The sequence below is a fragment of the Bacteroides sp. OF03-11BH genome, assembly GCF_003604005.1.
GTDB classification, from domain to species: domain Bacteria; phylum Bacteroidota; class Bacteroidia; order Bacteroidales; family Bacteroidaceae; genus Bacteroides; species Bacteroides ovatus.
Window position 1 is genome coordinate 1 of the sequence record NZ_QTMW01000017.1, and the last position, 57,671, is coordinate 57,671.

45 protein-coding genes (1 of these 45 running past the window's edge) are annotated in these 57,671 nt (G+C 40.2%); 8 read left to right on the forward strand and 37 right to left on the reverse strand.

Annotation, left to right across the window (positions count from 1 at the left end):
* Positions 1–343: 343 nt before the first annotated feature.
* The 5 genes from DXA54_RS13955 to DXA54_RS13975 all read right to left on the reverse strand — a co-directional run bounded on the left by DXA54_RS13955 (position 344) and on the right by DXA54_RS13975 (position 4,443).
* The gene (locus DXA54_RS13955) at positions 344–793 is read right to left on the reverse strand and encodes a WG repeat-containing protein (protein ID WP_008648679.1); all 450 of its coding nucleotides are present in this window, start codon (positions 791–793) and stop codon (positions 344–346) included.
* Entirely contained in the window at positions 793–1,038 is a 246-nt protein-coding gene (locus DXA54_RS13960; RefSeq protein ID WP_004300538.1) for a hypothetical protein, read from the reverse strand. The genes DXA54_RS13955 and DXA54_RS13960 overlap by 1 nt, the downstream gene beginning before the upstream one ends.
* A 145-nt stretch (positions 1,039–1,183) precedes the next feature.
* Positions 1,184–2,293, reverse strand: coding sequence for an AAA family ATPase (locus DXA54_RS13965; RefSeq protein ID WP_004304138.1), 1,110 nt, complete (start codon positions 2,291–2,293; stop codon positions 1,184–1,186).
* A 2-nt stretch (positions 2,294–2,295) separates the two neighbouring features.
* Complete coding sequence (locus tag DXA54_RS13970; protein ID WP_008648680.1) at positions 2,296–3,003, reverse strand: RNA ligase family protein; 708 nt, start codon at positions 3,001–3,003, stop codon at positions 2,296–2,298.
* Between the two features lie 42 nt (positions 3,004–3,045).
* Positions 3,046–4,443, reverse strand: coding sequence for an RtcB family protein (locus DXA54_RS13975; protein WP_008648681.1), 1,398 nt, complete (start codon positions 4,441–4,443; stop codon positions 3,046–3,048).
* Between the two features lie 512 nt (positions 4,444–4,955).
* Between DXA54_RS13975 and trxA the strand changes: the two genes are divergently transcribed.
* The gene (trxA, locus tag DXA54_RS13980) at positions 4,956–5,453 is read left to right on the forward strand and encodes a thioredoxin (protein ID WP_004304142.1); all 498 of its coding nucleotides are present in this window, start codon (positions 4,956–4,958) and stop codon (positions 5,451–5,453) included.
* An 82-nt stretch (positions 5,454–5,535) separates the two neighbouring features.
* Here trxA and DXA54_RS13985 read toward each other — a convergent pair whose 3' ends face one another.
* The 22 genes from DXA54_RS13985 to DXA54_RS14095 form a co-directional block, all read right to left on the reverse strand.
* Complete coding sequence (locus tag DXA54_RS13985; RefSeq protein ID WP_008648684.1) at positions 5,536–6,684, reverse strand: metallophosphoesterase; 1,149 nt, start codon at positions 6,682–6,684, stop codon at positions 5,536–5,538.
* Between the two features lie 20 nt (positions 6,685–6,704).
* The gene (locus tag DXA54_RS13990) at positions 6,705–7,871 is read right to left on the reverse strand and encodes a metallophosphoesterase (RefSeq protein WP_120079775.1); all 1,167 of its coding nucleotides are present in this window, start codon (positions 7,869–7,871) and stop codon (positions 6,705–6,707) included.
* Between the two features lie 24 nt (positions 7,872–7,895).
* The gene (locus DXA54_RS13995) at positions 7,896–9,353 is read right to left on the reverse strand and encodes a RagB/SusD family nutrient uptake outer membrane protein (RefSeq protein WP_008648686.1); all 1,458 of its coding nucleotides are present in this window, start codon (positions 9,351–9,353) and stop codon (positions 7,896–7,898) included.
* Positions 9,354–9,379: 26 nt separating this feature from the next.
* A complete protein-coding gene (locus DXA54_RS14000; RefSeq protein WP_074557989.1) occupies positions 9,380–12,757 on the reverse strand; it encodes a TonB-dependent receptor in 3,378 nt (1,125 codons plus the stop codon).
* Positions 12,758–12,767: 10 nt separating this feature from the next.
* On the reverse strand, positions 12,768–13,937 hold the full coding sequence (locus DXA54_RS14005; RefSeq protein ID WP_120079777.1) for a FecR family protein: 1,170 nt from the start codon (positions 13,935–13,937) through the stop codon (positions 12,768–12,770).
* Positions 13,938–14,021: 84 nt separating this feature from the next.
* On the reverse strand, positions 14,022–14,570 hold the full coding sequence (locus tag DXA54_RS14010) for an RNA polymerase sigma-70 factor (protein WP_004304159.1): 549 nt from the start codon (positions 14,568–14,570) through the stop codon (positions 14,022–14,024).
* A gap of 64 nt (positions 14,571–14,634) precedes the next feature.
* Positions 14,635–15,351 (reverse strand): LytR/AlgR family response regulator transcription factor, encoded by a 717-nt coding sequence (locus DXA54_RS14015; RefSeq protein WP_120079779.1) that lies wholly within the window; start codon positions 15,349–15,351, stop codon positions 14,635–14,637.
* Positions 15,348–16,427 carry a sensor histidine kinase gene (locus DXA54_RS14020; protein WP_032845329.1) on the reverse strand — a complete coding sequence of 360 codons (1,080 nt, stop codon included), beginning with the start codon at positions 16,425–16,427 and terminating at the stop codon, positions 15,348–15,350. The genes DXA54_RS14015 and DXA54_RS14020 overlap by 4 nt, the downstream gene beginning before the upstream one ends.
* Positions 16,424–17,500, reverse strand: a complete 1,077-nt coding sequence (locus tag DXA54_RS14025) for a sensor histidine kinase (RefSeq protein ID WP_004311232.1) — start codon at positions 17,498–17,500, stop codon at positions 16,424–16,426. The genes DXA54_RS14020 and DXA54_RS14025 overlap by 4 nt, the downstream gene beginning before the upstream one ends.
* An 81-nt stretch (positions 17,501–17,581) precedes the next feature.
* Complete coding sequence (locus tag DXA54_RS14030) at positions 17,582–20,059, reverse strand: TonB-dependent receptor (RefSeq protein ID WP_120079781.1); 2,478 nt, start codon at positions 20,057–20,059, stop codon at positions 17,582–17,584.
* Positions 20,060–20,292: 233 nt separating this feature from the next.
* Entirely contained in the window at positions 20,293–20,883 is a 591-nt protein-coding gene (locus tag DXA54_RS14035) for a sugar O-acetyltransferase (protein ID WP_004300595.1), read from the reverse strand.
* Between the two features lie 20 nt (positions 20,884–20,903).
* The gene (locus tag DXA54_RS14040) at positions 20,904–21,449 is read right to left on the reverse strand and encodes a DUF2500 family protein (protein ID WP_004326617.1); all 546 of its coding nucleotides are present in this window, start codon (positions 21,447–21,449) and stop codon (positions 20,904–20,906) included.
* 191 nt (positions 21,450–21,640) lie between these two features.
* Positions 21,641–23,722: a beta-glucosidase gene (locus DXA54_RS14045; RefSeq protein ID WP_004304165.1), complete on the reverse strand. Its 2,082-nt coding sequence runs from the start codon at positions 23,720–23,722 to the stop codon at positions 21,641–21,643.
* 62 nt (positions 23,723–23,784) lie between these two features.
* Positions 23,785–25,356, reverse strand: a complete 1,572-nt coding sequence (locus tag DXA54_RS14050; RefSeq protein ID WP_004326615.1) for a PKD domain-containing protein — start codon at positions 25,354–25,356, stop codon at positions 23,785–23,787.
* Between the two features lie 298 nt (positions 25,357–25,654).
* Positions 25,655–26,815, reverse strand: a complete 1,161-nt coding sequence (locus DXA54_RS14060) for a sialidase family protein (RefSeq protein WP_004300600.1) — start codon at positions 26,813–26,815, stop codon at positions 25,655–25,657.
* Positions 26,802–28,256 carry a RagB/SusD family nutrient uptake outer membrane protein gene (locus tag DXA54_RS14065; protein WP_004300601.1) on the reverse strand — a complete coding sequence of 485 codons (1,455 nt, stop codon included), beginning with the start codon at positions 28,254–28,256 and terminating at the stop codon, positions 26,802–26,804. Before DXA54_RS14065 ends, DXA54_RS14060 begins: the two co-directional genes overlap by 14 nt.
* Positions 28,257–28,275: 19 nt before the next feature.
* Positions 28,276–31,566 carry a SusC/RagA family TonB-linked outer membrane protein gene (locus tag DXA54_RS14070; RefSeq protein ID WP_120079783.1) on the reverse strand — a complete coding sequence of 1,097 codons (3,291 nt, stop codon included), beginning with the start codon at positions 31,564–31,566 and terminating at the stop codon, positions 28,276–28,278.
* A 36-nt stretch (positions 31,567–31,602) separates the two neighbouring features.
* Positions 31,603–32,835 carry an MFS transporter gene (locus DXA54_RS14075; RefSeq protein WP_004304167.1) on the reverse strand — a complete coding sequence of 411 codons (1,233 nt, stop codon included), beginning with the start codon at positions 32,833–32,835 and terminating at the stop codon, positions 31,603–31,605.
* 6 nt (positions 32,836–32,841) lie between these two features.
* Complete coding sequence (locus tag DXA54_RS14080; protein ID WP_120079785.1) at positions 32,842–34,482, reverse strand: sialidase family protein; 1,641 nt, start codon at positions 34,480–34,482, stop codon at positions 32,842–32,844.
* 116 nt (positions 34,483–34,598) lie between these two features.
* Positions 34,599–35,510, reverse strand: a complete 912-nt coding sequence (locus tag DXA54_RS14085; protein ID WP_120079787.1) for a dihydrodipicolinate synthase family protein — start codon at positions 35,508–35,510, stop codon at positions 34,599–34,601.
* A gap of 35 nt (positions 35,511–35,545) precedes the next feature.
* Positions 35,546–36,562 (reverse strand): hypothetical protein, encoded by a 1,017-nt coding sequence (locus tag DXA54_RS14090; protein ID WP_032854270.1) that lies wholly within the window; start codon positions 36,560–36,562, stop codon positions 35,546–35,548.
* 47 nt (positions 36,563–36,609) lie between these two features.
* On the reverse strand, positions 36,610–37,362 hold the full coding sequence (locus DXA54_RS14095) for a FadR/GntR family transcriptional regulator (protein WP_115484034.1): 753 nt from the start codon (positions 37,360–37,362) through the stop codon (positions 36,610–36,612).
* Positions 37,363–37,658: 296 nt separating this feature from the next.
* Between DXA54_RS14095 and DXA54_RS14100 the strand changes: the two genes are divergently transcribed.
* A complete protein-coding gene (locus DXA54_RS14100; protein WP_004300608.1) occupies positions 37,659–38,222 on the forward strand; it encodes a prolyl-tRNA synthetase associated domain-containing protein in 564 nt (187 codons plus the stop codon).
* 626 nt (positions 38,223–38,848) lie between these two features.
* On the opposite strand, the gene DXA54_RS14105 is transcribed toward DXA54_RS14100, so the two are convergent.
* Genes DXA54_RS14105 through DXA54_RS14120 form a run of 4 tightly spaced genes read right to left on the reverse strand, consistent with a single transcriptional unit; the run spans position 38,849 to position 44,550 of the window.
* Complete coding sequence (locus DXA54_RS14105) at positions 38,849–41,269, reverse strand: ABC transporter permease (protein ID WP_120079789.1); 2,421 nt, start codon at positions 41,267–41,269, stop codon at positions 38,849–38,851.
* Positions 41,266–41,982: an ABC transporter ATP-binding protein gene (locus tag DXA54_RS14110; RefSeq protein ID WP_004304173.1), complete on the reverse strand. Its 717-nt coding sequence runs from the start codon at positions 41,980–41,982 to the stop codon at positions 41,266–41,268. Before DXA54_RS14110 ends, DXA54_RS14105 begins: the two co-directional genes overlap by 4 nt.
* 12 nt (positions 41,983–41,994) lie before the next feature.
* The gene (locus tag DXA54_RS14115; protein ID WP_120079791.1) at positions 41,995–43,242 is read right to left on the reverse strand and encodes an efflux RND transporter periplasmic adaptor subunit; all 1,248 of its coding nucleotides are present in this window, start codon (positions 43,240–43,242) and stop codon (positions 41,995–41,997) included.
* Between the two features lie 6 nt (positions 43,243–43,248).
* Positions 43,249–44,550 (reverse strand): TolC family protein, encoded by a 1,302-nt coding sequence (locus DXA54_RS14120; protein ID WP_032843902.1) that lies wholly within the window; start codon positions 44,548–44,550, stop codon positions 43,249–43,251.
* 326 nt (positions 44,551–44,876) lie between these two features.
* On the opposite strand from DXA54_RS14120, the gene DXA54_RS14125 reads away from it, so the two are divergent.
* Genes DXA54_RS14125 through DXA54_RS14140 form a run of 4 tightly spaced genes read left to right on the forward strand, consistent with a single transcriptional unit; the run spans position 44,877 to position 49,812 of the window.
* On the forward strand, positions 44,877–46,241 hold the full coding sequence (locus DXA54_RS14125) for a sigma-54-dependent transcriptional regulator (RefSeq protein ID WP_004300616.1): 1,365 nt from the start codon (positions 44,877–44,879) through the stop codon (positions 46,239–46,241).
* Positions 46,242–46,246: 5 nt separating this feature from the next.
* Positions 46,247–47,500 carry a sensor histidine kinase gene (locus DXA54_RS14130; RefSeq protein ID WP_004300617.1) on the forward strand — a complete coding sequence of 418 codons (1,254 nt, stop codon included), beginning with the start codon at positions 46,247–46,249 and terminating at the stop codon, positions 47,498–47,500.
* A gap of 57 nt (positions 47,501–47,557) precedes the next feature.
* Positions 47,558–48,583: an AI-2E family transporter gene (locus DXA54_RS14135; protein ID WP_004300618.1), complete on the forward strand. Its 1,026-nt coding sequence runs from the start codon at positions 47,558–47,560 to the stop codon at positions 48,581–48,583.
* A 56-nt stretch (positions 48,584–48,639) separates the two neighbouring features.
* Positions 48,640–49,812: a glycosyltransferase gene (locus tag DXA54_RS14140; protein ID WP_004311239.1), complete on the forward strand. Its 1,173-nt coding sequence runs from the start codon at positions 48,640–48,642 to the stop codon at positions 49,810–49,812.
* 30 nt (positions 49,813–49,842) lie between these two features.
* Here the strand turns inward: DXA54_RS14140 and rimI are convergent, their stop codons facing one another.
* The 4 genes from rimI to DXA54_RS14160 all read right to left on the reverse strand — a co-directional run bounded on the left by rimI (position 49,843) and on the right by DXA54_RS14160 (position 54,376).
* A complete protein-coding gene (gene rimI, locus DXA54_RS14145; protein ID WP_004311240.1) occupies positions 49,843–50,292 on the reverse strand; it encodes a ribosomal protein S18-alanine N-acetyltransferase in 450 nt (149 codons plus the stop codon).
* A 2-nt stretch (positions 50,293–50,294) separates the two neighbouring features.
* Positions 50,295–51,761 (reverse strand): RimK family protein, encoded by a 1,467-nt coding sequence (locus DXA54_RS14150; RefSeq protein WP_004311241.1) that lies wholly within the window; start codon positions 51,759–51,761, stop codon positions 50,295–50,297.
* A 130-nt stretch (positions 51,762–51,891) separates the two neighbouring features.
* A complete protein-coding gene (locus DXA54_RS14155; RefSeq protein ID WP_165863246.1) occupies positions 51,892–53,136 on the reverse strand; it encodes an ABC transporter permease in 1,245 nt (414 codons plus the stop codon).
* Between the two features lie 40 nt (positions 53,137–53,176).
* Positions 53,177–54,376, reverse strand: a complete 1,200-nt coding sequence (locus DXA54_RS14160; RefSeq protein WP_004300623.1) for a pyridoxal phosphate-dependent aminotransferase — start codon at positions 54,374–54,376, stop codon at positions 53,177–53,179.
* A 180-nt stretch (positions 54,377–54,556) separates the two neighbouring features.
* Here DXA54_RS14160 and DXA54_RS14165 point away from each other — a divergent pair, with 180 nt between their 5' ends.
* The gene (locus DXA54_RS14165) at positions 54,557–55,792 is read left to right on the forward strand and encodes a hypothetical protein (RefSeq protein WP_004311242.1); all 1,236 of its coding nucleotides are present in this window, start codon (positions 54,557–54,559) and stop codon (positions 55,790–55,792) included.
* Between the two features lie 26 nt (positions 55,793–55,818).
* Positions 55,819–56,034 (forward strand): hypothetical protein, encoded by a 216-nt coding sequence (locus DXA54_RS14170; protein ID WP_004304182.1) that lies wholly within the window; start codon positions 55,819–55,821, stop codon positions 56,032–56,034.
* Position 56,035: 1 nt separating this feature from the next.
* Here the strand turns inward: DXA54_RS14170 and DXA54_RS14175 are convergent, their stop codons facing one another.
* Both DXA54_RS14175 and DXA54_RS14180 read right to left on the reverse strand, forming a co-directional pair.
* Positions 56,036–56,875: a histidinol-phosphatase gene (locus tag DXA54_RS14175; protein WP_004304183.1), complete on the reverse strand. Its 840-nt coding sequence runs from the start codon at positions 56,873–56,875 to the stop codon at positions 56,036–56,038.
* A gap of 111 nt (positions 56,876–56,986) precedes the next feature.
* Positions 56,987–57,671, reverse strand: the final stretch of a protein-coding gene (locus DXA54_RS14180; protein ID WP_004311243.1) for an ABC-F family ATP-binding cassette domain-containing protein. It continues 1,184 nt past the right edge of the window; only the last 685 of its 1,869 coding nucleotides appear in the window; the start codon falls outside the window, past its right edge; the stop codon is at positions 56,987–56,989.

Here is a 57,671-nt window from a genome sequence, read left to right on the forward strand (position 1 = left end):
CACCAAATTTGACGAAGAACCGTTTTTCAACTTTATAGTAGGAAAAACTTTCATTCATTTCCGTACCGTATTGTGAATACTACTAAAAAACACCTAGCAGTTTAAGCAGATGTACTTGGTTAACTATATACATCTTGAGAATGTAAAATATTTGCAGAAACGACTTAATGCAGGATCCGATGAAGAAAATAGCAGTAAAACACTGATATAAACCGGTTCTTCTTGGTAGAAAACGTACGAAAAGTGCCAGAAATAAGCAATCACCTTTACTACAGCATTAGCGTAGTGAGGGTGATTTCAACTTATTCTCTCTCACATCTTTCCTTGAAACTGTTAAATATAACTACAAATAATTTTTAAATATCTTATCTATTATACTTTTCTGAAGCATCACTTCCATAACAGGTGTTTCTCTATCATATTTATAATATCTCTTATCTTTACGCACATAAATATATCTAATATACTCATAACCTGTAGCACACCATTCCTCAATATCAAATCTAATATCATCATATTCGAAAGGAAGCACTAATCTATTATTTATATCAACAGCTCCATATTTACTATCCTTAGTTACTATTACAACATCTTTAGTTACATAATCCAAACTATCATATTCTGTAGGAAGTAATACTTTACCGATATAATCAATAATTCCCACTTTTTTATCTTTCACAACATAATGCGCGGAAGGCCCATATTCCCACCATGAAGAAATCGAATCATACTCGCAGGGAATTAGCTGCTCACCATCCTTCATCACCACTCCCACCTTATCCTGCCTCTTCACTACAAGGCTTTTTCAGCCAAGACCAAATTAAAGTCATCATCAGCTGAAATTTCCTGTAATTTTCCAAAGCCGAAAATAGTATCTCCTTTATTATCCAGCCAAGCATAACCACGTTCACCACACAAAATAACGCCCCATTTCCCTTCCTGAATATATATGATATCGTTCTCTTCTTGTGCATATCCTATAGAAGATACTAATAAAGAGAATAAAAGTAAAATATAAGTTTTAACTATGTGTTCCATGATATCAGAATTACAACCATCATAATATTCTCAAATATAACGGATATAATTCTGATACACAATAATTCTTCTAACAAATAACAATTCTATTTCTCATCATCAAATGAGTGGCTCTAGAATCACCTTTATCAACTTTTCACGTTGCTTATACCACATGATATACGACTTCATGCGCTTCCGCCAGTTGAGGAACCTCCAGTTTATCCAACATTTTATCTAAAACAGATTCAGGAAGTGCATATTCCCTGCTTTTATTTTGTTGACGCCAAATGTGGTATGGTTGTTCCAGATAGACTATCTTTACTTTTGCACCATAATCAACAAACAAATCAATCAATTGAGCACGCATCTGACGAGTTATGTTAGTAGCATTCCAAACAAACTCCTGACCTTTGCGGAGATACGTTCTGGCTTCCTCTTTCGCTGTTTGCACTACCCATCCATTCGCAGACTTATCCGTAGGACTCAATTTGTGTTTTCGACGAATGACGTCCAAACTCACCACAGGAACATCTATGCCAGCAGATTGAATATAATAATCCTTCCCCATTCCCGGAAGTCCTGACAACATCGTCACTTCACATTTAAACTGTTCGTGAGGGACATAATCGATATAACTGTCTTCAGTATGGAAGTAATGAAAACGTGCATAATCAGTGGCAAATTCTCTTGGTTTCTTCCAACAATCCTGTTCACGGCAGAAAATCTCAAACAGTTCCAGTGCTTCCAGCAGTTCATTCTTATCTTCACAAATGCGTCCTCTGATATCAGCATCGGCCAACATCTTTAGCAATGAAGTATCTACCCGTAAAGAAGCTTCACAGAGTTTCTTCACAGAGTCAGGCTTCTCCATCAGCCAAACAGGTAATCCATGGTACCGGACTAAAGATGCAATCTGTTCCCGGATATGGAATGGAGCAGGACAATCCCGGTATAAAATAGTGCGGACAGTGTACTCTCCTTTTCTGGCATGTCCTTTAGCAGATACCCGCCCCTCTCCTTCATCCACGGAAGTTGAACGTTTTTCAACATCATGCAACAAGGCAGATGTCCAAATAAGTTCTTTCTCCAAAGTAGAAAGAGAATGATAAGCGGAAGACTGCTGCAATGCCTCCAACACCATACGGGTATGTTCGGCTACACTGCCCTCGGCATGATAACGAATATCCTGCTGAACAGTATTCATTTCGCGCACCCACTCGAACTGTTGTTCGAGTGAGCACCACGATTTATCTTCTATCAATTTCCAATTCATCTTTATTCCTCCTTTTCATTATTAAATTCCCAAACAAGCGGGGCACGCTTCCAGTTACGTGTCCAATGCTCGTCTGTTTTAACATGTCCTTTCCGCACATACTTAAATACATTATGTGCAAATTCGCTTACCAGATATTCTCCGACATTGCGGCTGACTACTCCCTCACGGGTACAAACCTCTTTCGTCCACGGATCACAAGAGCCGAAGATAGCCGGTTCTTGTGACATACGGATGATTTCCTGTTTTAATAGTTCCGGTGTCAAACCGGAAACAGACTCTATCTTCAACTCCGGAACAGTAGGAAAGTCGAATAAAGCTGCATAAAACTTTACTTCTTCCCACGACAGCCACTGATCCATACAGCGGACTGCAAAAACATAAAAATGCGTTTCTAATCGCTGATATTCTATGGAATGTACGGCATATAGATTCTCTCCAAAGATTTCTATATCACCCAAATCATTCTTTATCAATTCCCAACGCTCACGCAGTTGCCTCGTCCAAGGTGAAGTAGTAGGAGCAGCATGCGAACGGGCAAAAACACCCCACTGACTTAAACAATTATTCTCTCCATCCAGCTTCTCGGTATGCACCAATGTCCGAATCCGTTGGATGTCCTCCCAATACGTATGGTTAATCCGGTCGTCACTAGTCGTTCCGGGAGAGAACGGATAGTGATAAGTGCGACCATATTTCTCTGATATCATTTCTTTCTTTTTTTTAATTAAATACTAATTTCTTTCATCACATCACTCCTTATTCATTCGAACGATGCGAGGCATAAATTTACCCTGCACTTCCACCAGCGTTTCCTGTGTATACATCACTCTGTCAATATCCTTATATGCCAGTGGCATTTCTTCCACGCTCCCACCAATCAAAGTCACTCCCGCCTGCGACAGTAGTTTCTTCAAAGCCGATTGCGTAAAACTATCTTTTGCCTTCTGGCGGGACATCGCCCTGCCGGCTCCATGAGAAGCCGAATTTAAAGCAGCTTCCATCCCTTTGCCACAAACCAGATAACCTGCAGTAGCCATGCTACCGGGAATCAATCCCGCTTGTCCTTTCTGTGCCGGAGTAGCTCCTTTGCGATGCACGATTGCCATACGCCCCGGTGCTATTTCCTCTCTCCAAGCGAAGTTATGATGGTTGTTGACATTAGCGAGCGGCTTCAACCCTAATGCTTTCGCCAAATTCAAATGAATTCGCTCATGACAGGCACGGGCATAATCACCTGCCAGATTCATACTCATCCAATACTCCTGCCCCGCTTCAGTGTTTAAATCCAGCCAGGCAAAATGCTGTGCTTCACGGGGAAGCCTGCACACTTCACGTGCCAACAGGCTGTAATGTTTGGCAATGGCAGCTCCCAATCCTCGTGAACCGGAATGTGACAACAATGCCAGATAATTTCCTTCTGGAAGATTCAACACGTTATTTTCTTGCAGAGCGATCTCGCCGAACTCCACAAAATGATTGCCACCACCGGAACTCCCCAGTTGACGTACTGCCTTTCCATGCAAATCTCTCAACAAAGGCGTCAAACGGAATTCTTCCCTATCCAACACCTCATGTTCTTGCTCAAAACCCAATCCGCCATCCATACCGAAATGAGTGAAATCTTTCAAGGCTTCTTTCATCTGATAGGTATATCGTTTCAGGAAGTCGGCGCTGGCATCAAATACCGTCAGGCTCATCCGACAACCGATATCAACGCCTACGGCATACGGAATCACTACATTATCCGTAGCAAGCACTCCACCGATAGGTAACCCGTATCCGGCATGAGCGTCAGGCATCAATGCTCCGGCCACCGTTACAGGTAAGCGCATAGCCAGGTTCATCTGTTGTTTGGCAAGCGTTTCGATAAATTTACCTCCATAGGTTTTATACATCAACGGCTCATCCAATAAATCATAAGCTATAAACTCTTTCGCTATGATAGTAGGCGAAAGGCGTTCGGCCAGCTTATTCCAAATTTCATTATTTTTGTAAAATTCGGGATGCTCGAGTATATCGCTCAATGTCATTTCAATCTGTTCTTTAGTGTCGTATTTGCAATGTTTGCTCACAATGTCCACTACCAGACTACGGGCAACATTATCCCGGTATCCCAGTTTGCTTAAATCTTTTAATCGTATTCCCATACTCTTTTTTCGTTCGCATACAGCATTCCCTGTCGGCCTCACCGGCAGACAACAATGCAATACACGTGATACCAATGCTTTGGATATGGATATGAAATACCTCACCACCGCATTGAAGTGATTAATTTAAAATATAAAAAGTGATTGCAGGACTAATCAACGATTACCGCTTGTTAGTAGAATTGCGGTCAATATAAGAACCATAGGTTCAGTGTAAAAACAATAAGTTGCAAAGCCTCATCCTCTCGACGAGACAACTTAGTCCTAATTTGAAAATATTATAGCTCCAACATAATTAATACCCTTTCCATCTGTTTTTAAAGGGTGAATACTCATTTTATCGCGGCAAAAGTAGTGCTTATTTTTATTTCCTCCAAAGAATAATAGACAAATTTTAGCGTTCAGTAACTATCCGAGGGAAGTTTTGCCAAGAGTTTCTGTCAAATTGCTATTTTTTACTCCCTTTATATCCCCTATCTTTGCAACAGAGAAAACAAAAAGAAAGATAGTATATGAAACTAATGAAAGGTTTATTGAGTGCTTTTGCCGTTGTATTGGCAACCACAGCTTGTGCAGGCAACAGCGGAGAAAATAAAAAGAGTAATGAATCAACAAAGGAGGACAATAAAATGGAAGTAGTAGCATTAAATAAAGCAGATTTTTTAAAGAAAGTATATAATTATGAAGCCAATCCGAACGATTGGAAATTTGAGGGCAGCCGTCCTGCTATCGTAGATTTCTATGCTACCTGGTGTGGTCCATGTAAGGTGATGCACCCGATTCTGGAAGAACTGAGCAAAGAATATAGCGGTAAAGTAGATATCTATCAGATTGATGTGGACAAAGAACAAGATCTAGCAGCGGCATTCGGTATCCGCAGCATCCCTACCTTATTGATGATTCCGATGAAAGAGGAACCTAGAATCATGCAGGGAGCTATGCCCAAAGACCAGCTTAAAAAAGCAATTGATGAATTTCTTCTGAAACAAAATAACGAAGCAAAACAATAGACTTCGACTTTTTTCTCGTCATGGCAACTGCCCTCTATTCGTCTTTTGAAGATGGATAGAGGGCTAGTTTTAGTTAAACTCATTATAGTTTCCTCTGAACACCGTCGTCACCAACAACGTAATAAACTCCATTGTCTATCAATACAGCCCGTCCACGCTTTTTCTTCCGATTCTCCTTATTGTCAACATTGACAGCGATCACTTTACCATTATAAAAGGTTGAAATATCCTTAAAGATAGTGTGCCCCACAATGATATGTTTTATCATATAACGATCCAACATCATTTGTAAAGAGTCCTGTGCCAACGGTTTATATTGGGGATCTTTTCTCACCAGGCCGCGATACCAGATCGGACCGTCATTGCCATACAGAAAATCAGTCAGTGGAGAAAGTGCCTTACGCTCTTTTTTGCTCATGAAAAGTGCCCGGCTCATTTCCTCGTTCACAGTGGGGATATTCAAGTCCTTATCATAGAATAATTTTCCTAATCCGGCATGTACATATAAATCGGTTCCAATGATTTGCATTGTATTACGTGTTGCAAGCCAACGGCCCAATTCGGTATTTGTGCCGAATAATGAAGGATATTCCACTCCCAGTTTTTCTGCCAGCAGTTTATATTTATCTTTTGTATAGCGAAGATCGTTAGACAACACCAAAGCCTCATGGTTTCCCAAAAGGAAAGAGACATGACCTCCCGCTTTAACCGCTTCGTCTTCTAATTTATAGAACAGCCAGAAGATCTGCAGTACATCCTTACCACGGTCGAAAATATCTCCGATAATCACCAAATGATTACTACCGAAATTCCACTGATAGTTATCATTAATCACTCCGTTTCCTTGCAACAGGCTAATCACACAATCCAGCCGCCCATGAGGATCGGACATCACAAAAACTTTTTCCGGACGGGTATATTGCCACTCCGGTCTTTTCAATGGATGGAGTTTTACATCAAATGGATACCGTCCCTCATGATCCGTCACACGGAAACTGAAATCTTTAGGTAATGTCGCATAAGTCTTGTCTGTAATCCGTCCTTTCTTATTGACATTAATAACCCGTGTACTACCGTCTGCCTGATAGAGTATATAGGGTCCGTCACCAGACAATTTCTCTTTTTTCTCTTTCTTCTTATCTCCTGAATGATAAGTTCCGGCCTGAATGCCGGAACTTATTAAAACGAGAACAAGAGTAGAAAGAAATAATCTCAAAAAACGAGTGCTCATATTCTTTTCTTTCTTGAAATTTATTTTTTAATCGTTACTAATTCTCCTTCGTCATTGATGGCTTTAATATCATCTCCTTCAATAACCACGGCACGAGTCTCTTTTTCAAAAGCCTTGGGATGATTAACACAAATATCATATACCTTTTTATTATAGGTATACTTCACACGACTATTTTCCGTATGACCGATAATAATACGTTTGACATCATATTGAGCCAGAAGTTTATCTACATCCGCTTCCTTTATCGGACTGTACTCACTGCCAGTCTTAACCATTCCACGATACCACAACGGACCGTTATAACTATCACTATAAAGGAAATCGGCAATATCCGGATATTGTTTTTTCCGTTCCTCTTTTGAAAGGTAAATGCTCTTGCTCACCAGTTCATTGATTTCGGGAATCGTCTCTTCGCGTTCCATAAACACCTTACTCAATCCTGCATGAACATAAAGGTTTTCACCTACAATCTGAATGGTGTTTTTAGAACGCAGCCAGTTACCCATCACATTCGTCAGTCCCCACATCTTTCCATAGGTCATGTTCATCGCTCTTTGCGAAAGAGTGTTGTACTTGGCATACGTATATTTCAAGTTATCACGCATTATCATTTCTTCGTGATCCCCCAAGATGGTTGTCACTCTGCCACCAACAGCTTTCGCCTCAAATTCCAATTTGTATATGAGCCATAAAATAGGAAGTACGTCTGCTCCACGATCGAAAATATCACCATCAATCACCAAATGGTTACTGCCATATATCCATTCATATTTATCATTAATCACTTCCCCTGTTTTCAGAATAGCAGCAAACAAGTCGAAACGCCCGTGAAGGTCGGATACGGCAAATGTTTTAGCATACTCGGTACGGTCTTCCCATGCCGGACGTTCAAAATTCTCAATCTTATTAATGGGTACCTGAAAAAGGAGTTGATTATCATCCGAATACACATCCAGCTTCAATCCGGCTGGTAATCCGGATTCTTCACGAATGTTCAATGTATTCTCTTTAGTCACTTCCAGAATTTTAAGTTTACCGTTTTCATAGAAAAGGTAAGGGCCATCATTACGGAAATGAGTGATTTCAGCTATGTCCGGTCCCACGGGAGTCAGATCTTCCCCGCACGAATAAAAGGCCGTGATGAACAAACCCAAAAGGAAATAGATGCTATATATCTTTTTCATAATTTCTATACGTTAATGCGTTAATTAATGCAATTCATATTCTGGATTCTGAACCATATTCTCATTGTACTCCATTTCGTGGTTAGGAACAGGAAGAACGATTTTATAATAACTCCAATCAAACTCTACCGCTTCATTAGGAACTTCGCTCAAATAATCTTCACGTATCACTTTCTTGTTATTTCTAAGTAAATCAAAGAAACGTTGTCCCTCTCCCCAGAATTCAATGCGACGCTGTTCAAGCACCAGATCCAGATTTATATCTTCATCTGCCACAGCATCCAGATCCTTACCCGTACGTGCATAAATAGGTTTCAGATACTTGCGCGTATTAGGTATATCATTCCTCTTAATCGCAGCTTCAGCTGCATTCAGATAGAGTTCCGACAGACGGAAAACCGGGATATTGGCATCTTCATACGATTTAGAACCTTGTGCCGGATATTTCAAGCAATAAGGTTTACTGCTACTTGCCGTAGACACCATCTGACTACGAACATCATCGGAATTGTCTTTCATGTAGTCTTTCCAATACTTTTCGGTAGCTATCAGATTATATTTGGTGCTAAGATAACCAATGGATGATTTTCCCGGACTATCAGTTGTCAGATTCACAATTTCGAACAACAGTTCACTATTGAACGGAGTAGCCCATATCTTGGCATATTCATCATTGGTCCACAACTTATAGCCTTGTTTTTCCGCACCTTTGATAGCTTCGGCAGCCACATCGTATGCCTCTTTGTCATTCCCCATATAGAGATAAACCCGGCTTAATAATGTCATTGCCCCCCATTTATTGATCTTACCCTCTTTCTTTACCGGACGAAGCAGCTTCACCGCATCTGTCAGGTCGTCTGTGATGGCCTTATAACATTGGGCGGTCGTATTGCGGGAAGGTTTGATATTCTTATCTTCTACCACTTTATCAATAATGGGCACAGCCAGTGATGCCCCGTTATCTTTCAGATAAGGATACCCGTAAATACGTGTCATATCGAACAGCAACAAGGCACGTATTGCCAAAGCCTCTCCTTTCAAGTCATTATAATACTCCTGCTCTGTCAGCTTCTCCAGTTTCGGAGTTGTAATTTCCCGATCGGGAACAAGCTTTATCTTTTCAATATCCCGGAATAAAATGTTCAGGTTCTTACCAATACCGTAGTACATTCCCCAGAAACCACTAGGTCCATTCGTCTTATTGTACTTGAATGTATAGAAACTAACATTGGTGCTGGAAGACTTATAAGATTTCATATCATCTCCCCTCAAATCACCATAACAAAACATATCTGCTCCATAATAACTGGATGACTGCATACTGCTGTATGCACCGTTCAGCACAAATTCAAAATCTCTTAATTCGGTCAATGAACCATCAGTTTCTATAGCTGTGGAAGATTGCAAATCCAACCAATCATTTCCGCAACTACTCAATAAGGTTGCAAAGGCACCTAAAGCTATATATTTTATCTTTTTCATACTTATTCATTTATAGATTAATGCACTTAGAATTTCACTTCCAAACCGAATGTATAAGTTCTCATCGGAGGAGTATCCCAACTAGGTGATGAACCCGATTCGGGGTCAATATAATCGTATGCCGCCCAAGTTAACAGGTTATTGCCCGATGCATACAGACGTATATTGTCTATACCCACTTTCCGGGTCCATGTCTTCGGCAGTGTAAAGCCGAAAGTCAGATTCTTCAGACGAACATAATCTCCACTGTATAAACGACGTGTGGTAGCATAATCGGTCATGGAAATTGATCTACCGACTACAAAACGTTCAATACTCGTTTCATCACCCTCCTTCTGCCAACGTTTCCGGTAATAAATAGGAATATTCAGCGTTCCGTCGCCACCGTGTTCCAGTTTGCCTGCCGCGCCGTCATAGTTCCATGCCCCAAAAGAGAAATTCACGTTAAAATTCAGATCAAACCACTTATAAGAGATGCTGTTACCTAGTCCACCGGTGATAGTAGGATCGGCACATTGCAGTATCACTTTTTCCGCACTACGCGGATCTTTAGTAGTTTCTTTGTTCAGATTTCCGTTTTCATCCGTCGTATTCTTATAGAACATCGGTTCACCGTCTACCGGGTCGATGCCTGCAAATTCAATCATATAATAGGTAGAATAGGGCAAACCTACCTTATGAATAGATGTTCCGCTGGTTACTTGTTTCAAATCTCCGTCCAACTTCAGGATTTTATTGGCATTATGTCCCAGATTCAAACTAGTGCTCCAACGAAAATCTTTTGTCTCGATATTAGTTGAACGAATTTCCAATTCATATCCCTTGTTTTGTAATTTGCCTATGTTGGCAAGATAACTTGAGAAACCTGTTGCAAGAGATAATGGCCGGCTGTAAAGCAGATTTTTCGTTGTACGAACGTAATATTCAAATGTAACATTCAGTCTGTTGTCGAAGAATCCCAAGTCGATACCGGAGTTGAAGTTGTAGTTGGTTTCCCAAGTCAGTTCCTTGTTTTCCAGTTGCGACTGCGTGATACCCGGATTATCGTTATAATTACTAGTCAGACTGCTCAATCCCATATATCCATAATAAGAAGACGGCAGAGTTCCGTTCACACCGTAAGAAACTCTAAGTTTCAAGTCACTTAACCAGTTCTGAAGAGGTTTCATAAAACTCTCGCTACTCACTCTCCATGCACCGGACAATGACCAGAAATTTCCCCAACGATTCTCTCTTGCCAATCGCGAACTTCCGTCTGTTCTCCAACTCGCTCCCAGATAGTATTTGTTGTCATAATCATAGTTGGCACGTGTAATATAAGAGACAATACGCGTCGTACTGTTAGAACCTCCCATACTCTGATACACTACACCATTGTTGACTTCCGGCTTATCCCAGCGTGCAAAATTAGAGATAGTAGTTCCCAGTCCATCCGACTCCTTACTGTTGATTTCATAACCAACCAAAAGGTCCAGATTGTGTTTTTTCTTGATCTTTGTCTGATAAGTCAGAATATTAGACCATGTCATATTGGTAATATCATTATAATCTTTGCTGAAACGCCCGTTATCATCGTCACCGTCACTGGTACGCGGGTCTTTCCATGCACGAGACTTGTTCATCACAAAATCATAGCTGAATGTAGACGCAAACTTGATTCCTTTCCAAATATCGAATGATGCATATACGGTATTGAAAGAACGAGTCGCATATTCTCTCTTAAAATTATAAGAATTTGATAACATCGGATTACGGTCATCCAATTTGATTAATGCACGGTTCCAGGTGCCGTCTTCATTCCATATAGGGTCAGACGGTGTGGCTCCATTACGCGTACCGTAAATTGGAGAAGTATACGATGTCCCTTCCGAATAAGTATCCTGATTCACTTTGGAGAACTGTATCTTTGCACCGATATTCATCCATTTAGCCATTTGATAGTCTACATTCAAACGTGCAGAAATACGTTCCAGACCGGAGTTTATCGTAACACCATCCTGCTTCATATAGCCGATGGACGTATAGTATTTAATCTTTTCCTGTCCGCCGGAAGCTGAAAACTCGTAATTCTGGTGGCTACCGTTACGGAACAGATAATCATCCCAATTTACAAAACCACACCAAGGGATCGGTGCATACTGGTCAATATTCGAATCGGCATAAGCCCATGCTTCATTCTCGGTCATCCCCTGATGAAGTCCCACCTCATCATCGGTCTTACCGCTATAAGTTAAAGCATAATTTCGAAGCCCCTCATGGATCAGGTTACGACGTTCCTGTCCGCCCATCAATTCGCGGAAAGGCATGGCAAAATTAGAGAATCCCCAATCCGATTTCAATTTAAAGACCGGTTTACCTGCTTTTCCTTGTTTCGTAGTAATAATGACAACGCCATTCGCTGCACGTGAACCATAAAGTGAAGCAGCAGCGGCATCCTTGATAACAGTGATGCTTTCAATATCCGATGTATTCAAGGTAGACATTACATCCAAACCGGAATCACTACCAGATGCACCAATATTACCCGACAATACGGGAACACCATCCACTACATACAGCGGAGAATTGGAGGCATTGAACGAACCCATACCACGGATACGGATGGACGTTGACGAACCCGGTATACCCGAACCGGTATTTACGCTGACACCGGGAGCCGCCCCCTCCAACATCTGTTGGAAAGATACATTAGGCACATCTTTCACAGCATCTGTCTTTACGATACTGGCAGAACCTGCATAAGCCGATTTCTTGAAAGTACCATATCCCGTTACAATCACTTCATCCAACAAGTTATTATCCACTTTCAGGATTATGCTCATCGGCTTGCCTGGAGTTGCAACTACCTCCTGTGACGTATAACCGATATAAGAAACCATCAGAGTCACTTTCTTGTCTGTAACTTCCAGATGGAAATTACCGTCCATATCAGTCATCATACCGTTAGTTGTACCTTTCACGATGACATTAGCTCCGATTATCGGCTCTCCACTATCTTCAATTACTTTCCCTGTAATCGTATATTTCTCACGTGCAACAGTTTCCGTCCTAACGGGTTCAGCCTTACGGATGGCAATTACTCCATCATGAACCGTATAAGTCAGTCCGCTATTTCGCAGGCATTTGTTAAGCACTTCAGAAATCAGCTCATTCTTCACATCCAGATTTTCCACTCTGACTTTCTTTGCATCATTTGTGCTGTAGATAAAGGTAAAGTCCGTTTGTTTCTGAATTTCCCAAAGAACTTCATTCAGTGTTACATTTCTGAATTTGGCTGTAACCGTGGTCTGTGCGAATACAGATGCGCGCATCAGCCCTGAAGTCGTAATACAGAGAAAAAGGAACATCATACAAAGACGTTTTCCATATTTCCCAAATCTGGCAACATTACGTAGTTTTTCCATAAAACAGGGATTAATGATTAATGAATATTTTGATAGTTTTTCCTTCTACTGTGACAGTTACTCTACCCGTTTGCTCCAACAATTTCACCAATGGGGTAATCTCATTATAGCGGTTAACATAGCAACCGAAGCGTAACTCTTTCGTCGCCTCATTCTCATAGACTACATCCATATCATACCATCTGGCAAGAGTTTTCATGATGTCGTCCAATCGCTGGTCCTTGAAATTGATCTTTCCATGTATCCATGAAGTATAAAATGCAGTATCTACATTGCGTACATTGATCTGGTTGCTGCCCGGAGTAATACAAGCCTGTTCCGATGGTTTCAGAATCCGGTTGCTTCCATTTTCAGTCTGTACTTTTACCGAACCGCTGACAAGTGTAGTTTGATATTCTTCGTTTGCGTAAGCTGATATATTAAAAGTAGTTCCTAATACTTCTATTTTCATCCCTTTGGTTTGTACAATAAAAGGCTGTCCGGTTTTGCTTACTTCGAAATAGGCCTCTCCCTCCAATTCTACCAGACGGCAATCCTGTGCAAACTGAACAGGAAAGCGGATGGAACTCATGGAATTCAACTGTACTTTACTTCCATCGCTCAACGTCAGCTGATATTCACCACCACGAGGAACGTTTACCTTATTATATGCAAGTTTTTCGGATGTCCGGGCAGGAGCCTGCTGATAATTCAATGCTGTAGAATCCACCTGAATGACTGTACCATCTTTTTCTTTCAATTCCACGCCGGAGGTAGACTTCAAATCAATTGCTTCTCCATTATCCAGAATAAGAACGGCTTTCTTACCACCCGGAACAATTTGTTCCGCTACTTGAGATAACGGCTGGGGCTCATTACCGCTCTTATATATTGCCACAGTAGCAATAACCACCGGAAAAATGAAAATAGCAGCATATTTACATATATTCAGTATCCGATGTCTGAACCGATGGCGTTGGATTTTTCTTTGCACCCCCTCCCATCCGTCCTCTGCATGGAAAGTTTGCCGCTTCTGCATATTCTGCTTTATGTTCTCTTCCTTGCAGATTTCCCGAAAAAGGCGTTCGTTTTCGGACGATTCATTTCTCCACCGAGTCAGTTCCGCCTGTTCTTCTTCCTCGATTTCATCAGATAAGTATCTGGCAATGAGTCTTGCAATATAAAAATGTTGGTTTATCATAATTCACATGTTTTAATCGTTGTTTATACTAAAACAGGTGAATTGAAAATCAGGGTGTATTAAAATGATTTTTTTTAAAAGAAACTATAAAAAGTAAAAAACCAGGTAGTAATAGTCTTTCAAATATACGCGTAATTTACGGTAGGCAATCTTTTTCTGGGAGTGTACCGTTTCACCGGAAATATTCAGTGTTTCAGCAATTTCCGGATTGCTTTTTCCCTCAAGTGCCAGTTGCATAATGCTTTTCATCTGCGGTGGCAGTTTTTCAATGGCATCCACCAATATCCGGTAACTTTCTTCTGCAATGACCTTGTCTTGAAAAAAAGAGTCTTTACTCATTTCCTGAACTTTCTGTGCATACTCGTTCATGACTTTGGTATGTTCCAGTTCATTCAAAGATTTATTGCGTACCGACGTGTAGAGGAATGATTTAATCTGATGCACATACATGAAATCATCGCGTAACTGCCACAACTTCACAAAACACTCCTGAACAATATCAGCCGCTAATGCATCATTTTCGACATACTGATTAGCAAACATACATAGAGATATGTAATATTTGTCGAATATAGAACGAAACTGCGTCTCATCAGTTAACTTAATACTAATATAGTCTGTTGTGCCAATCACGTATTCTTTATTTTGGTTACAAATATACCATTTGAAAATTATGTAACCAAACAAAAATGAAAAATCACAATCTTTGTTTCATTACAAAACCTTCAAAGAAGTCGTCCCGGTAACTATTACCGATAGCAATTTCATAGGATTTTATAAATATATCATTATTGTCAAATGACTCGATATGATCGGTATTGACAATATAGGATTTATTCACCCGCAAAAAAACAGATTTTGGCAATAAATCGAATATGGCTTTCAGACTCATGCGAGTAATGATACGCTGGTCGTTCAGTTGAAGAATGACGTAATCTTTCAATCCTTCAATAAAGAGAATATCGGAGAAATTCACTTTGAAATACCGGCGTTCTGCCTTTACGAAGAAATATTCAGCGGCAACAATCGTTTCGATAGCTTCTTTTTCTTCTTTCAATAATAGAGAATGATAGGATAACGCTTTATCCACCGCCTTTTGAAAACGTTCCGCTTCGACAGGCTTAATCAGATAGTCGATTGCATCTACTTCATAGCTATCCAACGCGTATTCTGTATAGGCTGTGGTGAAAATAACCAGTGTCTTTTTGGAAATTGTACGGGCAAACTCTATTCCTGTAATCCCAGGCATCTGAATATCCAGAAAAACCAGATCGACTCCCTGTTGCTCCATAAAGTCGGAAGCAGTTGCAGCACTGTTAAAACTGCCTATCAACTGGAGGTTATCGGATTCTTCTATCAATAACTTCATGGCCTCACGTGCCAAGGGTTCATCATCTACAATGATACAATTCATAATGTTATACTTAAAATTACAGAATAGAGATTTTCATCTTCTCTTTGTTCCAACTTATAATGTTCAGGATACAGTAATCCTAACCTACGCTGGATATTGGCAAGTCCGATTCCACCGACTTTACCCTGCCGGACTGCAACAGCCGGTTTAGAATTCTCACACCGGAAATCCAGTCGGTGAGCATCCACCTTAAAAAAGACATGGATATACGAAGAATGCTCACTATCAAAACTATGTTTCACCGCATTTTCCACAAAAGGAATGAATAACAAAGGCTGAATCCAAATGGAATCCACTTCTCCCTCCTGCCTCAACGTAAACTGGAAATTGTCACGGCGTATCTTTTCCAAATTCAGATAGTCATTCAGGAAACGGATATCCGAAGCCAATGAAACTCTTTCACGCGAACTGTCGTTAATCTGATACCGTAGCAAATCTTCCAGTTTAAAAAGTACTTTGGAAGCTTCTTCCGGATTTCTCTTTATCAGGACATTGGCATTATTCAGCATATTGAAAAGAAAATGCGGGTTAATCTGATTCTTCAGAAATGTCAGTTCGGATTGCAAAGTAGTGGACTCGAGTTCGTCAATACGCAGGTTATAACGCAACCAATGGGTAAACAAGGATATGGCTGCCGAACCTGCGGTAACAAAACCGATGGTCAGTATCCCCGAAAAAGTATTAATGAAAGTAGCGAATCTGCCAGGATCTTTTCCGGGCAGAATTACTTCAAAGAGTAATCCCTGGGTGACTGAAAGGAAGACGATGACTACCAAATTCGTCAGGACAGCCGCCAGGACATAGTGCCCCAAACGGTTCTTCAACAGAAAACAGGGTACTAATATATACAGGTTCATATAGATTACCGTATTAATGGAAACAAAATATGCCAGGAATCCACCAAAACGCCGCCAAAAAGAAACTGACTGCAAAGGTTCGTACCAAAAGACATTAATAGTCATCAAAAGAACTATTATTTGCAGTAACAGATGTCTACATGTCCGGTAATGAGGACTTAGCAGAAAAGCTGTAACGCTTTTATCTTCCATTCTTCTATGTTCTGTATTCAGGTTCATACTTCACCTCCTTTCAATTCCAACCAGATGCTTTCTGTCGTCAGGAATAGTCTGTAACGATTGCCATATAATAAGTTCAGTCTTTGGCGGATTCTTTCAAGTCCTTTATCTTCCAAAAGATTCACTTGTAGGCAAAGACAAGTGAATATAATTGTGTTCTCTTCTACTTTCAAATGGATTTTGAGAGAAACAGGGATTGATGTTCGCTGTTCGTTGATTGATTTTACAATATATTGCACAAATGGAATGAAAAGCAAGGGTGGAACCAGTGTTCTATTTACTTCTCCATCCGCAAGCAGTTCATAATTGAATTGTGCCTGAGAATTCTGTTCCAAGGTCAGGTAATTATTCAGGAAATTAATTTCACTACTAAGCAATACCTTTGTTCTGCTGCAATCATATAGCTGATAGCGAAGTAGTTGACTTAATTTCATCAGCATCTTCGAAGCTTTTTCCGGTTCGCTCAATGTCAGTTCCCCCGAATGATGCAATGTTTTGAAAAGAAGTTCGGGGCTGACTTGTTCTTTTAGCTGTTCCACTTCCGAAAGAACGTGAACCTTTTCCATTTGTGAGACACGTTGATGATCTATCATCCATTCTTTCAGGAGAACGGTCATTGTTCCTCCTATCATGCAGAGTGTGGACAACATGAAAGAAGATATATAATCCATCACTATAGGTATGGAGAAATAGGAGGCACGTTCGTAAAATTCCGGCCAGCAGGAATAAGATACATATTCCGTTGCCATTTGTATTGCCAGGGCAAGCATCATTGCTACTGAAAGTAAGGATATGTAGGTTAGATAGCGTCTTTTCAGCAAAAACTTTGGAAAGAGCCAGAAAAGATTCAGATAAATAACTCCTATATAAGTCAGTAGATATAAGAAAGTGAATGTATAAATCCATCCTCCCAATATATCCCGATAATCGAGGAATATAATAAAAACCTGATTGAATGATATGGTAGCCAACACCATAATAAGCACCAGATAACGCGCCCATCGAAGTTCCGGACTAACGAGGAATCGATATAATAAAGTAGATTTATTGTCTGTTGTTATTGTTTCAGCCATCGTGTATTTAATCAGGGAAGATGTTTTATCTCCGGGGACGAAGATAAAACATTTTTCCGGTTGGACTTCTATATCGGTTATTTAAAATTCAAGTTTATAACTCACATTTGTCAATGTTGTAGAACCGTCACTAACATCAATTTTTCCAGTTTTCACATTATATTCATGTCCATAGTGTTCTTTCGCACCGGTAAAATTAAGTCCTTTCACTGCAAACTCATGAGAGACTTTCTTCTTGTTGATGCGGTAACTCACGGTATAGTTGCCGATAAGCATGGGAGAATACTGTTTAGAAAATGCTTTCGTTTCGTCATACTGTACCTCTTTATCAGGATGATTCATCGTTGCTTCCCTGTCAATCGGAGAATACCGGTCACCTCCTTGTAAGGTCAATTTCAGATTGATGCTAAGAATATTCTGTCTGTTACGTCCCAGCATCCATTCCTTTCCAATCAGTCCGTTGATGACATAATTCCGATTAAACTTCGTATTGTACCACACACCGTCTCCGCCCCGGTAGCGGGAATCGAAAAGAGAACCGGAAATCATGTAATAGAGTCCTTTTTCCAGGAAACGTTCTAAAGTGATGTCAATACCGATGTTGCGTCCTCTTCCTTTATTAACCAATGCGTCTTCCACATAGAAATCAGAACGGTTGAGTACGGAATAAGAGCTGTCAGCCATCACAGGCACATCATGGAGAAATTGGATATAAGGTTCTATTTTCAGATTCATGCGATCGGATATTTTGTATCCAAAAGATAACATGACGTGCTGCGCTTTGGTGAAATCGAGTTCCTTGTTGACGGATTTGTCTCCTGTACTTTTCGTTTTCACAAAATAGACGTCCATTTTCTCCATGCGACTGTACATACCATAAGCCAGTGCGAAAGTTGCTTTCGGAGTAGCTTGCCATTTCAAACCAATACGGGGCTCAACAGACCATTTATTATTCAGAGTCAGAAATTGCCCGTAAATACCGGCATTGAGCGTCCAGCGTTCCGTCAATCCTACAGAAGAACTATTGTAGGCAGATATCAGACTCGTATTGCCTTTTCCTTGAGATACGGTTTCCAGTGATTCGGCTTCATAAGGAGCAATGGCAAGGTTCATTTGATAGAACATGGCATTATACGTAAATCCTGTCTTATTAGTAAAACGGTTACTGAATTTACGGTTAAAAGTCGAAGTCAGTATTAAGTTAGTATGTTTTGAGTTAAGATCCATGTAGGGGGTGGATTCCAAAGAGTGGTTAAATAGGATTGCTCCACCGTCCAGTTGCGAATAAGTACCGGCAATAGTGGTTTTCAGTGATGCGTCATTGTTGAAGAAATAACGGTGGCTGATACCTCCGGCAGCCATATACTGTTTGTCTTTTGATTCGCTACGGTCGCTCATATATTCCCATTTATCCGTATTCTTTTCAAAATCACTGCCGAATTTATCAATCAGGCTGGTTCCCCAGACAGAGAATGTTCCTGCTTTCTGTGTCGGGAAATTCAGTTTGAAGTTCAAGTCCTGATAGTCCATCTTTCCGCCCTCCAAGTTCAGAAGTCCTGTTGTGGAATACCGATAATTGAAAATATAGGATGCTTTGTGCTTCTTGCTTAACGGTCCTTCGGAAGCTACATCAATTCCCATGATGCCCACTTGAAGCGTATTCTCATTCTTCTGGTTATTTCCATTACGCAATTTCATATCAAACACACCAGATACCGCATTTCCATATTCTGCCGGAAAAGCTCCGGTAAAGAAATCGGAATTACCCAATACCTGCGAACTAAGAGATGAAAGTATTCCTCCACCCAATGTGGCAATATCCGCAAAGTGATTCGGGTTGGGAATTTCAACGTCTTCCAATCGCCATTGCAACAAATGGGGAGCATTGCCATGAATGGATATTCCATTGGAAGATACACTGGGGGCCACTCCGGCAAAGGAGGATACCAAACGGGCAGGGTCGTCAAAACCTCCGGCATAGCGGCTCGCTTCTTCCACACTCAACATACGGGCTCCGGTAGTAGCCATCTTATTCATCGCTTCCTCTTTATTGGTCCTGGCACGAATCACTACTTCATTGAGTTCGTTTACACTTTCTTTCAAAGGAATTTCCAAATAAACCTCTTTGGCGGAAGTTACCAGTATCTCTCTGAAAATACCCGGTTCATATCCCATAAAGGCTGCCTCTACCGTATGCCGTCCAACAGGAACCTGTGGTATGCTGAAACGACCGAGACTGTCTGTTATCGTACCAGTTCCCTCTTTTTCGGATAATCTCACCGTTGCATACGGTATCGGGTGTTTTGAATCCCCGTCAATAACCATTCCCCGGATTGTCTGTACCGGCGGGCCTTTTCTCTGCGGTGTCTGACTAAAAGCCACTGCGGATACCAACAAAGCAACCAACAAAAGTATCCACCCGCCATAACGATGTATTTTCCGGGTTAACTCTTCACTAAGAATTCTTTCAAAGGTTTTGAGTACTGCGCTGCATTCATCTGCGGAGATACCCGACTGAATAGATATTTTTTCTAATAATCTAGTTTTATTCATCTTCATGATTTTATTCTGTTTTTATTTCGTCACGAAGATAGAGTATAGAAGATTGCCGATTTTTGAAATGAGACGAATACATCCCGTTTGTAGACAAAACACAAAATTGATAAGACGAAAAATCGTCCGAACTATGGAATTTCACTTAAAGAAGAACCTCTTTTTAAAAGACACATCACTTTCAGAACGATTTATATCCTCTAAAAGTGATGTGACTTTTTTTAATAGCACACGCCAACCTACCCTAAAAAGTCGGTCTTATCTTTATCCGTGATCTCCCGAATTACTTTACATGGCACTCCTGCAGCGATTACATTTTCCGGCACATCCTTAGTCACTACACTTCCTGCTCCGATTACCGAATTTCTCCCAATGGTAACACCACCCATAATATGAACGCCTGCACCAATCCAGACATTATCCTCTATTACAATCGGATGTGCATAGCAACCTCCCATAATGCGTTCCCGGGCATCAAGTGCATGATTTGCTGTGTACAATCCTACACGTGGCCCCAACAATACATTATCCCCTATTGTAATAAGATTCCCATCCAACATGATGCAATCAAAATTAGCAAAGAAGTTGTTTCCTATAGTGATATTAAATCCAAACTCACACCGGAAATTGGGTTCGAAGTGAACATTCTCCCCAATGCCTTTCAACAAATTGCGTAATAATGCTTCACGAACCTCTTTGGGTTTTCCATAAGTAGAGTTATAATCATTAGTCAGAAAAACGACTTGTTCTCTTCTCTGAACCAGTTCTGTAGACAAATCATTATACATAGTCCCCGACAACATTCTTTCATACAATTCTCTATTTTCCATATCTATATCATAATGATTGATTAAAGTCCTTTTGTAATCACCGGTAATCCGAAAAAGCCTTTTTGTAAAGTCAGTATCTTCGATGCACCTGCCTTGGCCTTATTATAAGTGGAAAGTGACACATGCAGCTCTTCCACAGCTCCATTCTCAAAAGCTACCTGCAAATAGTATTCCTTACGTATGCCATCCGAAACATAACGATGCCTGCCTACTCTACGGGTCTTCTTGTGTGTTTCTACATATTTTTTCTGTACCATCACTGTTTCTTCGTGTGTGGAAGCAGGATCGGCAAACCAATAATTACCGCCAAGAAACAAGACATAACTGATGGCACCGATGCAAGCCAAATGACACAAACAATTAATTACTTTACCATCCATGGTTGTCAGCCATATCCATTTCTTATAGAATGGGATAGTAACAAGAGCAATCAAAAGCGCCATTCCAAGAGGTATCCACCAGGCAGTCAGTGTATCTTCATAGATAACATATCCGATGCCACACGAAGCAATAAATACCAGAAGCATCAAAAAGCGAAGTATCTTAATAAATAGAGTTTTCATCATATTTCTTTCATTTATACGCAAATATAAAAATAAGCTACTGAGAACACTGATTATTAAGAAAAATACTTGATTCAACCTACTAATTCATGATTAATCAAAAGCCTTTTGCCGATATATCAAGACCTTTTGATTTTCCATCATAACTGAAATTCATGCTTATTGTATCTCCTAATAAAATGACAGCTATACAATCATTCTTTTGTGAAAGAAAGAATATGACTAATATGTCTGGAGGATGTTCCTAATAAAATAGAATATTGACCGGAATTCACTTTCCAATCATGCGTTTCATCATCCCAGAAAGCCAAATCCTCTGGCGTTATTTCAAATTCTACAGTTTGATTCTCTCCTGAATTTAAAAATATCTTCTTAAACCTTTTCAGTTCTTTCTCGGGACGCAACACAGATGGTTGATTTTCTTTGAGATATAGCTGTATAACTTCAGCTCCTTTCTGACTTCCTGTATTTGTAATAGTCACCGAACATCTTATCATTTGGTCATTCATTTTTTTAGATGACAAACGTGGTTTAGTCAATGTAAAAGTTGTATAAGAAAGCCCATACCCAAAAGGATAAAGTGGTTCTATATTTTTTGTATCATACCATCTATATCCCACTAATACACTTTCTCCATAATTCACATCATACACATTGATAAGATGCTCATTTTTAAGTTCATTATAGAGTGACGCCCCTTTAGGTAAGTATCCCCATGCCGGTGAGTCCTCAAATGTTTTTTCTATAGTCATTGGTAACTTACCAGAAGGAGTTACCTTACCTGTGATAATATCTGTAAGTGCTTCAAAACCCGATTGTCCTCCATACCACCCGTAAATCAAACCCGCCAATCGATCATTCCATGCAGACATATCAATAGCTGATCCCGTATTGAGGATAGCAATAGTATTAGGATTATTTTTAGTGACATATCGCATTAATGATTCATCTTCTTTTGGCAAAGCAAATGGACGTTCTATTGCTTCTTTATCTCGCGTACCCATACTTAGCAAAACGATGTCAGCCTCTTTTATATCAGCTACAGTAGGCTTTTCTATATAATACACTGTTCTGCCAAAAGCTCTCTGTAATGCTTCAATCAGACTTACATTATTGTAGCCGATTACTTCTGCAGCTCCATAGCCACGAGGTATTTCATATATAAACTTACCTGTCAATAATATTTTTCTATTCTTTGTTGGATCAAGTGGCAAAATATTATCTCTGTTTTTAAGTAAAACAATTCCTTCTTCTGCCACTTGTCGTGCAATTTTTTCATGCTCCTGATACTTATCAAGCAAAGACAAGTCATATTTGGACCTATCATAAAATCCCATTGCAATACAAGTAGCCAAAATAGGACGCACCATATCATCTAAATCTTTTTCTGTGATTTTTTTCTGATGGTATAAACCCAACACAGATTCTCCAAAATTATATGAACCAGGCATCTCCAAATTCTGTCCTGATTTAATAACTTTCTCCAAATTCCACACCGAATTCCAATCACTCATTACCAACCATTTAAATCCCAATTTTTCTCTAAGAATATTCTTAATAACATATGAACTTTGCCCAGCCCACTCTCCATCAATTTGGTTATACGAGGTCATTACAGACATAGCACCCGCATCTATTCCTGCCTTAAAACCAGGTAAATAGATTTCATTCATAGCTCGTTCGCTAATGATAGAATTACTCCGTTTACGATAGAATTCGGTGTTGTTCCCATAGAAATGCTTCAAACAAGCCGCTGTGCCTGTACTTTGAAGTCCCGTTACATATTGACTTACCATTTGAGATACTAAATAAGGATCTTCTCCAAAATATTCAAAGTTTCTTGCACATTGAGATTGTCGATAAATATTTAATCCAGGACCCAACAAAACTTCGATACCTCCGGCTCTACATTCCTCACCAATAGCTTTTGCATATTGGTAAGATAGATCTGGAGAAAATGTAGAGGCTAACAATATAGGAGAAGGAAAAGCTGTTGAGCGTTCCAATTGTTTCACCACATTAGGATCAGGCAAATTATTTCGGATATTTACTCCTTGTGTTGCATCCGACAAGTAAATGGGAAGTATCCCTTTCTCTTCGAATCCTTTAATAAAGAATTTATTATATCCTCTGACCATAAGTGCCTTCTCTTCTATCGTCAATCGTTCCAATAAGTCATTCGCCTTTTTATATGCCGCAGTTGCGTCCATTATTTGTTGAGCATATATCCCAATGCAACTAATAAACATAAAAACAAGTGAGATAATTTTTTTCATATTATGAAAACTCTTTAATGTAGAACTCCTCTTTATAATAGAGAAGTTCTACCTATTAATATTTAATTATTATATAATTCTTTTATTTCACTTTCTGATAATATTCTTTCGTACAAAATAAAATCATCCAGATAACCATTTAAAAAGTTTTCAGGGGCAAATGCTCCATTAGTAAAGCGATAATTACAACCAATGTAATATGGCCAATTATCAACTACTTTGTCAATAACCCCTTTCTTTTCAATAACTTTTTCTCCGTCTATATAAAGATAACTATCCCTTTTGCCATCAACTTTTTGATAAACACAAACATAATGATGCCATTCACCATCATCCATCCGTTTTCCTTCATATTCAGCCCAGTTTCCAGCCTTACCTTTATATTCTACGCAGAACACAACAGTTTTACCACTAGTATCAAGTCTGAACCAACTTTGTCTTGGGACAGGATCAGTATATGTAGCACCAGGACCAACACCTTGATGGAATATAGCATTCTTTCCAGTCATATTTGAAGTCTTCACCCAGAATGCAACAGTAAACTCACTCTCCGTATAGTGGCTCTTTAACCCTTCTTCAGGAATAGACAATATTGAATAATTTTCTTTATCTCCCTGGAAATGAGCAGCGAATCTACATTCAGCACTTTCGCCAGAAAAACGTGCCGGAGCATTATAGACATTTGCCCCAGTTCCTCCTATAAGTTCTTCAGGGTTCAATTGATTGGGACCTATATCTTTATTATCACCATCGAATGGTAAATATAACACTAGTTTTTCTGCAGAAATGACATATACGTATCCTTCTTTCTCTTTTACGGAACTGTTCACCGAGTTTTTGGCCGTTAACGTCACTTTATATTTTCCAGGATTTACATACTGCACCACAGGATTCTGATCTGTTGAAACAGAAGGATTACCTCCTTCAAAAGTCCATTTCCAGTCTTCCACCATTCCCAATGTTTTATCTAAAAAGTGAATATATCCTCCGGCATATGTATTCCGGCATTGTGCTCCAAAATCTGCGGCAATCGCATTCTTATCAATAACAGTGATATAATCCACCATTACTTTATCAGAAGATGCTTTCGGATTTTTTGCCACTAATTTAACCGTATAAATTCCCGGAGAGAACATCATTTGTGGATTTTGTTCTGTTGAAGTAATAATTTCTCCACCTTCTTTAGGAGTAAAACTCCACAACCATTCATTAGGATAGCCTTTAGATAAATCTTTGAAAGATATAATATCTTCATTTGTTGCAGTAGTCTTATCTGCAGAGAAGTTGGCTGTTATCTGAGATGGGTAGTTGACAGTAATATATTGTTCTTTCACAATTTCATTAACATTGCTTCCTCGTCCAACAGACAAAATGACAGAATAAACTCCAGGTTTATTGTACACAACACTAGGACTGAATAAGACCGAAGTCTCCGGTTCTCCTCCATCAAAATGCCAGTTCCACTTAGTCGGTTCACCGGTAGAAGCATCTTTGAAAGTGACACTTTCACCCATTGTGACTTCCTGAACATTCGATTCAAATGCTGCCTGTAATGATTGCAAATCATCTTCAGAACAAGCAGACAATACTATCATAACGACACACTGTAATAAATATAAAACTTTTCTTTTCATATCAGTGATATATTAAATTCATTGTATTTTATTAATTCTAATTCTCTCAAAACTAATCTTTTCGTATAGCTTTGAGCTGCCATTTTCATATAAAATTCCTATTTCATTATCAGAGAACATTACGATATCAGAATAGGCGAAGCCCCACTATATACGACATATCCTGCCGACCATGTTTTACCATTATCCGCACTTTTCTTTATACTCATATTTATGCGTGTTAAACTTATATCTGTATTCTCCTGCACATCAGAACAGGAAAATAAAAACAGTCTGAACAATATGTATTGACACCAATTCATTGTATCGATTTTATATTGACAACTTTAAAAGCCAATCCATCTGTATATCTTTTTTCTCCACCTTCATATATAAGAGCAATCTGTGAATCAGAGAGTTCAACCAAATCCGAATAACCAGAGTTTCCTTCATACACAATATATTGCCCTTTCCAACTTTTTCCACCATCAGAGCTTTTCTTAATAGTCATATTAATACGTTCTGTAGCAGAAGCTGCATTTGAGAGAAAAACAGATTGTCCTATTGATAGTATACTACCCTGACATTTACAATCTATTTGATCGTTGCTAGCTTGAGGATTAGACCACGTTATACCACCATCCTGACTAATACTATTTTTTCGGTAGAATCCTTCATCCGCTCTCATATTCAACATTAAAGTTCCCTCTCCTATTTCAGCAACAGAACATTCGCCAACACCACTAACCGGAGTTGGTTCACCTGGTTTCCATGTCTTTCCGTAATCATCAGAATAAATAATATGCGAATAACTTTTTACTTTTCCATTTTCCCTAGTAGTAAAATAGTTTGGAGCAATTAAACGTCCCCTATTGGTCCCTTTCTGAATTTGAATACCATGACAAGGTCCAGTAGCGTACCAATCCCATTTTTCTTTTTTCACAGCAGAAGTTATCTCAACAGGAGATGCCCAAGTGACACCGTCATCATCCGAATAGGTATAATACGGACGCCGAGTGTTTTCTCCGGTTCCATTGGTTATTGTTCCCCACTTATCTGTTTGATAATTCCATGTCATTAACAAATGTATTCTACCTTTATCATCAACAATCGGAACAGGATTTCCACAAGTATTCTGCCCATCATCCCATATCATTATTTGTTTACTCCATGTTTTTCCATTATCAGACGAACGCTTAACAACAAGATCTATATCTCCACTGTCTCCATTACTTCTAGCTTTTCTAGCCTCTGCAAATGCCAATAAGGTATTACTCTGCGTTTTAACAATAGCAGGTATTCTATAGACTTCATATCCGTCTACTCCCTGACTATAGACATAATCGAATTGGGATGCTGGAACTTCCTCTTCAGGTGAAGGTGGAACCGGAGTATCTTGTGAATCATCATCTTTTTGACAAGCCTGTGTAAATAGGCTCGTCATAAGAAATATACATGTCAGAATCTTATAAGTTTTCATATCCTTGGGTTTGTTTCAGATTAGGATTAATATTCATATCACTTAGTGGAATTGCGAGATATAATGGAATAATAATATTATCAATAGCTTTCTTTTTCAAGTTCGGAACTTCCTGATAGACATCTATTGTTCCACCAAAATGGAATCTGAGAAGATCAGGCCATCTTTTCCTTTCAAGATATAATTCTCTTGCACGCTCATTCAGAATCTCCTTTTCCACTACTTTTTTATCCGTACTTCCATTATAAATACCTATCTTAGCACGATCCCTGACTTTATTTAACTCAATGATAGCCTGCGGTGTCTGATTCAATGCTGCATAAGCTTCGGCCTTGAACAAATACATCTCTGCAAGTCGATAAATGATAATATCCGAATCATAGGTACGATCACCTTCTGTTTTTGTCCCCTTCATCTTATTATCGAAAATACCGATCTCATTTCCTCCCGCATCCTTAGCTATTATAAAAGACTCTTTTGTTCTAATATCAGTGGGATTAGCATAAAAAAGATCTATTAAAAAAGAGCTTGGTGCATAAGTACTGCGAGCCCCACCTTTTGCATAAGGTATTTCATCTTTATTTACTGCCTTTTCCACAAATACATCTCTTGGCTTCAAACTTTGACTATATTGGGCTTCCTTTTCATAAATCTCAAAGTGAATAGTCCATATCACTTCTTTTCCATATTTAGTACCATAAATATCGGCAAAATTGTCTTCAAAAGAAAGACCTTTACTTGCTAAATCAGCATAAGTGATAACATCTTTCAAATCCTGCTCAGAACCATTCAAGACTTTCGCTTTCCATAACAAAATATCGGCTTTCAGTGCATAACATGCCGGTTTTGAGGCTCTTCCTTTTCCATTCGTATAACTTTCTTCCGGGAAGAGATTGATTGCTGCATTCACATCACTTAGAGCCCGTTCTAAAACTTGCTCTGCCGGCTCCCTTGCTAATTTAGGCTTATTGGAACTTTCTGTCGGTTCCAGTTCTATAGGAGCATCTCCCCATATACGAGCTACACAGAAATACATATATCCCCTTATGCAATATGCTTCTGCCAACAGCCTGTTTTTATCAGATTCCACTCCAAAACTTATTCCAGGAGTATACTTTAATAACATATTACAATGCTGAATTACCGAATAATAACTTGACCAACCATATCCGTTTTGTGAAGTCAGATTCTGCGCCCACAAATTCGATGGACCACCTTCCAGACCTGTTGTAAAAGCATCTCCTCTATCTTCAAAATGAAGAGTTGAATTAGAAGTATCACGTAACTTAGTATAAATACCTATCAAATAGCTTTCTACATCCCCCTTTGTATTCCAGTACCCGTCTCCCGTTATACTTGAAACTGTATCTACATCCAACAAATTGCATGAATGTAACAAAAACAATGAAATTCCTAATAATATTGATTTAATTTGTTTCATAATTACAAGTCTTATTTAATTAGAAATTAATTTTTACTCCCATATTATATTGTCTTGGCCTTGGGTATACCCCATAATCCACTCCGGTATATATTTCAGGAAACATACCATCATATTTCTTTATATAACCTATGTTATATGCTCCAGCAAAAACTTCCACTCCACTCAATCTTATTTTTCTAACCCAAGTTGATGGTAGCATATAGCTTAAAGACACTTCTCTAAATGCCAGATAATCTCCTTTACTAAAATACAGGCTATTGTTGGTACTCCCACTTTCAGAACTGCCTATTTGATTATCCCATCTCATATGATTTCGATATTGATAATCGTAATCACTTTGAACTGTATATTTAGGATATTTCGTTCCATCATTCGCACTTTGCCAGGAATTGGTCATTGCGTCTTTTATGGCATTATTGTTATTACGTGAACTACCCATTATCTGTCCTTTAAAACCATTATCTATCACATGTCCCATAGCCCAGTCCATTACAACTCGTACAGTAAGTCCTTTATATTTGAAAGAGTTGACAATACCTCCTACCTTATCCGGTCGGATATATCCCATGAATTTCATATCTTTAGAGTCCAATTGCCCATCATTGTTCACGTCTTCAAATATGGCATCTCCTGCATGTTTCTTTCTACCTTGCGCATTAGGATCATTAGGGGCTTTAGCTGCTTCTTCTTCCGTTTGATAGGTTCCTAAATAATGAAACGCCCATCTTCCACCAAACTTTTCGCCCTCAGCAATTCCCCCAACCTTTTTAGTACCTCCTGTAGCAGGATCATAAATAAAATTACCTCCTACCCGATTTTTCTCTTCTCCATTATCCGGTAAATCTACTACGATTCCTTTATTGTAAGCAAACGTCAATGATAAATCCCATGAAAAATCTTTGGTTTGAATAGGAGTAGCATTCAACTCTATTTCTATTCCGGAGTTTCTTACTGAACCATAATTACTCTTAATCGAACTAAAGCCCGTAGAATTCCATAAAGGTTCATCATACAATCTATCAAATGTCAGTTTATTATAGTAGTCAATTAATAATCCCAATCTATTATTAAAAAATCCGAGATCGACTCCGATATCATACGATTCCGTCGTTTCCCATCGTAATTGAGAATTTTTTAATGTTGTATTTAGTATACCTACTGATCCTTGATAATTAGTATCTGTAATTTTGTACTCACCTCTTGAATTGGCAACACTCAAATTGTTATTACCCGTACGCCCCCAACTTGCACGCCATTTCCAACGACTCATAATACTTTCTAATGGCTTGAAGAAATTTTCCCTATGCATATTCCATCCAGCTGATACTCCAGGGAAAAATCCCCATTTATTATCTTCTGCAAACCGTGAAGAACCATCTGCACGCATACTGACAGAAACTATATATTTACCTTTATAATCATAGTTTACACGTCCAAAATAACTTAAAGTAGCTTCCATTGTCTTAGTAGAACTTGCTCTTTGTGTACTATCTGCCGTTGCATTTAATGTTGGAATTAAATCTATAGAAGATCCACTACCGCTTGCCGAAAGTCTGTAACTATAATCATGAGTATAACTGGCACCTGCTACAGCTCCTATATTATGCTCCTTGATTTTCTTATCATACGAAAGAACCAAATCTCCCTGCAAATGTCTGTCATAGTTATGCTTAGCTGAAGCAGGACGGATTGTATTTCCAGTCGTCTCATTATCTGCCTGAAAATAATTCTCAATACCTTCAGTTCCAAAATAATAGGCTGTTGGTTTTAAAACTAGCCCAGGTAAAATATTCCAGATTGCACCCAACTGAAAAGTTGTCCTATACACACTAGTATCATCATAATTTGTTTTATAATAAATCTCATGCAATCTACTTCTGAAAGAAGAAATACCTTCTCCGGGGGCTGGAGTTCCATCTTCATAGTACAATCTGTAGGTCGGTGGTGTTAATATACTTCGAGATATAGTATTGACTGTATTTCCACCTCCCACAGCATCTCTAACCTGCAGACTAGCTTTAGTAGACAAACTCCATGCCTCACTTAATTTATAATTTCCATTAAATAAGACACTATAATTTTTATAATTTGTACCTCTAAGTATACCATCCTGATTCAAATATCTTAAACCTACATAATAGTTTATCGCCTCTGTTCCTCCACTAATACTAAGATCAACCTCATGCTTTTGTCCTGTTGTGAAAGTTGCTTTCTGAAAGTCATTATCCTGGAAGATGAGCTGTTTTCCCGTAACAGGGTCCGCCATGGTTTGCCAGCCCTCATGTTCCAGCAGATTACTCACATAACCTTGACCATACTTTTGCAAATAAACATCCAAAAATTCAAGTGTATTTTTAGAGTTTCTCGGATTTCCTGTTGACATACCAAAAGAACCACTTAAGAATTTTGCCTGATCTTCCTTTCCATTATATGTCAAATCAGCCTGATTAAATTTCGCAATATTAGAACGGGATAATGTTATATAATCCCGTGCATTCAATAGTGGAATTCTCTGCGGTTGTTGTTCCACTCCATACGTATACCTTAAACTGACAGTAGGTTTCCCTTTCTGACCAACTTTGGTTTTAACCAAGATTATACCATTAGCAGCTCTGGAACCATAAATAGCAGTAGAAGCAGCATCTTTCAGAACTTCTATCGATTCTATATCTGCAGGATTCATATCTGATATATTTCTAAATCCTTGTGATATTATACCATCAATAATTATTAAGGGAGTATCACTTTCAGGTGAAGTAGAACTACCTCCACGAATAAATATTTGAGGGTCTGCCCCCGGTTGTCCATTAGATATTTGTAAGGATAAACCTGGAACTTTGCCTTGTAATTGTAATAACGGATTCTGTCCTGGTGCTTTTTGAAATTCCTCTTTATTTATCTTAGAAATAGAATTTGTTATTAATGCTCTTGACTGTTTACCATAACCAATGGCAACGACTTCATCAAGTAACACAGAACTCTCTTCCAAAACAATCACAATATTTCTCCGTCCCTTAATATCAACCTCTTTTGTTTCCATTCCGACAAAAGAGACAATCAGAGTTGCATTAGGAGGAACCATTATAGAAAATTCACCGGAAGCATTGGTGATAGTACCTTTATCCATACCTTTTACGGATATTGAAACTCCTGGTAATTCAACTCCTGTCTGGTCTTGTACTACACCAGAGACCTTTATATCTTCAGAATTAATATTATTCGCTTGAATATTTGAAAATACAGATGATAAGATAAATACCATCGATAATATTAATAAATCTTTAGTATGCTTTATTGAGTTTTTCATAAAAAATAAAATTAGAATGAATAAATTATATAAGGATTAATCTTTCATATCAATCGTTTTAGGTCGCAGACAAGTGACCAAAATGACCAGCATAACAAATACCAGTATAGCAAGCAACGCAAAATCGCGTCCCAAATGTCCGGCATCCATCGACTCACCCAGAAGGCTCGTAATAGTAGCTCCGGCAAATACACCACACATATTCATAATACCATAGGCAGTTGCCCTGTAACGTGCAGACACAAACTGACAGAGAATAGGCATATTATTTGCGTCAAACATACCAAAACCTATCCCAAACAGCATAGCCCCCATCACCAGTGCGAAAATAGAATGACCATATCCGATAAACAACAAGGAAGGTATGATAAGCCCCAAACCCATAGCACCAGTATATACTCTTCCACGTACATTTTTTAATACCCAACGGTCGGATATATATCCACCTGCCAACACACCGAATAATGAGGACAAAGCTATAGAAATAGTAGACATAGGACCTGCTACCGAAATATCAATAGATAAGCTGTCAGAGAAAAGAGTCGGTAACCAGTTCTTTGCCGCCCATCCCGGGGTGCCCGGTACACAGAAATAAAATAAGATAATCCAGAAAAAGACATTGGAAAATAACATTCCCAAACTCTTCAATACAGGAATCTTTTTCATCTTCTGATTTTCTGATACACTTCCTCTCTCTTTATCACGCAGAAGAAATGCCAGAATAACACCATAACCCACACCTATAATACCAAACCAATGGAATGTTGTATGCCAGGAATAGATTGCTGCAAAAGTAGCCCCAAATCCACCGATAGCCTGTCCCACATACAACCCTGTCATATGTATTCCCACAGCCAACGAACGAGTCTTATCTTTATGAAAATCGGCAATCAATGACAAAGCAGCAGGTAAATACAACGCTTCACTAATTCCCATAATTCCACGCAACCAGTAGAGTTGATTGAAAGTGGTGGCATATCCCATCAAGTAAGTAACTCCTGACCACACACACAGACTACCTACAATCAACCATTTGCGGCTCATACGATCACCGACAATCCCCGATAAAGGACTCATCAGTCCGTATACCCACAAGAATACAGCCATCAGGCGACCGAAATTGGCTGCTGATTCCAATTCCCGCACATCCTCCATCATTGGAATTCGCATAGTGGAAAGCATTTGCCTGTCCATATAATTCAACAAAGCAACACCCCACAGCAGCCCAACCACTACCCAAGGATATATATTTGAAGTTTTATTATTCATGTCCGTTTACTTTAAAATCTCTATTAAATTGATTTTTATAAAAGCTAAATCCGACTGACTACTCTCATATAATATACCTATTGAATTTTCATCTATGGATGTAATGCAGGAATATCCGGCACTACGATATTGGTCGAAAAGAATCCAATGTTCTTCCGGCCAAATCATTCCATCATCAAAACTAACTTTTAAAGTCAGATTATCTCTTGTCCCATAATTATTCGGATTTACAAACAGAAGCATGCTTTTCTTCTTTCCTTCTTCCATATACTCATGTCGATGCAGACTTGCCATACAAGTAGGTTCTACGAGTGCTCTCCGTGAAGTTGGATGTTCTTTCCAACTTTCTCCCAGATCAATAGTTGTGCAGATTCTACGACCGTTCACGTCTTTATTTCCTCTGTTCCGGTTATCACGCATGTTCAACATCAAGGCGCCGTCACCCAATTGTACGACACTACATTCCGTAACATCCTGATATGCAGGATTACTGGTCACCCACGTCTTTCCATGATCTTTACTATACGTAATATTCGAGAAAGGAAGCCCGTTTTCGTCACGTCCTTGTGTAGGAAATACCAACGTTCCGTCTGTCAACGTAATTCCCTGTCCGGGTGCAGGTGCAAATAACCACCATTCAGGGCGTTTCGTCTTTGAGGTTATATTATCCGGAAAGCCCCAGCTAAGACCATCATCCGTACTTTTTGCTATCATAAACTGGGAAGTTTCTTTTAGCCCTGTTCCTGATTGAGAACCTCTACCTTTCCATTGATGTGTCCAGTTCGTACTGTTTTCATTCAGACCTTCTATCCACTTTCCGTCTTTATCCAGCAGACCGTGCATCCATAATCCTGCTACATAAATATCACCAGTATTTTTATCTACTAAAATACAGGCATCACTCACTCCATTGTATTTCTGTGGTAAACCTCCCCATTCCCCCATATCCAAAACAGTTTGAATGGGTTGCCAAGTTACTCCCTTATCTGTACTACGATGAAGAGCAATATCTATATTTCCCTGCAAATCACGAGGATAATCATAGCGGGCATCAAAAATGGCCAATAAAGTGCCTTTATTACTAGTAGCTAATCCTGGAATACGTGATGAGATACATCCATCCTGTCCTTTCTGTCGTACAGCTACTCCTACTCGTAAAGGTTTACTTGTTTTATCCAAAATTTTCAGATTGCCTTTCGTGGTTTTCACCCGGTTACAATTAACCTGAACACGATGATCCAGTGAAACCGTATCTTTCAATGTTACGGCTACCCAAAAAGACAAAGAATCCTGATTAACCTGCACTTCATTAGTAAATGACATTTTTTGTGTAGCGGGAAGTGCATTACAAAGTAAACGAGACGTATCTATCAGTCCATTCTTCTTCGCACCATATATGGCAACAGAAACAATATCTGCCACATTCGTGCTCCCCAATAAATCCAGATCTATTTGCCGGATAACATAAGGTTGATTATCTGTCCTGATTAAAGTTATCTTCATTACAGGATTTGCCGGTTTCTTTACCAACACAGGAATAACAGGTCTCTCCAGTACCCATTTTATGTCTTTACCTAAAGATGTGACTGGTGACACCAATAACAAAATCATCGAAAATATGATAAATATTTTCTTACTTACTTTCATAGTATCTTTATTTTAGGTAATTTTGAACGCATTTAACTAGATTGGAGGGGATAGACAGAAAGTAAAGTAGCTTACCCCAGCAATACACTTTTACTGTCATCTCCTCTTTATTATTTTCAGAATTCAAAGAATTTTATAGCGTCCAAATCACCTCTTAGTTTTTCATATTCATCAACAGAAAAAGGTTTTATCGGCAACCGGCAAGAACCGCAATCAATACCTATCAGCTTCATAATCGCTTTGCCACCGCGCACTCCGCCACCATATTTAATAATAACTTCCACGGTACGTATGGATTTTATCTGATTGTGGCGAGCCGTTTCCAAATCGTTCATTTTCATTGAATCAAAAATAGCCTGATAGACATTAGGTATATAATTATACGTACTTCCAACTCCTGCTACAGCTCCCATAGCCAAGCCGGAAATAAGAATTTCATCATAACCATGCAATACTTCAAACCGATGTTGCTCCAACTCTATGCAAACTCCCATCTCCATCAGGTTATTATGAGTAAACTTAGTACCCACCAGATTAGGTATTTTCTTTTTCCCTTCTACCAAAAACTTATCCACCGGCAAATTAACCCCTGTAATCGATGGCATATTATAATAATAGAAAGGTAAGCCAGCAGCAGAGTGGCAAATAGGTGCAAAAAAATCAACTAATTCATCTACTGTTCCCGGTTTAAAAAAAGAGGGAGCAATTGAAGCAATAGCATCGGCCCCTACTTGTGCAGCATGACGTGCCAGTTCCATTGCACTTCGTTGACAGTTTGAGCCTACATGAGCTATGACCTTGAATCGCTTACGGGCAGAAACGAGCCATTTTTCAAGAATTAAATTACGCTCATCGATCGTCAATGAAGAAAATTCACCGGTTGTGCCGCACACAAATACCCCTTTGATAGGAGTCGATGCTATCCAATCAGCATATTTATCAATAACAGATAAATTTACGTCCCCATTCTCATCCAATGGGGTGAAGGTGGCCGCAACCATACCTTCCAGTTTTTCATAATTGTTCATAGTGCATTTAATTAGATTGTTATTTTACTTTATTTTCAGAAAGTTCCTTTCAAAATTAAGGGAGTTCGTATACCAGGTTGTATTTCACCGCTTACCACGTAAACGTCATTCCCCATATAAACCGCATTTGTCGTAACAGGAATAGGATAAGGGCAGTCTAAAGAATCCACCAAAGAATTTGTTTCTGTACTGATGACTCGTAGCTTACGGCTAAATCCCGGATGCTCGGGAGATGTAGGTAGTATTTCTTCAACTCCTCCCAGTAGTATTATCTTATCTTTTTCATATGGAATAGCAGTCCCCGCCATTACAGGAAAATTACCAGCTATTTTGCTCCATTTCCTGCTACCTGGTTCATATACATACCCCTCCGTATATTCTACCATCACTTCATTCGGAGCATAACTCCTTCCACTAAAAAGATAAAATCGTCCTCCCTGAACCACACTTACCGCATAGGCGAGCGATGGTCCCTCCCAACCGGGCATCTTCTGCCATCCTTTTTCTTTATGCAATAAATCAAGCATATAAAAATGATTGGTCGACTGTTCATTTGTCATAGTTTCCTGCCCCCCAGCAATATAAATACAGTTATCCCCAATAGCCCCCGTTGCATTTGCCAACGGAACCGGTAAAGCCGGATAACTAACAGAATCTACTACAAATGAAACGCCCTCTTTTTTTATGAGAAAAACTTTATCGCTACATTGCATACGATCGCATCCTCCAATACATAATAACCCTTCCGGCAAGCATATCGAAACTCCATAAGCTAATGAGCTGTTAAGGAAATCATCATAAACAGTCCACTTATCCATGTGCAGATCATAACTATATAAAGTAGACCACCAAGTTTTAACTCCTCCCTCCCAAGGATATTTATCAGGAAAGTTGGCTCCTCCCAGCACTAGTAATTTATCCTCTACTATTCCTGAGTATGCACCAGCCAATCCAACGTTTTTCAGCATACCGGTACATCCCGGAAGTAACAATGAGTTTTCCCATTGCATTACTATCTTATTTTCTCCTTTTCTCGAACAAGCCGTATTCATATATGATAAAATTAAAGATAAATATAAAATAAAAAAATACAGTTTTCTCATATACTATCTAGCCTTTCTTCTTCGTTTTTCTCTGCCATCAATTCCAGACTCCGGTTCACTTTAAAAATCTTATAAACCTCAAAATGTCTTTCAATGGCATCACGATAGCCTTTCTCATCTCCTTTTCTTATAAAATCCAATAAATCAGCATGAGTAGCTATTCTGCCGCTTTTACTCATCTCTATATTTATAGGTTTTAAGTAGTCTTTGAACTTTTCTTTCACATAGACAAGTATAGGATGAATGATTTCCTGAAATTCAGATATTATTTTATTTCCCGTAATTTTGTATAGTTTTGTATGAAAAGCCGATTCGCTGATTAACGCATACTCGTTATTCTCGAAAACAATTCCCATTTTCACAATCTCGCTCAATTCCTCAATATCTTTAGGAGTTATCTTACGGAAAATATCACTTGATATTCCTATTTCAAGTGCGATTCTGAAATCCAATAAATCCAAAATTGTTTCTTCACTCAAAACACGAGGATCTATCACTCTTTTCATTCCACCTAAAATGGAAGGTTCAGTCAAAACCATTCCCTTACGAGGGCGCGCATGAATCAGTCCCATCATTTTCAAACGGCTCAAAGCTTCTCTGACAACACTTCTTGCAACTCCTAATTCTGCGGCCAGATTATTCTCATTGGGAATAGAATCTCCACATCTCAAATCATTCTTTTTAAAGTAGGTAAGTAAGCTGTCTTCTACCTGATCGATCAATGTTGTTTGATTAATTTCTATCTTCATATTACTAGATTTTATTATTTGTATTATTTGTCAGACAAATAATACAAATGCAATATTAAGAGATTTTTTTTAGAATACAAGGGCATTATAATAAGAAAATGTACATTTATGTTGAGAAACATACTTTTAGTACATATTGAGCTCTCATTTAGAACAATAGCAAGAGCAGAGATACTCATTTTAAACATAGTAGCGATATCTACTTATTATAGTGAAGGTATAAATTCATAAGATAGGATACCCCCAAAAATAAGCAATTAAAGATACAGACAAAATCACATATAAAAATCTAGGTTATGTCTATTGTATCTTTTATCTTTGCAACAATCAAAAAAAGCGATTATATGAGTCCTGATTCAGAATATACAGAAACACATGAGAATAAAATCTATGCCACTCTTGACAAACTGGGAATAGCGTATCAAAGTCTACACCACCCAGCCATAATGACTATGGAGGAAGGAGCAGAAATAGCCCAAAAGCTAGGTTGTACTTCATGCAAAAGTCTGTTTCTGACTAATAAACAGCAAGAATACTTCATGCTCTTATTGCCTGCAAATAAAAAATTGAAAACAAAAGAACTTGCCGGGCAGATAGGTAGTTCCCATCTCTCTTTCGCTTCCGAAAAGGCAATGGAAAATCTCTTGTGTACTTTTCCGGGGGCTGTCAGTATTCTAGGTCTTATCTACGATAAAGAGAACAAAGTACAGCTCCTGATTGATAAAGAAATTCTTGAATCAACATATATAGGATGTCATCCATGCGTAAACACATGCAGTCTAAAAATCAGGTTGGAGGACATTCTTAAAATACTATTGCCCAAAATCAGTCATCAGAATTTTAATATCGTGGAGTTATAATCCGAAATTACAAAGTCGTACATTCTGCAAAAAAAACGAACATTTAAGCTAGTTTCACGACTTAATTAAAGTACATGTCTTGTTCCTCGGTGAGAAACACATCGTTGCACACCGAGAAACGGGTCGTTCCTTTTAAAGGAACGGGGCTTTGGTTTTAAACCAAAAAACAAGCCATATAATCAACTAAATATCAGCGTATTACCAGATTGTTATTCCAACTAATAAGCATATTTGAATTTTATTGACAACTCACGATAGGATGGGAATGATAGAATAACAGAAAGGATAGAAAAATTCATTTTAAACATGATGACGGTATCCACTTATGATAGTGACGGTATATTCGTGGGATAGGGTAACCATCCCGACCGGATAGTGACGCTATGTTTTTGCTTGGGAAAAAGCATAAAAAAAGGCTATCTATCCCAGACAGCCAATCTTTTGTTAACCTTAAATCTAATACTATGAAAAACACATTGCAAAGATACGGACTTTCTGCATATCTCCAAATTTTCAGGCTCAAGTAGCGTATCTTATAACATGGTTTAATAGAAGTAACAGTTTCGTTAACATTTAACATAAATCCATCGGATATTAACGAATATCCGATGGAGTAGATTCAGAGATTACTCATATCGCAATGAACGAGCAGGTTTGCTCATTATTATTTTCATTGTCTGGAAAGCCACTGTCACAAATGAGATGAACAACATCAGCAATACAGGTACTATAAAGAACCACGCTTTGAGATCGGTACGGAAAGCATAATGGCTTAACCAGGCATTCATACTAAACCAAGCTACCGGAAGAGCTATAACAACTGCAATCAAAATCAACTGGAAAAATCCTTTGACCAACTGATAGAAAAGATTCCAGCGGGAAGCTCCCAACACTTTACGTATTCCCATCTCTTTGGTGCGGGTGGAACAGGAAAACATGACTAATACCCAAAGTCCGAGACAGGAAATAAAGATTGCCAATCCGGTGAACGAACCGATCATCGCTCCGAAAACCTCGTCTTGCCGATATTGGTGGTCGAAGAACTGATCGAGGAAGAAATAATCAAAGCTGGAATCCGCAAAATACTGATTCCAGATCTCTTGCACTTGAGATACCAGTTCACGGGGATTTCCGGAAGCCATCACAACAGAGATATAACGCTGGGGCAACCAATCAATTTTATCTTTATGAATCAGCATGATAGGTGTATAGTTCTTACTCAACGCCTGCTGATGATAATCTTTCACCACTCCGATAATCTGCATCGGCGCATCAGTACATTCCACTGTTACCAACTCGCCTATCGCCTCATCATTGGAAGCAAATCCCAGATTACGTACAGCTGTTTCATTAATCACCAGTTTATCGACATCATCACCATATTCTTCGGAGAAACTTCTTCCGGCTACTATCTGCAAACCGTATGCATCCGCATAATCAGGATCACAAGCCAGCATCTCATAAAGACGGTTCTGCTTCAAAGCGTCATTGGTGCGACGATTGGAAAGGAATGTGGCCACTTCTTCGCCCGGAACGGCACCGGAAAAAGTAACCCGATGGACCAGAGGAAGACGCGCGATTGCTTTTTTCATTGCTTCCAACTTGATATTCTGCCCCTCTGTATGTCCCGGAAACTTAACCACTAATGTCTGGCTGGTTTTCACTCCCAAAGATTGATTGCGCATAAAATTCAGCTGTGCAAAAACAATCAATGTAACACAAAGTAAAATCATGGAAGCTGTATACTGGACAACCACCAGTACCTGACGGGTTCGGTCGCCTGACTTGCTATGCAAAAACTTCCCTTTCAACAAGGTTATAGGTTTGCGATTCAACAAAGCCAATGCCGGATAATACCCGGAAATAAATATTCCGGCTATAAAAACGAGAACCAGCAAAATCCACCAGTAATCCATGAACCAGACAGAAAACGTAACTGTACGTCCTACCAATTGGTTGAAATGTGGAAGAACCAGTTCTATTAATCCCACAGCTAATATGAAAGCTATCAGATTCATAACCAAGGCCTCAAACAGGAATTGATAAATCAACTGTTGGCGGAAAGCTCCCACTACCCTGCGCACTCCCACTTCTTTAGCACGCTCCATCGAACGTGCTACGGTCAGATTGATATAGTTAATCCAGGCAATAACCAGAATAGCGACAGCCGCAAAAATCAGGGCGATCATAGCAGAACGATTTCCTTTGGTTTCCGTCTCATAGCCTATCTGTGGGGTGAGATGTATATCTGCCAAGGGAATTAAAGACACGCCCCACGTCTTATTTTTCAGTGCTTCCTCTGTCTTGTATTTCTCCGCCATCACAGGAAATTCTTTTTCTATCTCCGCTTTTCTTTCCGATGAATCGAGCAAAACATACGTATAGGCTTCATGCTTATACCAGTATTCCTGCATATATTGAGGCAGAGAGGCATAGGAAATCAGAAAATTATAATGAATGTGTGAGTTGGAGGGCATTTCTTTCATGACTCCGGTCACTTCGCACGATACTTTATCATACGTTCCGGTAAAGATCAGAATTTTGCCGATAGGGTCTTCATCTTTGAAATACTTACGGGCAATACGTTCGGTGATTACCACTTGCCGGGGCATGGAGAGACAAGTCTTTTTATCCCCTTTCAGAAGTTCGAAATCAAAAAGACGGAAGAAGCCCGGATCGGCATAGGCTATCTGATTCTCCCGTAATGTCAGTTCGCCATATTTCACAATCTGCTCCGGTTGGAGATGGGTAGCGATACGGGTATAATCTTCGATTCCGGCAAGATTCTCTTTCATGGCCGAGGCATATCCGAAAGAGCTGGTCGCCCAGTAATCGGTCAGGACTTCCCCTTCATGAAAAGTGCTTTGCACCCGATAGATATGGGCATATTTCGTGTGCATTTTATCAAAGCTGAACTCAAAAGTGACATAGGTTAGCATCAGTAATGCCGATGCCATTCCGATTGCCAATCCAAAGATATTGATGAAACTGAACTTCTTCCGCTTCATCAGATTCCGATAGGCACTATTCCAGTAATTCCCTATCATACGGTTTCGTTTTTAGATGACGTTTTCTTTTCCAACGGACGGTTGATGTTTTCGGCTACAATCTGTCCGTCCAATAGTTGGATGACCCGGTGTGCATACTTCGCATCCCGCTGTGAGTGGGTGACGATAATGATTGTGGTTCCCTGACGGTTGAGTTCGCTCAACAGTTCCATCACTTCGATGCCATTCACCGAATCCAGATTTCCGGTAGGTTCGTCGGCCAGCAGTAGTTTACATTCGGTCACTACGGCACGGGCAATGGCTACACGCTGTTGCTGTCCGCCGGATAACTGCTGGGGATAATGATTCGCACGATGTAACAGGTTGACTTTTTCGAGCACTTTATTGACTCGTTCTTTCCGTTGGAGAGTCTTCATACCCAGATAGACAAGTGGCAGTTCCACATTCTCATACACGGTCAGTTCGTCAATCAGGTTGAAACTCTGAAAGATAAAGCCCAGATTGCCTTTCCGCAAAGCAGTCAACTGGTTTTCAGTCATTTTATCGACTTGCTTCCCCTCAAAAAAGTAAGAACCGGAAGTCGGAGAATCCAATGTACCGAGAATATTCAGCAAGGTGGATTTGCCGCATCCTGACGGTCCCATTATCGCTACAAATTCTCCTTGTTCCACCTGTAAGGTGACATCATTCAATGCTTTTGTCTGCACCTCTTCTGTGGTGAAAAGCATAGATAGTTTTTCTGTTTTAATCATAATAATTATTCATTATTTTAGTATTAGTTTCTCATTGTCTCCAAATAATTCATAGCCGGATATGATTACTTTCTCACCCGGAGACAAACCGTCTGTCACCTCGTAATACAGTGGATTCTGCCGTCCTATCTTCACAGGGCGCCGCGTGGCAAATGTACCACTTTCATCGACAACGTACATCCATCGGCCCCCGGTAATTTGAAAGAATCCGCCACGGGGAACCAGAATAGCTTGTGCCGGATCACCCAATTGCAGGTTTATGTGATAAGTCTGTCCGGCACGGATATTCTCCGGTCGTTCGGATATAAAATTGAGGTCTGTACGAAACTGACCGTCTTTCACTTCAGGATAAGGTTTAGTCACTTCCAGTTTATAGGTTTCTCCGTCACGGGTAAAGTCGGCAGGAAGTCCGGGAAGTACCCGTTCTACGTAGTGCTCGTCTATCTGTGCCTGTACTTTAAGGTCGGAAGTGATGATTTGCCCGATATGTTCGCCGGCAGAAATAGATTGCCCGATTTGCGCATTCAGGTTTCCTACCTGTCCGTCGATCGGAGCTTTCACTTTCAGGTTTTCCAAACGCTCACGAACCAATGCCAAGCTCCGTTTCATATTACGTATATTCTCGTCAAGACTGCCTATCTGACTTTCCCGAAAAATATGATCCTGCCGGATACGTTCGTCAATAACAGCCAGTTGCTCTTTGGCTGCTATATATTCTTCCTCTGCCTGGAGATAGTCTTCACGTGCTATCAGTTGTTCGTTTACCAAACGTTTATACTGCTCATAACGGCGTTGCTTCCCGATAAGCTCTTTATTCAGGCCAATACGTTCTTGTTTCAGTTGCAGTCGTTCCTGCTCCACACTAATCCGGGTATTACGCAACTCGTTTTCCTGATAAGCAAGATCGGCTTCACTCTGCATGATACCGATATTGAGCAATGGGTTGCTAAGACGCAGAATCACATCACCGGCCTTTACCATAGCTCCCTCTTCTTTCAGGCGCTCTTCCACACGACCGCCCTCGATGGCATCCATATAGATAATCCGGCTAGGCATGACCTGACCAATCACACGGATATAATCACTGAACTCGGCCTGCTTGACAGTAGCAATTGTCAGCCGGTCTTTCTCCACTGCCATAGAAGAGGCTGTATCTCTGAAAATAAAATAGGCAATCACAGCAAGTCCGAGCATTACCCCACCGACCCAATAAAGACGTTTGCGATTGATGCCGGGTTTTCGTTCAATAAGTGTATCCATAATGGTTTATAAAAAAGTTCCTTGTCGATAATATTTTTCTAGTTTCATCATCATTTCTATTTGCAAGCGTACACGAACCAGTTCTGCTTTGGCAGCAATAAACCGGTTACGGGCTTCCATCAGTTGAAAGACGGAAATCAATCCCTCTTCCCATTTCCGTTCGGATTCTTTCAGTACCAGTGTTTCAGCGTCAAGTTGTGATAATGCCTGCTGATGTTCACTATATCCGGTGTGAAGAGAAAGGAGTGTTTGCTCAATATCCGTATATAATTGTTGTTTTTCAAGTTCTTCTTCGTTTTTGAGCCGATACATATTCAATTTCAGCTTGCGCTGATTGGTCAAACGTTGCAAACCGCTTAGCAGGGGAAAGGAGATGCCAACACCCACATATTTTCCTATATTATCACGCAATTGTCTGGCCGAGAAAGCTGTATTATAATAATTGGAACCGACGGTGAAACGAGCAAAGACAGAGGGTGAGAAAGCTCCTCCCGCTATCGCATACTCTTTATGAGCTGCTTTTTGTTTCAAATCAATCATACGTATGGAGGGCAATATTTCGATAGATTGTGCGTATAGAGTTTCCACAGTCGAAACAGAATATGGTGGTAATTGGGATGCTGTAATCGTATCCAGAATAGCGAGTGTGTCGCCCGGCTGGATATTCATTAATTGTTTCAGATGCAATAAAGCGATCCGACTGCTATTTTCGCGCGACTGATAACGATAAATATCTCCCTCCCGGCGTGCTTTCACCTCCTGTAAATCGGAAGCTGATTTCAATCCCAGTTCCACGAAGACCTCTGTCTGTTTCAAATACCTTTCGCTCAACCGGCTTTGTTCCAAAGCAAGATCGAGCAATTTTCTCTCCAGAATCAGTTTGTAATAAGCATCCGTCACCTGATAGGCCAGTTCATTCTGTTTCTCTTTCAGCTCCCATTCACTGCGTTCTTTGTTCATTTTCCGGAAACGCACCTGATTGATACGCGAAAAGCCTTCAAATAAGGAAAGTGTCATATCAAGTCCCACCGTTCCCTCTTCAAAAGATTCACTGGTATACCCATTGGTGTCAGGATCCAGCGAACGTCCGAATCGTTTGCCTGTTTCCGCATTAACCACTATGTGCGGCAGGAAAGCACCGACAGAAGCTATATAATCCGCTTTCGTTTCCTTTATGCCGATAACTCCGTTACGTACAGCCGGATTCTGTTTATAAGCCAAACGAATGCAATCGTCCAAACTCATAGCGGATTGGGCTAGCAGGAAAACCGGCACTGAAAGCAATAGTAGTAAAAGAAATCTTTTCATCCTTTATAATATATGATTGTGTGATAGCAGGATGATAAAAGCAAATGCAATGCCACAAATCATAAATAATTGATTATAAAACAAATAGAAATTACATAATTCTTCCACCGTCCAAAAATTAAACGCCCTAACGTCCAATAATTGGACATTACCGAGAGAATCCCTCTATTCTACCCTATTCTAACTCGTTCTGACTCATTCCAGCATAAACTTTGTATGAAAACGTCTAATTATTGGACACTCCCTTGCAAAGAAAATCAAAAACAGATACCTTTACCCGGAAACTTAAAAGGAACATTCAACGGACAGAGCCCCCAATCTTGCGTATGGAAACAGGAACGATTTTAATTGTAGACGACAATAAGAGTGTATTAGCCTCACTGGAGTTATTACTCGAGAATGTGTTCAGCACAGTCCGCACAGCTGCCAATCCTAATCAAATCACGACCATCTTATCTACCACTCCGATTGATATTGTGATTCTGGATATGAACTTTTCAGCAGGAATCAACAATGGTAACGAGGGACTGTACTGGCTGAAACATATCCATGAAATCCGCCCTTCACTGCCCGTTATTATGCTAACCGCCTACGGTGATGTAGAATTAGCCGTTAAAGCACTGAAGAATGGTGCAACAGATTTTCTACTAAAACCATGGGATAACCACATACTGATACAGAAAATAAAGGAAGCCTATCAAAACAATCGTCCAACCCATCATAAAAACTCTCCCAAATCAACCCAGAAAGCATCCGGTGATGAAAATCTGAATAAGTCAGAAATGTTGATCGGTCATTCCCCTGCAATGCTACAGCTAATTAAGGTAGTTACTAAAGTCGCCAAAACCGATGCCAATATCCTGATAACCGGAGAAAACGGAACAGGAAAAGAGATGTTAGCCAGGGAAATACATCGCTTATCTTCACGAAACACCCGTCAGTTACTTAGTGTCGATATGGGGGCTATCAGCGAATCGCTCTTTGAGAGTGAACTCTTCGGACACGAACGTGGAGCGTTTACTGATGCTTATGAAAGCCGTCCGGGTAAATTCGAAGCCGCCAATGGTGGTTCGCTTTTTATGGATGAAATCGGAAATCTCCCTCTTGCATTGCAGGCCAAACTACTGACTGTACTACAAAACCGAAATATCACCCGAATCGGAAGCAACAAAGTGATTCCCGTTGATATCCGACTCATCTCCGCCACCAACAAAGACATACCGGAGATGATTAAAGAAGGTTTGTTCCGCGAAGACTTATTCTATCGCATCAATACCATCCATCTGGAAATTCCCCCTTTGAGAGAACGGGGAGATGATCTATTATTATTCATCGATGCTTTTCTTCATCGCTTCGCTTCCAAATATCAACGACCGGAAATGCGAATGCATGAGCAAACGATTGAAAAGCTACGCTCCTATCATTGGCCGGGCAATATCCGGGAACTGCAACACACCATCGAAAAGGCGGTTATTTTATGCGAAAGCAACGTGATACGTCCTAAAGATATTCTGGTGAAACAGACTTGGAAACCACAGACAGTCCAAGCGGTGCCCAATCTGGAAGAAGTGGAACGACAAGCCATCGAGACGGCCATCTTGCAAAATAATGGAAACCTGACTGCTGCGGCCGAACAACTTGGTATCAGCCGACAAACGCTCTACAATAAACTGAAACGATTTAAGCCCTAAGCCGTATGCTATTCAGCCGACATATATATTGGACCACATTAGGACATATCCTATTTATTCTTGCTACCGCAGGAACAGGTCTATGGCTCATTATTTCCCAACAAGGAGTGGTAATAGGGATATTACTGGTTATCTGCTCCTTGTTTCAGATTGGAAGATTAGTGAATAAGCTAAACTCTTTCAACCAAAAATTACGCCTTTTCTTCGATGCGATAGAAGACAAAGACAATATGCTCTATTTCCCCGAAAACAATGTCAGCCGGGAACAGGAAATGCTGAATCGTTCACTCAACCGTATCAATGCCCTGCTCATCCGAACTCAAGCTGAATATTCAAAGCAGGAACATTTCTACCGTTCGCTATTGGAAGAAGTCCCTAGCGGTGTGTTGGCATGGGATTCTTCCGGAAAAATAATGATGGCCAACAGTGCCGCACTGACTTTATTGGGATGCCAGCAACTAGCCCAATACGACCAACTGAAACCTATCCTGCAGGAAAAAGAGAAGAAAGAACGACTTAGTCTGTCTCAAAACCAGATGAAATTACAGAACGAAACTATTACCATCTTATCCATCAAGGATATCAGCAATGAACTGAATGATAAAGAGAGTGAATCATGGAACAAGCTAAGCCACGTGCTTACCCACGAAATCATGAATACCATTGCTCCCATCATCTCCCTGTCGCAAACATTATCCGCATATCCGGACAACAGCGAAAAAACACTTCGCGGACTTCATATCATCCAGGCACAAAGTGAACGCCTGCTGGAATTTACCGAATCTTTCCGTCGTCTCTCCTATCTGCCCCAACCGGAAAGGAAACGGTTTTCACTAACAGCCCTCCTGCAAAATCTGCAAGAACTCCTGTCTACCGATTTTCAGGAAAATCAGATTCATTTCACACTTACCTGTCAGCCGGAATTCATCGACATGGATGGAGACGAGAACCAGCTATCCCAAGTCCTGCTCAATCTCCTTAGAAACTCCATTCAGGCGTTAGACGGAAGAACAGACGGAGCAATCGAAATTTATGCATATCGGGACGAGCATATATCTATCGACGTCACAGACAATGGTCCCGGTATCCCCGATGAACTGCAGGAAAAAATATTCATTCCGTTCTTCACCACCAAATCCGAAGGAACCGGTATCGGATTAAGTCTCTGCCGACAAATCATCCGTAACCACAACGGTCATTTGTCTATTTTGGAAAGCCGTCCCGGTAAAACAATTTTTCATATCGACATTTCACTGTAAAACAAACCTTTCACGGCCTTCGAGTGTTTATTATCATATAAACGAATTTTACACGATATGAGCACCAAAGAACAATACTGGAAATATTCCCTCATTGTCATCATCCTGTTTATGGGAGTCATCATCTTCCGCCAAATCACTCCTTTTCTGGGGGGATTGCTGGGAGCACTCACCATCTACATTCTTGTACGCGGACAGATGAATCATCTGGTAGAAAAACGAAAGCTGAAACGAAGCATCAGCGCACTGTTGATTACCGCAGAAACGATTTTCGTCTTTCTTATCCCTTTGGGATTGACTGTCTGGATGGTGGCAAACAAGTTACAGGATATCAATCTGGATCCACAGACCTATATTGCACCTATTCAACAGGTAGCAGAATTCATCAAAGAGAAAACAGGATACGATGTATTGGGAAAAGATACGCTGTCATTCATCATGTCCATACTTCCCCGTATCGGACAAATTATAATGGAAAGCATCAGCAGCCTTGCCATCAACCTGTTCGTCATGATCTTTGTGCTTTACTTCATGCTGATTGGAGGAAAAAAGATGGAAGCTTATGTCAATGACATTCTGCCATTTAATGAAACCAATACGCAGGAAGTCATTCACGAAATCAATATGATTGTCCGTTCCAATGCTATCGGCATTCCCTTACTGGCTATCATTCAGGGAGGCGTGGCTATGATAGGCTATCTGCTTTTCGGAGCACCCAACATACTGATGCTGGGATTCCTGACCTGCTTTGCAACCATCATTCCGATGGTAGGTACGGCATTGGTATGGTTTCCTGTAGCCGCTTATCTTGCCATCAGCGGAGACTGGTTCAACGCCATCGGGCTTTTTGGCTATGGAGCTATCGTCGTATCGCAATCGGACAACCTTATCCGGTTCATCCTTCAAAAGAAGATGGCGGATACACATCCGCTTATCACTATTTTCGGAGTAGTCATCGGCCTGCCGATATTCGGGTTTATGGGAGTCATCTTCGGTCCGTTGCTGCTTTCATTATTCTTTCTTTTTGTGGATATGTTCAAGAAAGAATATCTCGACTTGCGAAATAACCTCCCATCGAGATGACGAAACTACCGAAAAATTGTGTACTTTTGCGGCTGTAAAAACGACACTAAAATTTGATGGAAACATTTACATTCAATACTGTCGAACTGATTCTTTTATCGGTGGCAGGTATTCTTTTTATCATCCAGCTCATTTATTATTTCGGCCTGTACAATCGAATACATGTCCACAATAAAGCTGTAGGCAAAGAAGAGGTGCATTTCATACGAGAACTGCCTCCACTTTCCGTGATTCTCCGTGCACGCAATGAGGCTGAAAATCTTCGTAAAATTCTACCTGCCATTCTGGAACAGGACTATCCACAATTTGAAGTGATTGTCATCAATGATGCTTCCACAGATGATACCGAGGATATACTGGGAGTGATGGAAGAAAAATATCCTCATCTTTATCATAGTTTTACGCCCGAAAGTGCACGCTATATCAGTCATAAGAAACTGGCTCTAACGTTAGGCATCAAAGCCAGCAAACATGACTGGCTCGTATTTACGGAAACAAACTGTATGCCCGCCAGCAACCAGTGGCTAAAACTGATGGCACGTAATTTCACTCCGCAGACCCAAATTGTGTTGGGATATAGCGGATACGACCGCACAAAGGGATGGTTGCACAAACGTACTGCATTCGATACTTTGTTCCAGTCTTTGCGCTATCTGGGATTCGCGCTAGCCGGAAAACCTTATATCGGTATCGGACGCAACCTGGCTTACCGGAAAGAACTATTCTTTCAACAGAAAGGTTTCTCCAAATACCTGAATCTGCAACGTGGAGAAGATGATTTATTCATTAATGAACTAGCTACCTCCGCCAACACCCGTGTTGAAACAGACTTCAACGCTACCACACGGATACAGCCCGTATATCGCTACAAAGATTGGAAAGAAGAAAAGGTTAGTTATATGGCTACTGCCAGATTCTACCACGGAATACAGCGTTACCTCCTGGGATTTGAGACATTCTCCCGTTTGTTATTCTATATTGCCTGTATAGCAGGTATCGTATTCGGGATACTTAATTTCCACTGGCTAGTAGCAGGCATCGCATTCCTGATGTGGTTACTGCGCTTTACAGTACAAGCTGTCATTATCAACCGCACGGCAAAAGAAATGGGTGGAGGACGAAAATACTATTTCTCGTTACCTGTTTTCGACCTTATCCAACCTGTACAGTCATTGAAGTTCAAACTCTGCCGTTTCTTCCGGGGAAAAGGAGATTTCATGAGAAGATAAACCGGATTTCGTGAGAAGACAGACTTATTGTTAAATCAATCGCTGCATATAAATAGCATCCGAACCATCGTGATAATAGCATGGCTTTATTCCTGTTGGAATAAAGCCATTTTTCATATATAGCCCGATAGCGGAAGTATTGGTCACTTTCACTTCAAGCGTAATCTTTGCAGCCTTACATTCACCGGCCGTCTGAATCGTCTGGTCCATCAATACCTGCCCCAGTCCTCTTCCTCTATAATCCGGATGAACAGCTATCGAATAGATTCTTAAATAGCGAGTTCCCCCATGAAATAACAGGGAGACATAAGCGATCACCCTATCCGCCTCCATCATCACATAGAAAGTTCCTTTCGAACGGCTTATCAGATAGGCAAACTGCTCTATTGAAAAACTGTCTTCCCGGAAACACTCCCACTCTATTTCCAAAATAGCGGGAATGTCTGCCTGCTGTGCTTTACGGACGATTATCGGCTCCATAATCAATAATGTTTTGTTTCTAGCACTTGTTCAAAGTGATTCAACAAGCGGTAATACATTTCATCACCGATAATGGCATCTTCCAGTCCATGATCGATACTCGGATTATCATTGATTTCAATTACATAAGCCTTATCATCCACCATTTTCAGATCGACTCCATACAACCCTTTTCCTATCAGATTGGCAGCCTTTACAGCTGTATCCAATACCACACGAGGCACCTGATAAATAGGAATCGTATCTACCAATCCACAACGGCTTCTGCCCGAATCATAGTGACAGTAAATTTGCCAATGTCCTTTCGCCATATAATATTTGCAGGCATAGAGCGGTACACCGTTCAATAGACCGACACGCCAGTCAAACTCCGTTGGAGTAAATGCCTGTGCCAACAAGATAGCCGATTTTTCAAACAGTATCTTCAGACTGGCTTGCAGTTCTTCTTCGTTCGACACCTTTTTCATACCAATGGAATAAGAGCCATCCGGTATTTTCAGGATAAAAGGAGCGCCCACCTGTTCGCTTATCTGTTCGAACGAATGATGGCTGGATTGAAAAATCAATGTAGACTTGGGAGCAGATATCTTTTCCTTCTCAAAAAGTTCTTTCAGATACACTTTGTTCGTACACCGGATGATAGACAACGGATCGTCAATGACAGCCATTCCGTTTTGTGCAGCCAACTGTGACAAATGGAATGTATAATGATTGAGCGAAGTTGTAGTACGAATAAACAAGGCATCAAATTCGAGCAAACGGATAGCATCATCTTCGGTTATCATCTCCACATGGATGTTCATTTTCTTAGCTACCTCCGTCAATTTGTGCAGAGCACCTTTATTGCTGGGAGGAAATTTCTCCTGTGGATCGACCAATACAGCGAGACTGTAACGGGAAGCCTTTGCCGACTTCGGTGCACGCCATATTTTCTTGTTAAAGTTATCCAGCGTATTGGCAAAGAAATCCTGCTCTGCATCATTAAGCTGATTCAGGGGAAGAAAATGAATGCCCTCGATCTGATTTCTGGGATGAGTATTCAAAGCCACTCTTAACAATGGGCAAGGGTAATTCTCGAAAATAAAACGCGCAATCCGTTCCAGACCTTTTTCCCGGCATTTGCCAAAGTAAATATTCAGGTACCAGATATCATCCTTGATGTCATTCTTCTGTATCCATTGATAACAAAGGGCTTGCAGACTACGGTCCATCCGCACCCCCGTTCCAACCTCCATTTTGTTGATGATATCAACATCCGGAATGACTTTCTGTCCTCTCGTTTGGGCTAGCAGCGAACAGTAATACCCTTCAGAGTTATAGCTGTAATCATTGCTAAGATTAATAACTAACTTCCGGTCTTTCTCCACCGGCTTGTTTTTTAGATAGTCGGAAACAGTCAGGACACTACTTGTCTCATAATACGGTTTCCAGTCATCCAGATTATCCAACAGAATTAACACATTATTCATAATGGTTAAAAATTAAACCTACAAGAGGATATTAAGTAAATTGGGCGCAAATATAGACATATTATTCACTCCACATCACGCAATGGACCAAATTATTTTTGCAGTAAAAATCAGATAGGAAAAAAGAGGATTATTCGTATCTCATGGAGCTTGCCGGATTGATCTTAGTGATAAGAAATGAAGGACCAATCAGCATCAATACAGATGCAAACAAAGTGCCGAGATTAATCAAAACGAAAAGTAATACATTAAAGGAAACCGGAACGGTATCCACATAGTAAGTCTCCGGATCAAGTTTAAAAAGTCCGAACTGTGACTGAAAAATGCAGAAAGTCAAACCAATGGCATTGCCCCAAAGCATTCCTTTACCAATCAAAAAGACTGCAAACCAAAGAAAGGTTCTACGAATCGTGAAATTGTTGGCTCCCAATGCTTTTAGAATACCAATCATATTGGTACGTTCGATGATGATTATCAACAGACCGGAAATCATAGTAAAACCGGCCACCCCTATCATCAGAAACAGGATGACCCATACATTCAAATCCAACAAGTCGAGCCAAGCGAAGATCTGCGGATTCAACTGTTCGATATTACGCACATAATACACACCGCCCAGTTTATCCATCTGGTTGTCTATATCGGTTGCGATTTCATACGTTATGTCCTCCAGTTTATCATAATCTTTCACCTGTAACTCTATACCGGTCACCTGTTCCGGTTGCCAGCCGTTCAATCGATTCACCAGATTAAGATCCGTCAATAAAAAGAGATTGTCATATTCGGAAAAGTTCGTTTGATAAATTCCGGCAATTGTCAGACGCCGTGCACGGATATCGTCCTGTATGTAATAGGTGTATATCTTATCTCCCAGTTTCAACTTCATCTTAGTGGCCAATGCCTTGGAAATAAGCACCTGATTGGAAGAAACAGAATCACTGAAAACAGGTATCTCACCTTCCACCAAATATTCCTTAATGAAATGAGGGTCAAATTCCGGACCTACGCCTTTTAATACCATTCCCTGAAAAGCATCATCCGTCTTAATCATTCCCGGTTTGGTGGAAAAACGCTGTACATGGCTTATCTCCGGATAATCAGCAAGAGCAGTCATCATACTGTCTCCTACCACAATCGGATGAGTTTCGTAAGAACTGACCGCATCCAGATTGGTAATCTGGATATGCGATCCAAACCCTATAACTTTATTTCTCACTTCACTTTTAAACCCGATGACTACCGCCACTGCAATAATCATTACGGCCAAACCAATAGCAATACCCGCCATGGCAATGAGGACCGCAGGACGTGACACCTGCTTTCCGCCATCGCTTTCACGATAGATACGCCGGGCTATGAAAAGTGATAAAGACAATTTGTATAAATACTTAATACCTAATACTTAATACTAGAATTTATTCCGTTCTTCCCGGATACACTTCCAAAGCCTTCTGCAAGACAAAAAGTGCACGGGTTAAATCTTCTTTTTTCAATACGTAAGCAATACGAACCTCGTTGATTCCAGATCCCGGAGTGGTATAGAAACCGGAAGCCGGAGCCATGAATACAGTCTGACCTTCATACTCAAAATCAGAAAGACACCATGCGCAGAACTTATCGGAGTCATCTACCGGAAGTTTGGCCACTGTATAGAAAGCTCCCATCGGAATGGGCGAATAAACGCCGGGAATACGGTTCAAACCGTCAATCAAACATTTACGACGTTCTACATACTCATCATACGTTTCGCGTGAATATTCTTCCGGAGCATCCAAAGAAGCTTCTGCAGCAATCTGTCCAATCAACGGAGGACTCAAACGAGCCTGACAGAACTTCATAACAGCATCGCGTATCTCCTTGTTTTTGGTAATCAACGCACCAATGCGGATACCACATTCGGAATATCGTTTGGATACCGAATCAATCAGTACCACATTATTTTCAATACCTTCCAGATGGCAGGCAGAAATATAAGGAGAACCGGTATATATGAACTCACGATATACTTCATCAGAGAAAAGGAATAAATCGTACTTCTTTACCAAGTCACGAATCTGATTCATTTCACGACGTGTATACAAATAACCGGTAGGATTGTTTGGGTTACAAATAAGAATCGCTTTCGTACGTTCATTAATCAGTTCTTCAAACTTCTCTACTTTCGGAAGAGAAAAACCTTCTTCAATGGTCGTAGCAATAGTACGAATCTTAGCCCCGGCAGAGATTGCAAATGCCATATAGTTAGCGTATGCAGGTTCCGGAACGATAATTTCATCTCCCGGATTCAGGCAGGAAAGGAAGGAAAAAAGCACGGCTTCCGAACCTCCTGATGTAATGATTATATCGTCTGCTGTAAGGTTGATATTGAACTTTGCATAATATCCCACTAATTTTTCGCGATAGCTACGATAACCTGCACTGGGGCTATATTCCAGCACTTTACGATCAATATTGCGTATCGCGTCAATCGCGGCCTGAGGAGTGGGCAGATCAGGCTGTCCGATGTTCAGGTGAAACACATGGACTCCGCGTTGCTTGGCAGCGTCTGCCAAAGGAGCCAGTTTTCTGATAGGAGATGCAGGCATCTCGTTTCCGCGAATGGATATGGTTGGCATAATTTTAACTACAAATTACTAATTACTATTTACTTTTTCTACTTGGAGCTGCAAATGTACGCAATAATTTGAATACAGAGACATAAAAACTTTAAAAACCTTAGCAAGGTTAAAATCGTTATGGTAAATTGAAAAGAAAGCTATACATTTGTCATACGGAAAACTTAAAACAATATCATAATGACCATACACCTTATCTCATTCGCTTCAATACTTCACAAACAAGTCTCGCTACGTAGCTCGCACGAAGCTATTTTGAGCGAGATTGAAAAATATTATACTGTAAAGTTCGTCGACCATCAAGATATGGACAAACTTAGTAGTGACGATTTCAAAATCATTTTCGTCGCTACCGGTGGGGTGGAAAGACTGGTCATACAGCATTTCGAAAACCTCCCTCGCCCCGCCATTTTACTGGCAGACGGCATGCAGAATTCTCTTGCTGCCGCACTGGAAATTTCCACCTGGTTACGGGGACGCGGAATGAAAAGTGAAATTCTGCACGGTGAATTACCGGCTATCATCTTACGTATCCATACACTTTATAATAATTTCCAGGCACAACGTTCCTTGTTCGGCAAACGTATCGGAGTCATTGGAAGTCCTTCTTCCTGGTTAGTTGCCAGTAACGTAGACTACTTGTTGGCAAAACGTCGTTGGGGAATCGAATATGTAGATATTCCATTGGAACGGATTTATGAACAATTTAAACACATTACGGATGACCAAGTCGGAGCATCATGCGCAGCTGTAGCATCACAAGCTCTTGCCTGCCGCGAAGGAACTCCCGAAGATTTAATCAAAGCGATGCGATTATACCGGGCAATCAAAAAGGTCTGTCAGGAAGAAAATCTGGAAGCGCTGACATTAAGCTGCTTTAAACTGATTGAACAAATCGACACTACCGGATGCGTGGCATTATCTTTATTGAATGATGACGGGATAATAGCAGGTTGTGAAGGAGATCTTCAATCTGTATTTACGCTATTAGCAGTTAAAGCACTTACGGGTAAAGACGGATTTATGGCAAATCCTTCCATGATTAATTCCCGTACGAATGAACTGATATTGGCACATTGCACCGTAGGTCTCAAACAAACGGAGAGATATATTATCCGCAATCACTTTGAAACAGAAAAAGGAATTGCCATACAAGGGCTACTTCCGACGGGGGATGTAACGATCATAAAATGTGGCGGTGAATGTCTGGATGAATATTACTTGTCTACAGGAACATTGACTGAAAACACTAATTATATTAATATGTGCCGTACACAAGTGCGCATCCGCATGAATACTCCGGCCGAATACTTCTTAAAGAATCCACTGGGAAATCATCATATTATGCTTCATGGTAACTATGAAGATACGTTGAACGAGTTTTTCCAGGCAAATGCTTGCAAGAGGATGGAATAAAGGCATCTATAAAAAACGAAAGATTTATGATAGGAGAAATTACATGTGCTATAAATAGAGTTGAAGAGCAAATAGAGCAGCTCTTTGACGAAAAAGAGGAGTTTATCATGGCCTATGAAGATGCGCTACCTAGAACTATGTATCTGAAGAAGTTGACTGAAATTGATTCACGAATAGACGAGCTAAAGAAAACGTTGATTTCGTTGAATGAAGAGAAACAAGAGATCCTGGATATGGAATAACTTATCCTATGGGAATATCTTCCCATTTCCCCCCATGCCATTCTACCACCGAAGTAAAACCTGCTTTCTTCAAAGCGGCTAACCCTTCGAAGCGGGCATTGTTTATTCTTTCAGGGTAGTGCGCATCACTATTCACCTGTACCCGAATACCCAATTCTTTCAGGAAAGGGAAATAACGTTCATTCGGATAGAATGTACCCAGCTCATGATAAGACTTGGTATTGATTTCCACCATATAACCACGTGCGGCAATCACCGCGAAGTAATCGCGGACCAACGTGTCATACCATGCTTCATCAAGCAAACCCGGACGATAACAGGAAGCGTTATAATGCATCTTGTCAGCATGGCCGACAATATCAAATCCTCCCAGCTCTACCATACGGAGCAGGTTCTTATAATAAAGGTGGACAACAGAATCCAAGTCACCATCGAAGTGCCTGTCTACCAATTGACGGAAAAGATCTGCCGGGGTATCAATATCTACGATTTTCCCTTCTGGAGAATACAACATATGCACAGAACCTATCCGGTAGTCAAGTGGTAGTTTTTGAAAACAAGGCAAAGAGGGATTGTTTTCTTCATTCAGGTAGTCAATTTCGAGACCGATGGCAAGCTCTATCTTACCTGCATATTTCTTTTTCAGACGAGAGAATTCGGAAAGGTAATCTTCCATTCTATCCCACTCCATCGTCCATGCGGTAGAAAATGGTAGTGGAGCATGAGAAGAAATGCCATAAGAAGTAAACCCTTCGCTGATAGCAAAACGAATAAAATCGTCCATATTGGCTCGTCCGTCGCAATACAGGCAGTGGCTATGATAATTGGTTAGGTTTGTCATACTAGGTTATATTGTCTGGGGGTATATTATCATTATTTGGTTATCCGGGAATATAATAAACTATACTTGTGCCATCGAAGTGGCACAAAGGTGCCAATATAGTGGCACGAATCAGCCTTCTATTTCGCTAAGTTCCAACCAACGCATTGTCTTTTCGTCAATCATATCATTGACTTCGGGCAAACGTTTTGACTTTTCAGTCAATTCGTCAACGGAAAGTGTGCCGCTACAAAGAAGTTCCTCAATTTGTGTTTTTTCAGCTTCCAGTTCGGCGATTTCTTTTTCCAGTTGCTCGAATTCACGCTTTTCCTTGAAGCTCATCTTACGTTTGTCGTTCAGGCGGACACGGGCGGTCTTTTCTTCCTGCGGCTTCTCCGCTTCTTTCTCTTTTTGTTCTTTCGCCTCTTTCCAGTCACGATAATCACTATAATTTCCGGGGAAGTCACGGATATCTCCCTGCCCGTTGAATACCATCAGGTGATCTACTACTTTATCCATAAAGTAACGGTCATGGGAAACGACAATCACACAGCCTTTGAAGTTTTGGAGATATTCTTCGAGCACATTCAGCGTGATAATATCGAGGTCATTGGTAGGCTCGTCCAATACTAGAAAGTTAGGATTACGCATCAGGATGGTACAAAGGTAAAGACGGCGACGCTCTCCCCCACTCAATTTATAGACATAGCTATGCTGGGTTTCAGGAGTAAACAGGAAATGCTGCAGAAATTGAGAAGCAGTCAGCTTCTTTCCATTGCCCAATTCGATGACTTCGGCAATATCCTGTATCACATCA

Bases quoted from the DNA above. Each gene is read 5' to 3' on its own strand.
- DXA54_RS13960 (WP_004300538.1), bottom strand. From the start codon at position 1,038: ATGGAACACATAGTTAAAACTTATATTTTACTTTTATTCTCTTTATTA.
- DXA54_RS13965 (WP_004304138.1), bottom strand. From the start codon at position 2,293: ATGAATTGGAAATTGATAGAAGATAAATCGTGGTGCTCACTCGAACAA.
- DXA54_RS13970 (WP_008648680.1), bottom strand. From the start codon at position 3,003: ATGATATCAGAGAAATATGGTCGCACTTATCACTATCCGTTCTCTCCC.
- DXA54_RS13975 (WP_008648681.1), bottom strand. From the start codon at position 4,443: ATGGGAATACGATTAAAAGATTTAAGCAAACTGGGATACCGGGATAAT.
- trxA (WP_004304142.1), top strand. From the start codon at position 4,956: ATGAAACTAATGAAAGGTTTATTGAGTGCTTTTGCCGTTGTATTGGCA.
- DXA54_RS13985 (WP_008648684.1), bottom strand. From the start codon at position 6,684: ATGAGCACTCGTTTTTTGAGATTATTTCTTTCTACTCTTGTTCTCGTT.
- DXA54_RS13990 (WP_120079775.1), bottom strand. From the start codon at position 7,871: ATGAAAAAGATATATAGCATCTATTTCCTTTTGGGTTTGTTCATCACG.
- DXA54_RS13995 (WP_008648686.1), bottom strand. From the start codon at position 9,353: ATGAAAAAGATAAAATATATAGCTTTAGGTGCCTTTGCAACCTTATTG.
- DXA54_RS14000 (WP_074557989.1), bottom strand. From the start codon at position 12,757: ATGGAAAAACTACGTAATGTTGCCAGATTTGGGAAATATGGAAAACGT.
- DXA54_RS14005 (WP_120079777.1), bottom strand. From the start codon at position 13,937: ATGATAAACCAACATTTTTATATTGCAAGACTCATTGCCAGATACTTA.
- DXA54_RS14015 (WP_120079779.1), bottom strand. From the start codon at position 15,351: ATGAATTGTATCATTGTAGATGATGAACCCTTGGCACGTGAGGCCATG.
- DXA54_RS14020 (WP_032845329.1), bottom strand. From the start codon at position 16,427: ATGAACCTGAATACAGAACATAGAAGAATGGAAGATAAAAGCGTTACA.
- DXA54_RS14025 (WP_004311232.1), bottom strand. From the start codon at position 17,500: ATGGCTGAAACAATAACAACAGACAATAAATCTACTTTATTATATCGA.
- DXA54_RS14030 (WP_120079781.1), bottom strand. From the start codon at position 20,059: ATGAAGATGAATAAAACTAGATTATTAGAAAAAATATCTATTCAGTCG.
- DXA54_RS14035 (WP_004300595.1), bottom strand. From the start codon at position 20,883: ATGGAAAATAGAGAATTGTATGAAAGAATGTTGTCGGGGACTATGTAT.
- DXA54_RS14040 (WP_004326617.1), bottom strand. From the start codon at position 21,449: ATGATGAAAACTCTATTTATTAAGATACTTCGCTTTTTGATGCTTCTG.
- DXA54_RS14045 (WP_004304165.1), bottom strand. From the start codon at position 23,722: ATGAAAAAAATTATCTCACTTGTTTTTATGTTTATTAGTTGCATTGGG.
- DXA54_RS14050 (WP_004326615.1), bottom strand. From the start codon at position 25,356: ATGAAAAGAAAAGTTTTATATTTATTACAGTGTGTCGTTATGATAGTA.
- DXA54_RS14060 (WP_004300600.1), bottom strand. From the start codon at position 26,815: ATGAAAACTTATAAGATTCTGACATGTATATTTCTTATGACGAGCCTA.
- DXA54_RS14065 (WP_004300601.1), bottom strand. From the start codon at position 28,256: ATGAAACAAATTAAATCAATATTATTAGGAATTTCATTGTTTTTGTTA.
- DXA54_RS14070 (WP_120079783.1), bottom strand. From the start codon at position 31,566: ATGAAAAACTCAATAAAGCATACTAAAGATTTATTAATATTATCGATG.
- DXA54_RS14075 (WP_004304167.1), bottom strand. From the start codon at position 32,835: ATGAATAATAAAACTTCAAATATATATCCTTGGGTAGTGGTTGGGCTG.
- DXA54_RS14080 (WP_120079785.1), bottom strand. From the start codon at position 34,482: ATGAAAGTAAGTAAGAAAATATTTATCATATTTTCGATGATTTTGTTA.
- DXA54_RS14085 (WP_120079787.1), bottom strand. From the start codon at position 35,510: ATGAACAATTATGAAAAACTGGAAGGTATGGTTGCGGCCACCTTCACC.
- DXA54_RS14090 (WP_032854270.1), bottom strand. From the start codon at position 36,562: ATGAATACGGCTTGTTCGAGAAAAGGAGAAAATAAGATAGTAATGCAA.
- DXA54_RS14095 (WP_115484034.1), bottom strand. From the start codon at position 37,362: ATGAAGATAGAAATTAATCAAACAACATTGATCGATCAGGTAGAAGAC.
- DXA54_RS14100 (WP_004300608.1), top strand. From the start codon at position 37,659: ATGTCTATTGTATCTTTTATCTTTGCAACAATCAAAAAAAGCGATTAT.
- DXA54_RS14105 (WP_120079789.1), bottom strand. From the start codon at position 41,269: ATGATAGGGAATTACTGGAATAGTGCCTATCGGAATCTGATGAAGCGG.
- DXA54_RS14110 (WP_004304173.1), bottom strand. From the start codon at position 41,982: ATGATTAAAACAGAAAAACTATCTATGCTTTTCACCACAGAAGAGGTG.
- DXA54_RS14115 (WP_120079791.1), bottom strand. From the start codon at position 43,242: ATGGATACACTTATTGAACGAAAACCCGGCATCAATCGCAAACGTCTT.
- DXA54_RS14120 (WP_032843902.1), bottom strand. From the start codon at position 44,550: ATGAAAAGATTTCTTTTACTACTATTGCTTTCAGTGCCGGTTTTCCTG.
- DXA54_RS14125 (WP_004300616.1), top strand. From the start codon at position 44,877: ATGGAAACAGGAACGATTTTAATTGTAGACGACAATAAGAGTGTATTA.
- DXA54_RS14130 (WP_004300617.1), top strand. From the start codon at position 46,247: ATGCTATTCAGCCGACATATATATTGGACCACATTAGGACATATCCTA.
- DXA54_RS14135 (WP_004300618.1), top strand. From the start codon at position 47,558: ATGAGCACCAAAGAACAATACTGGAAATATTCCCTCATTGTCATCATC.
- DXA54_RS14140 (WP_004311239.1), top strand. From the start codon at position 48,640: ATGGAAACATTTACATTCAATACTGTCGAACTGATTCTTTTATCGGTG.
- rimI (WP_004311240.1), bottom strand. From the start codon at position 50,292: ATGGAGCCGATAATCGTCCGTAAAGCACAGCAGGCAGACATTCCCGCT.
- DXA54_RS14150 (WP_004311241.1), bottom strand. From the start codon at position 51,761: ATGAATAATGTGTTAATTCTGTTGGATAATCTGGATGACTGGAAACCG.
- DXA54_RS14160 (WP_004300623.1), bottom strand. From the start codon at position 54,376: ATGCCAACCATATCCATTCGCGGAAACGAGATGCCTGCATCTCCTATC.
- DXA54_RS14165 (WP_004311242.1), top strand. From the start codon at position 54,557: ATGACCATACACCTTATCTCATTCGCTTCAATACTTCACAAACAAGTC.
- DXA54_RS14170 (WP_004304182.1), top strand. From the start codon at position 55,819: ATGATAGGAGAAATTACATGTGCTATAAATAGAGTTGAAGAGCAAATA.
- DXA54_RS14175 (WP_004304183.1), bottom strand. From the start codon at position 56,875: ATGACAAACCTAACCAATTATCATAGCCACTGCCTGTATTGCGACGGA.